Annotated in this window: 53 protein-coding genes and 1 pseudogene (1 of these 54 only partly in view); 22 read left to right on the forward strand and 32 right to left on the reverse strand. The window is 68.5% G+C overall.

Going from position 1 to position 57441, the window contains the following annotated elements:
- Window positions 1-1466 (reverse strand): hypothetical protein (locus tag VGV60_05850; GenBank protein HEV8700777.1); only part of this gene is annotated, 1466 nt, incomplete at its 3' end.
- A 275-nt stretch (window positions 1467-1741) separates the two neighbouring features.
- Between VGV60_05850 and VGV60_05855 the strand changes: the two genes are divergently transcribed.
- The 4 genes from VGV60_05855 to VGV60_05870 all read left to right on the forward strand — a co-directional run bounded on the left by VGV60_05855 (window position 1742) and on the right by VGV60_05870 (window position 5364).
- Complete coding sequence (locus VGV60_05855; GenBank protein ID HEV8700778.1) at window positions 1742-2176, forward strand: response regulator; 435 nt, start codon at window positions 1742-1744, stop codon at window positions 2174-2176.
- Between the two features lie 17 nt (window positions 2177-2193).
- Window positions 2194-3744 carry a response regulator gene (locus VGV60_05860; protein ID HEV8700779.1) on the forward strand — a complete coding sequence of 517 codons (1551 nt, stop codon included), beginning with the start codon at window positions 2194-2196 and terminating at the stop codon, window positions 3742-3744.
- Window positions 3745-3848: 104 nt separating this feature from the next.
- A complete protein-coding gene (locus VGV60_05865) occupies window positions 3849-4535 on the forward strand; it encodes a hypothetical protein (GenBank protein ID HEV8700780.1) in 687 nt (228 codons plus the stop codon).
- A gap of 16 nt (window positions 4536-4551) precedes the next feature.
- On the forward strand, window positions 4552-5364 hold the full coding sequence (locus VGV60_05870; GenBank protein HEV8700781.1) for a transporter: 813 nt from the start codon (window positions 4552-4554) through the stop codon (window positions 5362-5364).
- A gap of 29 nt (window positions 5365-5393) precedes the next feature.
- On the opposite strand, the gene VGV60_05875 is transcribed toward VGV60_05870, so the two are convergent.
- Together VGV60_05875 and VGV60_05880 are read right to left on the reverse strand one after the other, a co-directional pair.
- Complete coding sequence (locus VGV60_05875; protein HEV8700782.1) at window positions 5394-7823, reverse strand: serine/threonine-protein kinase; 2430 nt, start codon at window positions 7821-7823, stop codon at window positions 5394-5396.
- A complete protein-coding gene (locus VGV60_05880) occupies window positions 7820-7978 on the reverse strand; it encodes a hypothetical protein (GenBank protein HEV8700783.1) in 159 nt (52 codons plus the stop codon). The genes VGV60_05875 and VGV60_05880 overlap by 4 nt, the downstream gene beginning before the upstream one ends.
- Window positions 7979-8181: 203 nt before the next feature.
- On the opposite strand from VGV60_05880, the gene VGV60_05885 reads away from it, so the two are divergent.
- Window positions 8182-8571 (forward strand): hypothetical protein, encoded by a 390-nt coding sequence (locus VGV60_05885; GenBank protein HEV8700784.1) that lies wholly within the window; start codon window positions 8182-8184, stop codon window positions 8569-8571.
- Window positions 8572-8625: 54 nt separating this feature from the next.
- A complete protein-coding gene (locus VGV60_05890; protein ID HEV8700785.1) occupies window positions 8626-9624 on the forward strand; it encodes a hypothetical protein in 999 nt (332 codons plus the stop codon).
- A 61-nt stretch (window positions 9625-9685) separates the two neighbouring features.
- On the opposite strand, the gene VGV60_05895 is transcribed toward VGV60_05890, so the two are convergent.
- The 7 genes from VGV60_05895 to modA form a co-directional block, all read right to left on the reverse strand.
- A complete protein-coding gene (locus VGV60_05895; protein HEV8700786.1) occupies window positions 9686-12010 on the reverse strand; it encodes a S8 family serine peptidase in 2325 nt (774 codons plus the stop codon).
- Between the two features lie 189 nt (window positions 12011-12199).
- A complete protein-coding gene (locus tag VGV60_05900) occupies window positions 12200-14389 on the reverse strand; it encodes a TonB-dependent receptor (GenBank protein HEV8700787.1) in 2190 nt (729 codons plus the stop codon).
- Window positions 14390-14596: 207 nt separating this feature from the next.
- Window positions 14597-14899 (reverse strand): hypothetical protein, encoded by a 303-nt coding sequence (locus tag VGV60_05905; GenBank protein HEV8700788.1) that lies wholly within the window; start codon window positions 14897-14899, stop codon window positions 14597-14599.
- A 67-nt stretch (window positions 14900-14966) separates the two neighbouring features.
- Entirely contained in the window at window positions 14967-16124 is a 1158-nt protein-coding gene (locus VGV60_05910) for a porin (GenBank protein HEV8700789.1), read from the reverse strand.
- 29 nt (window positions 16125-16153) lie between these two features.
- The gene (gene modC / locus VGV60_05915) at window positions 16154-17266 is read right to left on the reverse strand and encodes a molybdenum ABC transporter ATP-binding protein (GenBank protein HEV8700790.1); all 1113 of its coding nucleotides are present in this window, start codon (window positions 17264-17266) and stop codon (window positions 16154-16156) included.
- A complete protein-coding gene (modB, locus tag VGV60_05920; GenBank protein ID HEV8700791.1) occupies window positions 17263-17934 on the reverse strand; it encodes a molybdate ABC transporter permease subunit in 672 nt (223 codons plus the stop codon). Before modB ends, modC begins: the two co-directional genes overlap by 4 nt.
- Complete coding sequence (gene modA, locus VGV60_05925) at window positions 17931-18731, reverse strand: molybdate ABC transporter substrate-binding protein (protein ID HEV8700792.1); 801 nt, start codon at window positions 18729-18731, stop codon at window positions 17931-17933. The genes modB and modA overlap by 4 nt, the downstream gene beginning before the upstream one ends.
- Window positions 18732-18805: 74 nt before the next feature.
- Here modA and VGV60_05930 point away from each other — a divergent pair, with 74 nt between their 5' ends.
- Entirely contained in the window at window positions 18806-19219 is a 414-nt protein-coding gene (locus VGV60_05930; GenBank protein ID HEV8700793.1) for a LysR family transcriptional regulator, read from the forward strand.
- Window positions 19220-19291: 72 nt separating this feature from the next.
- Window positions 19292-23779: a hypothetical protein gene (locus tag VGV60_05935; protein ID HEV8700794.1), complete on the forward strand. Its 4488-nt coding sequence runs from the start codon at window positions 19292-19294 to the stop codon at window positions 23777-23779.
- A gap of 44 nt (window positions 23780-23823) precedes the next feature.
- Here the strand turns inward: VGV60_05935 and hflC are convergent, their stop codons facing one another.
- Together hflC and hflK are read right to left on the reverse strand one after the other, a co-directional pair.
- Entirely contained in the window at window positions 23824-24762 is a 939-nt protein-coding gene (gene hflC / locus VGV60_05940; GenBank protein HEV8700795.1) for a protease modulator HflC, read from the reverse strand.
- A complete protein-coding gene (gene hflK, locus VGV60_05945; protein ID HEV8700796.1) occupies window positions 24759-25733 on the reverse strand; it encodes an FtsH protease activity modulator HflK in 975 nt (324 codons plus the stop codon). Before hflK ends, hflC begins: the two co-directional genes overlap by 4 nt.
- Window positions 25734-25771: 38 nt before the next feature.
- Here hflK and VGV60_05950 point away from each other — a divergent pair, with 38 nt between their 5' ends.
- From VGV60_05950 to VGV60_05970, 5 genes are all read left to right on the forward strand, one after another.
- Complete coding sequence (locus tag VGV60_05950) at window positions 25772-25999, forward strand: hypothetical protein (protein HEV8700797.1); 228 nt, start codon at window positions 25772-25774, stop codon at window positions 25997-25999.
- A 202-nt stretch (window positions 26000-26201) separates the two neighbouring features.
- The gene (locus VGV60_05955) at window positions 26202-26789 is read left to right on the forward strand and encodes a sigma-70 family RNA polymerase sigma factor (protein ID HEV8700798.1); all 588 of its coding nucleotides are present in this window, start codon (window positions 26202-26204) and stop codon (window positions 26787-26789) included.
- Window positions 26786-27811, forward strand: coding sequence for a FecR family protein (locus VGV60_05960; protein HEV8700799.1), 1026 nt, complete (start codon window positions 26786-26788; stop codon window positions 27809-27811). Before VGV60_05955 ends, VGV60_05960 begins: the two co-directional genes overlap by 4 nt.
- 17 nt (window positions 27812-27828) lie before the next feature.
- On the forward strand, window positions 27829-28758 hold the full coding sequence (locus tag VGV60_05965) for a hypothetical protein (GenBank protein HEV8700800.1): 930 nt from the start codon (window positions 27829-27831) through the stop codon (window positions 28756-28758).
- A 73-nt stretch (window positions 28759-28831) separates the two neighbouring features.
- Window positions 28832-31213, forward strand: coding sequence for a TonB-dependent receptor (locus VGV60_05970; protein ID HEV8700801.1), 2382 nt, complete (start codon window positions 28832-28834; stop codon window positions 31211-31213).
- 82 nt (window positions 31214-31295) lie between these two features.
- On the opposite strand, the gene VGV60_05975 is transcribed toward VGV60_05970, so the two are convergent.
- Entirely contained in the window at window positions 31296-31853 is a 558-nt protein-coding gene (locus VGV60_05975) for a porin family protein (protein ID HEV8700802.1), read from the reverse strand.
- A 226-nt stretch (window positions 31854-32079) separates the two neighbouring features.
- Here VGV60_05975 and VGV60_05980 point away from each other — a divergent pair, with 226 nt between their 5' ends.
- Together VGV60_05980 and VGV60_05985 are read left to right on the forward strand one after the other, a co-directional pair.
- A complete protein-coding gene (locus tag VGV60_05980; protein HEV8700803.1) occupies window positions 32080-32277 on the forward strand; it encodes a hypothetical protein in 198 nt (65 codons plus the stop codon).
- Window positions 32274-32960: a molybdenum cofactor guanylyltransferase gene (locus VGV60_05985; GenBank protein HEV8700804.1), complete on the forward strand. Its 687-nt coding sequence runs from the start codon at window positions 32274-32276 to the stop codon at window positions 32958-32960. The genes VGV60_05980 and VGV60_05985 overlap by 4 nt, the downstream gene beginning before the upstream one ends.
- Window positions 32961-33008: 48 nt before the next feature.
- On the opposite strand, the gene VGV60_05990 is transcribed toward VGV60_05985, so the two are convergent.
- Complete coding sequence (locus tag VGV60_05990) at window positions 33009-35816, reverse strand: M14 family zinc carboxypeptidase (GenBank protein ID HEV8700805.1); 2808 nt, start codon at window positions 35814-35816, stop codon at window positions 33009-33011.
- A 111-nt stretch (window positions 35817-35927) separates the two neighbouring features.
- Here VGV60_05990 and VGV60_05995 point away from each other — a divergent pair, with 111 nt between their 5' ends.
- A complete protein-coding gene (locus VGV60_05995) occupies window positions 35928-37097 on the forward strand; it encodes a Xaa-Pro peptidase family protein (GenBank protein HEV8700806.1) in 1170 nt (389 codons plus the stop codon).
- 45 nt (window positions 37098-37142) lie between these two features.
- Here VGV60_05995 and VGV60_06000 read toward each other — a convergent pair whose 3' ends face one another.
- From VGV60_06000 to VGV60_06055, 12 genes and pseudogenes are all read right to left on the reverse strand, one after another.
- A complete protein-coding gene (locus VGV60_06000) occupies window positions 37143-37964 on the reverse strand; it encodes a formylmethanofuran dehydrogenase subunit C (protein ID HEV8700807.1) in 822 nt (273 codons plus the stop codon).
- Window positions 37965-37977: 13 nt separating this feature from the next.
- Complete coding sequence (locus VGV60_06005) at window positions 37978-39603, reverse strand: formylmethanofuran dehydrogenase subunit A (protein HEV8700808.1); 1626 nt, start codon at window positions 39601-39603, stop codon at window positions 37978-37980.
- A 22-nt stretch (window positions 39604-39625) separates the two neighbouring features.
- Window positions 39626-40597 (reverse strand): annotated as a pseudogene (locus VGV60_06010) (formylmethanofuran dehydrogenase subunit B).
- Between the two features lie 12 nt (window positions 40598-40609).
- The gene (locus VGV60_06015) at window positions 40610-40957 is read right to left on the reverse strand and encodes a hypothetical protein (protein ID HEV8700809.1); all 348 of its coding nucleotides are present in this window, start codon (window positions 40955-40957) and stop codon (window positions 40610-40612) included.
- A 220-nt stretch (window positions 40958-41177) separates the two neighbouring features.
- A complete protein-coding gene (locus tag VGV60_06020; protein ID HEV8700810.1) occupies window positions 41178-41546 on the reverse strand; it encodes a molybdopterin dinucleotide binding domain-containing protein in 369 nt (122 codons plus the stop codon).
- A gap of 85 nt (window positions 41547-41631) precedes the next feature.
- Entirely contained in the window at window positions 41632-42555 is a 924-nt protein-coding gene (gene fhcD, locus VGV60_06025; protein HEV8700811.1) for a formylmethanofuran--tetrahydromethanopterin N-formyltransferase, read from the reverse strand.
- Window positions 42556-42803: 248 nt separating this feature from the next.
- Window positions 42804-43232 (reverse strand): chromate resistance protein ChrB domain-containing protein, encoded by a 429-nt coding sequence (locus tag VGV60_06030; protein ID HEV8700812.1) that lies wholly within the window; start codon window positions 43230-43232, stop codon window positions 42804-42806.
- Between the two features lie 28 nt (window positions 43233-43260).
- Window positions 43261-43929: a Fe-Mn family superoxide dismutase gene (locus tag VGV60_06035; protein ID HEV8700813.1), complete on the reverse strand. Its 669-nt coding sequence runs from the start codon at window positions 43927-43929 to the stop codon at window positions 43261-43263.
- A gap of 183 nt (window positions 43930-44112) precedes the next feature.
- On the reverse strand, window positions 44113-44400 hold the full coding sequence (locus tag VGV60_06040) for an efflux RND transporter permease subunit (GenBank protein ID HEV8700814.1): 288 nt from the start codon (window positions 44398-44400) through the stop codon (window positions 44113-44115).
- A 190-nt stretch (window positions 44401-44590) separates the two neighbouring features.
- Window positions 44591-44878 (reverse strand): YtxH domain-containing protein, encoded by a 288-nt coding sequence (locus VGV60_06045; GenBank protein ID HEV8700815.1) that lies wholly within the window; start codon window positions 44876-44878, stop codon window positions 44591-44593.
- A gap of 169 nt (window positions 44879-45047) precedes the next feature.
- The gene (locus VGV60_06050; GenBank protein HEV8700816.1) at window positions 45048-45941 is read right to left on the reverse strand and encodes a hypothetical protein; all 894 of its coding nucleotides are present in this window, start codon (window positions 45939-45941) and stop codon (window positions 45048-45050) included.
- A 17-nt stretch (window positions 45942-45958) separates the two neighbouring features.
- A complete protein-coding gene (locus tag VGV60_06055) occupies window positions 45959-46306 on the reverse strand; it encodes a hypothetical protein (protein ID HEV8700817.1) in 348 nt (115 codons plus the stop codon).
- Between the two features lie 227 nt (window positions 46307-46533).
- On the opposite strand from VGV60_06055, the gene VGV60_06060 reads away from it, so the two are divergent.
- The gene (locus tag VGV60_06060) at window positions 46534-49512 is read left to right on the forward strand and encodes a lamin tail domain-containing protein (GenBank protein HEV8700818.1); all 2979 of its coding nucleotides are present in this window, start codon (window positions 46534-46536) and stop codon (window positions 49510-49512) included.
- Window positions 49513-49518: 6 nt separating this feature from the next.
- Here VGV60_06060 and VGV60_06065 read toward each other — a convergent pair whose 3' ends face one another.
- The 6 genes from VGV60_06065 to VGV60_06090 all read right to left on the reverse strand — a co-directional run bounded on the left by VGV60_06065 (window position 49519) and on the right by VGV60_06090 (window position 52495).
- The gene (locus tag VGV60_06065; protein HEV8700819.1) at window positions 49519-49899 is read right to left on the reverse strand and encodes a hypothetical protein; all 381 of its coding nucleotides are present in this window, start codon (window positions 49897-49899) and stop codon (window positions 49519-49521) included.
- A gap of 137 nt (window positions 49900-50036) precedes the next feature.
- On the reverse strand, window positions 50037-50336 hold the full coding sequence (locus VGV60_06070) for a hypothetical protein (protein ID HEV8700820.1): 300 nt from the start codon (window positions 50334-50336) through the stop codon (window positions 50037-50039).
- A gap of 297 nt (window positions 50337-50633) precedes the next feature.
- Entirely contained in the window at window positions 50634-51647 is a 1014-nt protein-coding gene (locus VGV60_06075) for an alcohol dehydrogenase catalytic domain-containing protein (protein HEV8700821.1), read from the reverse strand.
- Window positions 51648-51686: 39 nt separating this feature from the next.
- A complete protein-coding gene (locus tag VGV60_06080; protein ID HEV8700822.1) occupies window positions 51687-51890 on the reverse strand; it encodes a hypothetical protein in 204 nt (67 codons plus the stop codon).
- Between the two features lie 16 nt (window positions 51891-51906).
- Window positions 51907-52284, reverse strand: coding sequence for an RNA-binding protein (locus VGV60_06085; GenBank protein HEV8700823.1), 378 nt, complete (start codon window positions 52282-52284; stop codon window positions 51907-51909).
- Window positions 52285-52291: 7 nt separating this feature from the next.
- Complete coding sequence (locus VGV60_06090; GenBank protein ID HEV8700824.1) at window positions 52292-52495, reverse strand: cold-shock protein; 204 nt, start codon at window positions 52493-52495, stop codon at window positions 52292-52294.
- Between the two features lie 247 nt (window positions 52496-52742).
- On the opposite strand from VGV60_06090, the gene VGV60_06095 reads away from it, so the two are divergent.
- Window positions 52743-54479, forward strand: a complete 1737-nt coding sequence (locus tag VGV60_06095; GenBank protein ID HEV8700825.1) for a cobalamin-dependent protein — start codon at window positions 52743-52745, stop codon at window positions 54477-54479.
- 49 nt (window positions 54480-54528) lie between these two features.
- Window positions 54529-55341, forward strand: a complete 813-nt coding sequence (locus tag VGV60_06100; GenBank protein HEV8700826.1) for a methyltransferase domain-containing protein — start codon at window positions 54529-54531, stop codon at window positions 55339-55341.
- A 35-nt stretch (window positions 55342-55376) separates the two neighbouring features.
- Window positions 55377-56981 carry an NAD(P)/FAD-dependent oxidoreductase gene (locus VGV60_06105; GenBank protein HEV8700827.1) on the forward strand — a complete coding sequence of 535 codons (1605 nt, stop codon included), beginning with the start codon at window positions 55377-55379 and terminating at the stop codon, window positions 56979-56981.
- A gap of 34 nt (window positions 56982-57015) precedes the next feature.
- Entirely contained in the window at window positions 57016-57441 is a 426-nt protein-coding gene (locus VGV60_06110; GenBank protein ID HEV8700828.1) for a GFA family protein, read from the forward strand.
- Window positions 57438-57441, forward strand: the 5' portion of a protein-coding gene (locus VGV60_06115) for a CapA family protein (GenBank protein HEV8700829.1). It continues 1487 nt past the right edge of the window; 4 of the gene's 1491 nt are visible here — the first part of the coding sequence; its start codon is at window positions 57438-57440; its stop codon lies beyond the right edge, outside the window. Before VGV60_06110 ends, VGV60_06115 begins: the two co-directional genes overlap by 4 nt.

Here is a 57441-nt window from a genome sequence, read left to right on the forward strand (position 1 = left end):
TCGGGCGGCGTGGTGCCGATCCAGTGCGCGTGCGCCAGGAAATCTCTCACCACCCGCTCGGCGTCCTCCCCTTCGTCCTGGGGGACCGCGGCGAGGACGTGGTGCAGATCGTGGTTCTCCGCGTCCACGACGAAATAGTGGATGATCGAGACAGGAACGCCGGTCTTGTTCTTGCCGACACCGACGAACCGGAAGCCCTGGAAGGGCGAGGGAATGTCTCCGTCGTCCTTCACCACGGTGAGCCCCTGGGCGCCCAGGGCCTGCCTGAATTCCGACCGGAACTCGCCGGGCTCCTCGAGCATGCCCTGAGGATAGGCGAAGAGCGTCACCCGGTGACCGCTCGCGTGCCACCACTGCGATCGTGCCGTCGCGTCGTCCGCGAAGATTTCCCATTCCGCCGTCTTGCGGCTGCCCCGCCAGGAGGCGTCCGTTCCGCCGAGGTCCAGGTCGCGATCCACCACCGGCCGCGCCGACCCCGCGAGGGGCAGGACGCCGACCACGAGAAGCGCCGACGCGAGACCGCCGATCGTCGCGAGCCGGCCGTATCCGGATCGCCGCGCCGCCGTTTCGGGCTTGCTGCGGGACACCAGGATCTGGCTCAGGTGCACGCTCTCCAGCTTGGTCAGAAAGAACAGCAGGGCGCCGACCCCCACGACCACGCCGACGCCCCCCGGCTCGGACTGCAGGAGCATCAGGAGGAAGACTCCGTAGAGGAACACCTCCCCCAGGAAATCGGCTGCGGCCAGGAAGGGATGGCCCGCATACAGGAGACCGGCACCCGGGAACGCCAGCGACAGGGCGGTCGCGAGGCGCGAGGACCGGAATTCGGTCCGGCACGCGTCGCAGGATTTCGGACTGGCCGGCACCGCGGCGACGCACTGCGGGCAGTGCCAGAGCGGCACCTTCTGCGCCCCCGCGGCCCCTTCCTGCTGCAGGCGCGTCTTCAGGCGGGGCAGCAGGAGATCGAGGAGCTTCTTGTCCCCCCGGAGCGGCACTCTCCAGGCCTGCTTCCTGCCCTCGACGGGCGCGAGCGTCAGCTTGCCGAACCCGAGCTTCAGATCGCGGACGCTGGCCCAGGGATAGGACCGCACGCGAGTCTCGGCCTTCTTGCCGCGCACGCCGAGGAGCACCTCGATGAGGCGCGATTCGGTGAACACCAGAACCACCTGGTGGTACGTCATGGCCATGTAGCCCAACGCGAGGCAGGTCAGAACGGGCGGCACCTCCATGGCGTGCGCGACGTAGAGGACGTGCTCGTCCTGACGCAGCAGGCGTCCCGCCAGCGGCATGGCGGCCTTCCACTGTTCCAGCCGCCCGCGCTGCAGGCGGGGGCTCAGGAACGCCGACGCCCCGGGGAAGAGGTCGGACGGGCTCCCGGACTTGGCCTTTTCCACCAGCGGCCTGTCCGCCAGGGGGCCGAGATGCTCGGGTTCAATCTTGTGATCGCGCGCTCCTGCAGGGATCATCGTGTTCCACCTCCGCGGGTCAGAACATGCGGCCGCAGGCAGCCCGCGTCAAGGGTTCCAGCGATTTCTGGACTTCTCCATCCGTCCGCCTATGTTGGTATCAGGTGACGTGCGGCTCATCAGACCCGGGGGTCTGAAGACCTCGGAGCACCGATTGATGCAGGCGCCCTCGACATCCACCTCCTTGGAATCGGCCTCCGGCCCTCGCCTCGGCCCGGCCCGGCGCGTGGTGCGCGGTCATGGCGGTGGGACGTGCGCCGGGCGCGCGGTGCGCGATGCATAGGAAAACGATCCTGCTCGTCGAGGACAATCTGGATGACGAGGCGCTGACGCTTCGGGCCCTGAAGCGGCACAACGTCGCCAACGAGGTCGTCGTCGCCCGCGACGGCACGCAGGCGCTGGACTATCTCTTCCGGGCGGCCGAGGGCGGGGACGGAGGGACCGCGATCCCCGAGCTCGTCCTTCTGGACATCAAGCTGCCCGGCATCGACGGCCTGGAGGTGCTGCGCCGCCTGCGCCAGGATCCGCGCACCCGGAGGCTGCCGGTCGTCATGCTGACCTCGTCGGTCGAAGAGAGCGACCGGCTCGCCAGCTACGACCTGGGGGCCAACAGCTATGTGCGCAAGCCGGTCGATTTCGTCGAGTTCAGCGAGGCGATCAAGCAGGTGGATCTCTATTGGCTCGTCCTGAACGTGGCGCCACCCCGGTAGAGCCTGGAGAGGGCACGATGGGCAAGCCGCTGCGGCTTCTGATCATCGAGGACTCGGAGGACGACGCCGAGTTCGTGCTGCGCGAGCTCCGTCAGGACGGCTTCGATCCCGCCTGGGAGCGGGTGGACACGGCCGAAGGCATGCAGAGCGCCCTCGCGCGCCAGGACTGGGACATCATCATCTCGGACCACAGCATGCCGGTGTTCAGCGCCCCGGCGGCCCTGGCGCTCCTGCACAGGACCGGGCGGGACATCCCCTTCATCATCGTCTCCGGCAGCATCGGCGAGGAGCAGGCCGTCCAGGCCATGAAGCTGGGGGCGAAGGACTACATCCTCAAGGGGCGCCTGACCAAGCTCCCCGCCGCGGTGACGCGCGAAGTGCGTGAGGCGGAGCTCCGGCGGGAACACTCGCAATCGAAGGAGCTCCTGAGCCAGACCCAGGGCCGGCTGGACGTCGCGATGGGCCAGCTCATGCAGGCCGAGAAGATGACCGCCCTCGGCGAGCTGGTCGCCGGCGTGGCGCACGAGATCAACAATCCTCTGTCGACCATCATGGGGTACACGCAGCTCCTGCTCGCCAGGGGCGTCCCCGCCGAGATCCAGAGACGGCTGGACATCGTGCACTCCGAAGCCAATCGTCTCGCCAAGATCGTCAGGAATCTGCTCACGTTCGCGCGCAAACACCCTCCCGAAAAGAAGCACCTCGGGCTGAACGGGATCATCGAGAAGACTCTCGAGCTCAAGGCCTATCACTTCCGGGCCAGCCAGATCATCGTGGAGAAGGACCTGGCCGCCGACCTTCCGGGCACGATGCTGGACTTCCACCAGATCCAGCAGGTCGTCCTGAACCTCCTCAACAACGCCGAGCAGGCGATCGTCGAAGTGAAACGCGGCGGGACCATCCGGCTGACGACCCGCCAGGCCGGCGACCGGATCGAGTGCCGGATCGCGGACGACGGGCCGGGCGTTCCCCGCGAAATCGCCGAGCGCATCTTCGAGCCGTTCTTCACCACCAAGAAGGAAGGGAAAGGGACCGGCCTCGGCCTGTCGCTCTGCTACGGAATCATCCAGGAGCATGGCGGCAGCATCCGGGTGGAGTGCGGGCCCGGCCAGGGAGCCACGTTCGTGATCGACCTGCCGCTGCTGGGCAATCCGGAGACCGCGCTGCCCGACACGGCCGACACAGTCCCCGCCACGGTCTCCTCCCTTCGGATTCTCGTGATCGACGACGAGTCGAGCATCCAGGATCTCCTGGTGGAGCTTTTGAGGACGCAGGGACATCAGGTCGACACCGCCTCCGACGTCCCCGAGGCTCTGCAGAAGATCGCGTCGAACGGCCACGACCTCATCATCTCCGACATGAAGATGCCGCACGGCACCGGAAGGGACATCTACCGGGCGGTCCTGCAGAAGAACGCCCGGATGGCCCGGCGCATCGTGTTCACGACCGGCGACGGAGCGAGCGCGGAGATCAAGAAGTTCCTGACGGAAGCCGGCAACGAGATTCTCTTCAAGCCGTTCAAGCTCGAAGACCTCGCGAAGGCGATCGCCCTCGCGACGCGGAACTGATCCCACCTTCGCCAAAGCCGCGCCCTGGCTTGATTTGCCTCGGACTCCTCCTCGTCGTATAAGTATTGATGTCCCATATGTCCGTTTCGGAAAGGAGGACGACCATGCGACGGATCAGGCTGTTGAGTTTGATGGCGGCGACGCTGTTGTCGGTCGCCGTCCCGGCCCGCGCCGACGAAGCCGCTCCGGGAAAACCGGCCGTAACCGGCAAGGACAACGCGGTGCAGAGGATCGAGGCCGCGTCGGCCCGGCAGATGGAGATTCTCACCGCGCTCCTCTCGAAGGTCCCGGAGCAGGCCCGGCCGGGCATCGAGAAGGCGATCGCGGCGGCGCAGGCCGGACACGACAAGGCCATCGCCGCGCTCACGGGTCACGGCGGCCCCGACGGCGAGGGCCTCGCCGGAATGGCGCCGGCGAACGAAGCCGGCGTGCAGGAGGATTCGGGCAAGCCCGAGGTGACCGGTCTCGAGCGCGCCCGGGCCGCGGTGGCGGCCGGGTTCGAGCACGCCACCGCCGCGCTTCAGGGACTGCTCGATCAGGTGCCGTCCCGGGTCGCGTCCCGGATCGAGGCGGCGCTCAATCGTCTCGACGACACCCGGACCGTCGCCCTGCGGAACCTCGATGGCCTGATCGCCGGCGAGAGACCGGATCATCCGGGCCTGCAGGAGCGCGCCGAGCGTCCCGAGACTCCAGAACGGCCGGATCGGCCGGAGCGCCCCGAACGGCCTCAGCTGCCGGAACGCCCCGAGCGGCCGCAGCCACCGGATCATCCTTCGCCGCCGAACGCCTAGACACCGCGCGGCGACGGTGCGGGTCCGTTTCGCCTGCCCCCGGGGAAGGGCCTTCACGGCCCTTCCCCTTTTTGCTCTCGTCGCCGCGACGCTCCCGGGCGCCAGCGCCATGGCGGGGGCCCGGACCGACTTCCGATTTCTCCCGGCTTACTTCAGCGGAGATTACGGAACCGGGATCGATACGTCCATCGTCTATCTCCCGATGATCCTCGTCGTCTCGTCCGAGAGGCAGGAGTTCCGGGTGACCGTTCCGTACCTGTCGATCCGGACGCGCGAGCCGGTCCTGTACCTCAACGGCGAAGTGATCGCACCGGCCCCCGGCGGGAGCACGGCGGAATCGGGTCTCGGCGACGTGCTGGTCCAGGAAGAGGTCTTCGTTCTCCAGGGAACGGCGCGACGTCCCTGGGTTTCCGGCATCCTCCGGATCAAACTCCCAACGGCCGACGACACGAAAGGGCTCGGCAGCGGTGAGCCCGATTTCGGCGCGGGCGTCGCCGTGACGCAGCCCCTCGGAGGTGCCTGGAACCTGATCGGGACCTGGATGCACACTGCGCGAGGCGATCCGGCGGGGTTCGACTTCCGCGACACCTCCTGGCTCACCGCCGGCGTCCACCGGCGCCTGTCGGACCGATCGTCCTGGCATGCCTTCTTCGATCGGCGCCAGTCGGTCATCGAAGGGAACCCCGACCTCGCCGACTTCAGCCTCGGCTACGACCGCGCGCTGGCGCGGGGCGTCACGTTCCGCTCCGCCGTGTTCGTCGGCCTCTCCGACACGGCCGAGGACTTCGGGGTCAGCGCCGGGTTCTCGGTCGCCTGCGGGGGGCGTTGATCCGCCCGGAGGAAGGCGCCCGCCCCCTTTCAGTGGGAGGCGGGGACCTCCGCCTCGAGGATCGTGTCGCGGAAGAGCGGGCGCCCGGCCACCGCGATCCGGAACGCCCACACGGTCGCTCCCAGAATGACGACCAGGGCCGGCAGCCCGGCCCCCGCGCGCCAGGACGAGAGATCGAACGTCATCGGAGTCTGCGCCAGGAGGTCTCCGATGGAGATGCAGGTGATGGTCGACAGCAGACCGAAGCGCAGCAGCAGGATCCAGAACAGGCTCATGGTGCCCGCCATGAACCCGGCGTACATCGCGAGGGATCCAGCGCCGGGATAGAAAATCATGGCGCCGACCAGCGAGACGAGGAGGATCGCCGGCCAGCTCCTGCGGAACAGCAGCCGGAGCACCAGGAACAGCATGACCGGCATGAAATTGGTGAGCACGCTGGTCGTGTGCATGGCCAGGGTCGCGGTCACGGCGTGGCGCAGCCCGCGGAGCGCCTCGAGGCTCCACAGATCGGCGAACGGCGGCACCGACGGGAGCCCGAGCCGTCCGGGCAGCCACTGGAGCATGCGGATGTTCAGGGCGAACACCACGCCGAAGACCGCCCCGACCAGGAGGTCCCGTCCGACGAGCGGATCCCGCGAGCGGCCTCCGAACAGCCTCACCCAGGACACGAGCATGCGGGGCCAGAGGCGGCGGGCGTACGGCTCGAGCGCGATGTAGAACAGCCAGACGAGGCCGACGCGATACATCGCGTAGGCCAGGTGCCCGACGAAGAGGACCACCTCATGCTCCGGCGGCAGGTGGTGCGCCCCGAGAATCCAGAGAAGGCGGATCCCTCCCAGGTACAGAGCGAACCGCAGAGCGGTCCGCCGGTCGCCCCGGCCGTTCCGGATATTGCGCACCGCAAGGAACACGGCGCCGGTCAGCACGATGAGGAACGCCCCCGCCTCGAAGATCGCGGAGGCCCGTCGTTCGGCATGGGGCTCCGACCCATCGGGCACGGAAGCCCGGCTCCAGGGCTCGAAGATCCGGAACCAGACCGGCCGGCCCTGAAAGGACGCGGCCTCGACGTGGATCGGCACGTCCGGCGCGTCAGGATAGGTCCCGTCCCAGGCGACCCGGCGATCGGCGTAGACGGGGGGCGACCAGGACGCGCCGGCCTCCCGCAGCGCCGCCGTTCCCAGTCCCGCCGCCCCGAGAATCGGACCCCAGTCGGGGCCGGCGGGCGCCTCCCCGGGGTCCTGGCGCTCCGGAGGAACGGCCGTCAGCGCCTGCAGGCGGCCCTCGGGGTCGAGGGCAATCTGCAGCATGTCGGGCAGGTTGTTCGGCGGATCGGCGAACCAGTCCCCCGTGCTCGCCGGGGAGTGCCGCACCAGGGGACGGGGGCTTTGCCGGTACCAGAAGAGCAGCCCGGCGGGCCGGCTGCGACGGAGCGGCCCCCACGGGTCGATCCGCGGTCCCGATTCCTGCAGGTGCCGAAGTAGATCCTCGTTGCGCTCGAAGGCGCCGATGCTGTCGGCCGGCGCGCTGTCGTAGCCCGCGACGCGCGCGATCTCCCGCGCCCGCTCGATGAGCGCGTCGGGCGGCTTCCTGAGGGGGACGAGATTCACGAGCCCCGTCTGCTCCCCCAGGAAGACGACGAGCCCCGTGCCGAGCACCATCGCGGCGAGGCCCGCCCAGGCGAGGGCCGGACTCAACCCTGAGCTCTGCCCTGCCTCGGCCAGAAGCTCCGGGGACGGGGTCTCGCCGGCCGCGAGGGCGGCCCCGATCGGGTCCCCTCCCGGCAGGGCGGCCGCCACCGCGAGGGCCGACGCGGGGCGGAGAGCCGGATCCGTCTCGAGACAGCGCAGGATCACCCGCTCGACCGCGGGGTCGAGCCCGTCGACCAGACTGGCCGGGCTCGCCGGCGTCGAATCGCGCCGACGCGACAGCTCCTCCGGCGTGCGCGCCTCGAACGCGGGCTTGCCCGTGAACAGCTCGTAGAGCACCAGCCCCAGGGCGTAGACGTCGCTCCGGACGGTCACCTCCCGCCCCGCGTGCTGCTCCGGCGCCATGTAGGCCGGTGTCCCGGCCCGCACCTGCGGCCCCTGAATCTCCGCCGCGAGGCCGGCCAGCCCGAAGTCGGTCACCTTCACCTGCCCGCGGCCGTCGATCATGACGTTGGCCGGCTTCAGATCGCGGTGCAGGATCCCCTGCTCGTGCGCCGCGGCCAGTCCCCCGCAGAGCTGTCGGGCCACGCGAATCGCCCGATCGAGCGGGAACCGTCCGATCCGCCGCAGGAGCGAGGCGAGGTTTTCTCCGTCGACGTACTCCATCGACAGGAACTGCTGGCCGTCGGCCTCGCCGATGTCGTGGACGCGGCAGACGTTCCGGTGGGTCACCCGCAGCGCCAGACGCACTTCGTTCAGGAAACGCCCCTGCCTTCCGGGCTCCGCCTCGAGCTCCTGAGGCAGGAACTTCAGCGCGACCGGGTCCCCAGCTTCAGATCGTCGGCGCGATACACCTCCCCCATTCCTCCGCGGCCCAGGAGCCCGACGATGCGGTAGCGGCCGGCGAGCAGCGTGCCGGGGAGGAACCGCTCGGGCCTCGAGGTCCCCTGCGATCCCGCCTCCTGCATGTGTGTCCGCGTGGGGGTTTCTGACCGGGATTCGAGCGGCGCGCCGCAGATGAGACAGAAGCGGCTGGTTTCGGGGATGTCGCTCGCGCACGACTGGCAGCGCATCGATCGGTCCCTCGAGGGGTGTCGGCGGCGGAAGAGTACCACGCCCGGACCGCGTGGTGGCCCGCTCGCGGCCGCGCCGTGGAAGAGCCCGAGGGAGGGTGCTAGAATCCCTGCCTCTCGAGGGGAGGTCGGTGGACGTGCGGTTTCGATTCGTGGCGGTGGGGATGCTCCTGTCCTGCCTCGCCTCCTTCGTTCCTCCGCTGGCGGCCCGCGGCGGAACCGCCTGCGCCATGGCCCGCTGCGGCCGGTCGTGCTGCTGCGCCCCCGGGAAGGACGTCGATCGCTGTCGCCTCGGACGTCCATGCGGGGCCGGGGCCTCCTCCGAGATCCCGATGGCGCCGCTCGGAAGCGGACGGCCCGCCCTCCTCCCCCGCCCCGAGGCCTCGCAACCGCTGATCGCGGAGCGGCCGGTTCACGTGGAAGACTGGCGCCCCGCCGCGGGACCGAGCCTCGACCCGCCGTTTCATCCCCCGCGCCCGCGTTCCTGAAGCGATTCAGCCGCTTCTGATCCTCAACCCGCTTCTCGAACGGAGGGAACTGCCGTGTCTCTGCGTACTGCCCGTATTCTTGCCGCAGGCGCCTGCCTGATGCTGTTCACCCGCCCGACCACGGTCCATGCAACGTGCGGCTCGGCCAACTGCTTCCTCGTCACCGGCACCCAGGAGGGGGTCGGGAACCGGGGCCAGCTCATCGTGGACCTGTCGTTTCGTTACGTCGTCCAGGACCGCAAGCTCTCCGGGACCCGGAAAGTCGGCGAGGTCCTGACGCCCAGGGTCGACTTCGAGAGCGGCGTCCTCGAGCCGGACCACCACCGGGAGATCCGGACGCAGAACACCCTGGTCGAGATCGACATGGCCTACGGACTGACCGACCGGCTGGCCCTCGAGTGGCAGCTGCCGGTCATCAACGACCGCGATCACGAGCACTTCGGCGACGTCGGCACCGTCGACGAGCACTTCTCGAATGCGGACGGCTCCTCCGGCTTCGGCGACATCCGGGCGGGGATCCGTTATGCCCTGGCGGTCAAGGCGCGGCAGATCCTGATCGGCGGCCTGGCCGTCAAGTTGCCGACCGGCCAGTACAAACTGCTCGACAGCGAAGGGGAGATCAACGAGCCGACCATCGAGCCCGGCACCGGCTCGACCGACTTCATCGGATCCCTCGCCTGGTCGCGCCAGATCGTTCCCCAGAAGGGGGAATGGTTTCTCTCGGGCTCCTACCGGTGGAACGGGGAGAACGGACTGGACTACCGGTTCGGCGACGAGATCCAGACGAGCACCGGGTTCCGCTACCGGACGGAGCATCTGGTCACATGGTCCCTGCAGGTGAACGGACGGAGGGCCGATCGGGACGAGTTCCTGGGGGACGGCGTCCCGTCGACCGGCTCCACCCTCGTCAACCTGACCCCCGGGATCCGGCTCGAGATCAAGACCGGCACGTCCATCTACGGGTTCGTCCAGGTCCCCGTGTACCAGAAGGTGAACGAGGTCAACCTCGCGCCGGGGCCCGGGATCATGCTCGGCGTGTCGCACCCGTTCTGACCGAGGTCCGGGGGGCCGCACCAGCCCCCCGGGGCTGTCGCGCATAGAACACAAATCGCGATTACGGACAGGGGGAATTGTTCGGCAGCGGCGTGACGCCGTCCGCGGCGAAGCCGAGCAGGCCTTCGATGCCGTCCTTGACCCCGGTCACCAGGTAGAAATAACCGTCGCCGGCGGGAGGACTCGATGGGTCGGAGAAGGAAGGCGACGGCAGCCCTTGAGCAAAGCAGGTGCCGTAGTACGTGCTGCCCTTGAGTGAGAGCGTTCCACGGTAGGCATTGTAGGTCGTCGCCGTCGGAATGGCGCTCCAGGTGAACGTGTTGCCGCTCGAGGAGGCCGAGAGATCGGGGATGGACTTGATGAGCGCCTGCACCGAGCCGAGGGCGTCGAGCTTCCCGGCACCCCAATCGTTGTTGGGGAGGGTGGCGCCCGTGAAGGCGTCCTGCAGGGCGCTCCCCTTCGCGAGGGCGCGCAATTGGACCGCGTCGAGCCGCGGGTTCAGTCCGAGCATCTGGGCATAGACGCCGGTCACGTGCGGCGCGGCCATGCTCGTCCCCTCGATCACCCAGTGCACGCCGTCCTGGACCACGCGCGGGCGGAGCGTGCCGCCCAGAATGCTTGCGGCCGCGTCGGAGGCGAGGGCCGAGGCCACGCCCATGCCGGGAGCGGCGATGTCCGGCTTGATGCGCCCGTCGCGAGTCGGTCCGGGGCTCGAGAAATCCGCCAGCGCGCCGACCACGATGCTCGGGTCCGCATAGATCCGGCCGATTCCGTCCACGTCGATCCACTGTTTCTTGGTGACGAAGGCCGCGACGGAGGTGGCGTTGAAGGAGGTCGCGGGCATGCTGATCAGCTCCGTCAAGTCGGGCTGGTTCCAGTCTGCGAAGGCCTGCGCCGAGCCGAAGCTGGAGAACCAGATCCACGTGTCGAACCGCCCCCCCTGGGTGACGGTGTTGCCGCGCACATCGAGCGACCAGGTGCCAGGGCACGGAGGACGCCCGCTCTGGTCGTCGATTTCCATGTCGAAGAAGCGCGCTCCGTTCGCGGCCGGGGAGCCGGTATCATCGATGATCATCGTGCCGCTGTTCGTGGCGATCCCCTGCTGCCCGCCGCCGGTGGTATTGGCGAGCGACAGGACCGCTCCGCCGCACGGCGATGTGGTCGGATCCTTCAGGGTGACCGTCAGGTTGTCGCCATTCGCATACCACAGCTCCCAGGCCTGGACGTCGTTGAAGATTCCGGGAAGCGCCGTATAGCTCGGGATCGTGAACGTGAGTGTGACGGTCCCGCCGGCGGACACGACACCGGAGGCGTGAATACCCGCTCCCCGGATGTTTCCGGCCGAAACGCTCACGACCTTGCCGGGCTTCCCGGGGCCGGTCAGCGCGTCGATGGTGACCTCCGTGGATTCGGAGCCATCGTGTGCGCCCAGGTCCGTGCCGAGGCTCATGTTGATCGAGTACGGCTCCCCCCGCTCGGCCGCCTTCGCGTCGATGAAATCGAGGGCCGCGGAGAGATCGAAGCAGGTGGCGCAGGAAGCGTCTCCCGGCTCGGGGAAAGTCTTGACGACGATCAGATCGGCATGCGACGCCACGCCGACGTAGGTGTCGGGCGGCTGCCCGTTCCCCGTGCTGTGGCCGTTGCCGCCGGCGATTCCGAGAACGTGGCTGCCGTGAAATCCGGCGTCCGGCGCGGTGATCGATTGGCCGCCGCCGAGCGCCGCGTTGATGTCGGTCTCCGTGTACAGGCAGCCAAAATCGAACGGAACCGGCGGACGGGTGCCCACGCAGGCGTCGTCCTGGCTCCAGAGATACTTGATGCGGGTCGTCCCGGGAGTGCCGTCCTCGTTGCGGTTGCGAAAATCGGGATTTCGCCAGTCGACTCCGGTGTCGACCATACCCACGAGGACTCCGGCCCCGCGCGCGCCCACGCCGGCTGCGACCTGATCGGCCCGGATCGCCGGGATGCTGGCGTCGAGATTCGGACGGTACTGCCGCCCGATTTCGATCCATTCGATGCCAGGCAGGTCGGCGATCTCCTTGAGCCGGGGAATCGGCACGACGGCGCTGGCGAATCCACCCAGCGCGCCGTACGTGACCACCCCCAGCTTCTCCACCGCGTGCCGCGCCCCATCGTCGAGCTTCATCCTGATCCGCGCGATCGGTGGCGTCTGTTCGAGATCGATCGCCAGGACGCGCGCGTACAGTTGCAGCTCGCCGGGATCGAGGCCGGTCCTTCTGCCGGAGGCGTCGATCTTCATCCCATGGATGAGGCGATGCAGCATGGGATCGAGCTTCGCGGCGGGGCGGGCAGGCTCCGCCGGGACCGTGGCGAACGCCTGCAGGACGGCGACGGCTAGTAGAATGCGAATGGGCTGCTTTTGCACGGTGGGCTGACTCCCTGGAACGCGTCCGGGCACCCGCGAAGGTACGACGCCTTCGTGGATTCGTCAATGACCGTGAAGCGGTCCAAGCCTTTCTCCGTCGCGAGTTCCTCGAGCGCGGGCGTGGCCGGTGCCGAACGACATGGCGCCGGCCGCGCCCGGGACACGGCACGCTCATCCGAACACCAAAGATTAGAACAGCAAGCGATATGTCATCTGGAGGTTCCGCCCCTGCTGGGGTATGACGTCCTTGATCGGCGAGATGTGGTTGCGATACAGCTTGTCGGACAGGTTCTCGAGCCGCACGCCGATGCGGTGCAGGATCCCCTTCCCCGCGAGCGTGATCCCTCCGTAGACGTTGTAGATCGTGTACCCGCCCGTTTCCGTCTCGAACGGGGCCACCCTGTCCTGGCGCAGCGCGCCCCTCGCCTCCGCCGCCACGAAGAAACTGTCGGTCTCGTAGCGCAGGCCGCCCCCGAAGCGGGTCGGCGTGATGCGCGGCAGCGGCTCGTCGATGCCCGTGTTCTGGGCCCGCACCGAATCGGCGAGGATCTCGAGGATGAAATGCTCGCGCAGGTTGAGATCGCCGTGCAGCTCGAAGCCGGTGAAATCGGCGTCGGCCGCGCCGTACTGGAAAATGGGGAATCCCGATCCGGCGTTGACGAGGCCCGTGGGACTGATGAATATGAAATCGCTGAAGCGCGTCTTGAAGAACGTGAGCTCGCCACCCAGCCGCTTCGTTCTCATCCTCAAGGACAGGTCGAGGCCGAGGCTCGTCTCCTTGCCGAGCGTCTCGTCCCCCACCTCGAAGGCAAAGGTCGCGGCGTGCGGGCCGTCCGCGAACAGCTCCTCGGCGCTCGGCGCCTTGGAGCTATGCGTGAGATTCGCCGACAGGCTGAGCGGGTCGTTGAGCTTCACGATCGTCCCCAGGGCCGCGGAGACCAGATCGAAGCTCTTGTCGATTCCCGTCGCCGCCTGATCGACTTTCACGCTCTCGAATCGGGCCCCCGCAAGGCACCGAATCTTGTCGAACGCCAGCTCTTCGTACACGAAGCCCGCGTACCCCTTGGTCCTGGCCTTCGGGACCAGCACCTCGGCCCCGACGGCGGAGAAGTCCTGGTCGAGGTTCCACAGCCCGAACGAGCCGTTCCAGCGCCCGTGCACCTTCTGGGACACGTCCACGCGGAGCTCGGTGGTGTCGAGGTCGAACTTCGTGCCGGGCGTCCCATCGTCCTCGAACTCCGTGTGCTCGTAGGTGCGGCTCACCGCTTCGAAGCGCGCCGCCTTGAACGGGCCGAACTCCTTGTCCACCTCGCCGCGCGCCTTGAGGCTGTGCTGCTTCATGCCGATCGTGACGCCCGGGTCGCCCGGAGGGACCGCGGCCCCGGCGTCGTCGACGGGGATCCCGTAGTCCGCCTCCCACGATCGATAGGCCACGCCGAACATCCCCCCCGGCTTCACGAAGGAGGCCCCCACGTGCGCGGTGTCGGTGTCGTATTGCGAGTTCCCCGCCGTGCCCCCCTTGAAGTCGAACTCGTCCGCCTCACGGTGCCCGCCCCCGACGCGGAACCCGACCGGCCCGGCCGCCGCCTCGATGTCCGCCGTGGCGGACATCTCGCCGGCGTTCGAACCTCCGAGCAGGAGGAGGCTGCCGGTGGGCTTCTCGTGCAGGTGCAGCGGCACTTCATTGCCGAGAATGTTGATCACGCCGCCGATGGCGTTGCTCCCGTACAGGAGGTTCGCCGGCCCGCGCACGATCTCGATCTGCTCCGCTCCCGCCGGATCGGAGGCCACGCCATGGTCCGGCGAGATCGACGACACGTCGCCGACGCGCAGCCCGTCCTCGAGAATCAGCACACGGTCGCCGCCGAACCCGCGGATGACCGGCCGTCCGGCCGCCGGCGTGAGACCGGTCTGCGAGACCCCCGGCTCGTTGCCCAGCGTCTGGCCGAGCGACACGGCGGCGCGCTGCTCCAGCTCCTTGGCTCCCATGACGTCCGTCGGCTGGTACACTTGAAGAGGATCCCGCGCCTCCACGCTCGCCGTCACCGTCAGCTTCTCTTCGTGGAACTGCACGTCGAGCACGACCTCGACGCTCGCCGGCTTGCCCGCCTCGACCGGGACCTGGCCCGAATACGACCCGTACCCCGTGGCCCGGACCGAGAGCAGATACTTTCCGGGCGGGAGATCTCCCAGAGTAAAGTGTCCGGACGAGTCGCTCCGCGCGATCCGGTACTGACCGATAACCTCGATCTCCGCCCCCAGAATCGGCTTCTTGCTGTCCTTGGTCGTTACCGTGCCGGTAATGCTGCCCTGCGCCGGACGCTCAGGCGTCGCGGGCGTTTCCGCAGATCCGGCTGTCTGCGCCCTCAGGCCTGTCACACCCACCATCGCAAGGAACGCTGCAACACTAAGGGAACTCAATGACTTTCGTTTTGATCGCATGGATCCCCCCCTGTATTTCTTCCGCAACGCGGACGGTCAATCATCGAAGACGGCGCCGTCATCCCCGCGGCGCGTGCGCCGGCGGACGGAATGGTGGCCGTCTCGGGACGGATGTCCCGCTATTCATTCACGACGTATGGGCTGTCAGACCGCGAGGAGGACTGGGGGACCGCGCAGGGGGTGGAGGACGGAGACACTGCAAAGCGTGCGATCGGCGGTCGGCTCCAGCGGTAGCCGGAACGTGACCGGCCGGGGAAGCGGCACGCGCACATCGGAGACCGCCAGCGAAGGACGATCCTGCGACGTGCAGACCGGACAGCGGGCATGGTCCGGGTGATGCGGGACGATCTGGTGGACCGCCACCAGGACGAACGCGAGCGCGAGGACTGTCGCGCACCACCTGACCCACGGCCGCGTGCCAGGCGGACGGACTGGGTCTCGTGTCATGGACCTGTCTCCCTGAAGAAGGCCGTCATTCTATGACGAGCCCCTGCTTGAATCAAGGAGACACCTCTCAGAATGTGGTGACCACCGAGAGGCGAATCTCGTCGTTGTCGAGGGCCGTCGGCCGCTCGTGGCGCTCGGTGTAGTCGAGCTGGATCTTGCGGCCGTGCCCGGCGGCGAAATAGGTGAGGCCGGCGGTGCGGTTGTGGACGGTGGCCGTCACCGCGCCGCGGTCGGTGTCGAGATTCTCGTAGCGTCCGACGACCTGGAGCCGGCCCGGACCGACGTGCCCGGGGAGGAGAAGCCCGGCCTGGGTGTAGTACCCGCGGATCGACCGGGTGTCGGCGCCCGGGCCGTCATAATCGTCGCGGCGCTCGAGCCAGGCCCCCTCGAACGTCAGCGCCCACGTCCCGGCGAACGGCTGATCGTAAAAGAGGTCCGCGGCCCAGGCGCGGTAGGCGCGGGACTCGGCGGTGAACGCGGAATCGTCCTTCGAGTCGAGCCTGTGGTTCTGGGCGTCCGCCTGCACGGCGACCTGCAGGATCCGCTTCTCTCCGATGGTGGTGCCGGTGTAGCCCGCTCCGGTCTCGGGGGTGAACCAGTTCCAGGAGACGCGCGCCGCCCCGCGCAGGCTGCTCGTGGGGTTGCTGTCTTCCTGGTCCGATCCGTCGAACACGGCGACCCGGTACTGCAGGCCGCCGTGGTTCCCCCAGATCATCCCTCCCTGGTCCCGGCTCCCTTCGATCGCGGGCCGGAGCGAAGGGAGGAGCGCGCGATCGACCAGGAGCTGATTGAATGCGGACTGGAGGTTCTGGCGCAGGAACGGGACCTTGAACTGGCCCACCATGAATTGAAGCGCGTCGGCGCGCTTGTAGTTGAGGTACAGATCCTTGACGCGGAACCCCGCATCGTCCCTCAGGACCTTGCTGCCGACATTGTCCTGCCCGAGCTGGGCGTAGAGGTCCACCTTGGGGGACGCCTGGGCCACGAGAATCACTCTCCCCCGCCTCAGGAACAGGTCCTGGATGTCCTCGGTCTGCGGCGTCGGGGCGGGGGACCCCGAGGGGAGGTCGTCGGCCCCGCCGGCGACGGCCCAGAACATCAGCCGGAGCTCGATCTCGATCTTTTTCTTCTCCCCCGCCTCGGGGGCCGTCGCGGCCCCCGTGGGACGGCCCATCGCCAGGGCCAGGATCGACAGGGCTACCCATCCGTGAAGTCCGTGCCGCACCTTGCGCCTCCTTGTGGTTGTTGAATCCATCAACGCGTCGCCAGCAGGTGAAGCGAGTTCGCCTTGCACACCAGGTGCGCCCGCCCGCCGGGAGCGAGGGCGAGCTGCCGGCACGCCTGCGCCGTGATCGTCGCGAGCACCGGCGCGCCCAGCCGGCCCACCGCCACGACCACGACGACCTGCCCGGCCCCGCCGTCCTCGGCCGCCGGTTGCCGGATCTCCCGGATCTCTCCCGCCAGGATGTTCTGCGCCGACAGCCCCGTGGGCGGATGCACCGCCAGAATCAGTTCCTCGGCCCGCGCCGCCACGATCACCTCGCGCCCCGCCTCGAGGCCCGGCGCGGCGACCGACACGCGCACGCCGGGCTCGAGCTCCACCGTGGCGACCGCCGCGGAGGCCTCGACGACCCGACCGGCAAGAATGTTTTCGAACCCCCCCTCGCGGGCCATGGGAAAGATCGAACGATCGATGAACACGTCCTCCGGGCGGCCGCGCGCCACCTCCTTCCCCGCCGCCAGGACCAGGACTTCGCGGCTCAGGAGCGTGACCTCGGTGGTTTCGTGCGACACGTAGATCGTCGGGACCGCGAACTCCTTCTGGATCCGCAACAGGCAGGGAAGGATGCGCCGCCTCAGCGGCTGGTCCAGGCTCCCGAGCGGCTCGTCCAGAAGCAGCAGCGCCGGCCCGGAGCAGAGGGCGCGGCCGAGGGCGACCCGCTGCTTCTCCCCTCCCGACAGGGACGCGACGTCCCGATGCCGCAGATCGCCCAGCTCGAGGACTTCGATGGCCCGCTCCGGATCGACGCGCGGCGCTCCGGGCCTCCGGGCGCGCCGGGATCCCGAGACCACGTTCCCCAGGACGTCGCGATGGGGAAACAGGAGCGCATCCTGGGGGACGTAGCCGACGCCGCGCCGCTCCGGGGGCAGGACGAGCCCGCGGGACGAGTCGAGCCACGTCTCGCCGCCGACCCGGATCGTTCCCCGCGCTCCCCGCCGAAGCCCGGCGATCGACTCCAGGATCGAGGTCTTGCCGGCCCCCGAGGGGCCGAAGATGCCCAGCGCCGCCTCGGACGTCTCCCATTCGACCGAGAGCGTGAATCGGTCGAGCGGCATCGTGAGGTCAACGAGCAGGCTCGGCATCATGCGGAGCGCGCGCGCTTGCGAAGGAGGATCTCGACCGTGAAGACGGCCGCGAACGCGAGGACCACGGTGACTGCGACCAGCGTCATCGCTGCGCGATCGTGGCCGATCTGCATGTCGCTGAAGATGGCCAGGGCCAGGGTCTGCGTCCGTCCCGGAATGCTCCCGGCCACGATGATGGTCGCCCCGAACTCCCCCAGCGCCCGGCTGAAGCCCAGGACCGCCGCCGCCAGAAGGCCGCGGCGGGCCAGGGGCAGAGTGATCTCCACGAACGTCCTGACCCGTCCCAGTCCCAGCGTGCGCGCGATCCCCTCGAGGCGGGAGTCGACCTCATCGAACGCCACCCTCGAGGTCCGCACGACCAGCGGCAGCGCCATGACGCCGGAAGCCAGGACCGCCCCCTTCCAGGTGAACAGCAGATCGAGATCGAATCCCAGCGACGATTCACCGAGAGGTCCGTCCCTCCCCAGCATCCTGAGCAGAAGGTACCCGATCGCCGTCGGAGGCAGGACCAGGGGGAGCGAGGCGATCGTCTCGATCAGGCTCTTCCCCTTGAAGCCGCCGCGCGCCAGGAGGAGGCCGATCAGGACGCCCGGCGGCAGGACCAGGACGGTGACCCAGCACGCGACCTTGAAGCTGATGAGCAGGGGGGACACCGCGGAACCGATCAAGGCGTCCCGGCCTGCACGATGAACCCGGATCGCTCGAACGCCGCCAGGGCTGCGGGCCCGGCAAGCCATGCCACGAAGCGCCTGGCCGCCTCGACGTTGGGACGCTTCCCGAGCGCCGCGACCGCATAGGAAATTCGCGGCTCCTCCGCGGCGGGGACTTCGTACAGCACCCTGACCTTGCTGGAGATCGCCGCGTCGGTGCGGTAGACGATCCCGACGCCGGCGGCCCCCGACTCGACCGCGGCCAGGGCGGCCCGCACGTCCAGCGCAGGCGTCACACGATCCGCGACGGACTCCCAGACGCCTGCCTTCTCGAGCCACGCCCGCGCGTACTTGCCGGCGGGGACCGCCTCGGGATTGCCCAGAGCGATCCGCCGGATCGCAGGCGAGCCGAGGTCGGACGCCGAGCCGATGCGCAGGGCCGAATCGGACGCGCCCACGACGACCAGTCGGTTGGAGAGCAGGGACCGGCGCGAGCCGGGGTCCACGAGCCCGACCCGGGCGACGTGATCCATCCAAGCCTCGTCCGCGGACAGGAAGGCATCGGCCTTGTTGGCCGCCTCGATCTGCCGCGCGAGGTCGTTCGAGGCTCCGAAGTTGAACACCAGACGCGCCTCGATGGCCTTCTCGCAGGCGGGGGCGAGCCGCTGCAGGACGTCGCGCAGGCTCGAGGCCGCGTACACCACGATCTCGGTCGGGGCGGCTGGCGCCGGGGCCGGCACGCCCGCCCGGGCGACCGCCAGCCCCAGGATTCCGGCCGCCGCGGCCGGCGACGCGGCGAGACTCCACCATCTCATCCTCGAACCTCCCGAGGCTGCGGTAGACTGCTGTCCGTCCGGGTGGACGCCGGCATTATATATCAGGATATACGATGAGCGCGCGAGGCCGCACACGCCCCGAGTCGCGCCGGGCCTGGATCGCCAGGCCGCGCTGGCGCATCAGCCTGGGATCGACGATCGCGATGGGACCGGGCAAGGCCGATCTGCTCGAGGCGATCGGGCGCGCCGGCTCCATCTCCGCGGGGGCCCGGTCGATCGGGATGTCCTACCGGCGCGCCTGGCTCCTGGTCGAGACGATGAACGCCTGTTTCGTCAGGCCGCTGGTCGTCACCTCGAAGTGGCGGGGCGGGGGCGCCCGTCTCACACCCGCCGGAAAAGACGTTCTGCGGCTGTACCGGGAAGTCGAGGCCAGGAGCCGCGCCGCCTCCCGGGCGCTCGTCGCCGACATCCGGCGCCTCCTCGGGCCGCCATCCGGCCGCAGGCTTCCATTCAAAAAGGGCTCTTGACAGCCCGCGCGCGCTGTGGAATGGTGCGGTCCATTCACCAACGCTCGGTCTTCCGTGGAAGGGAGGTCTCCCATGCTCCCGCGACACTCTCGGATTTCAGCGGCCGTTTTCGGCGTTCTCCTGCTTGCTCTCGCGTGGACTCATCCGTACCGGGCGGCGATCGAGGGAATCAACTGGTACCCGATCGGACCGGCTCCGGGCCACTTCACACCGTTTCCGGGCGGGGTGAGCGGCAGGGCGACGGCCGTGGCGGCCAATCCGTCCAACCCGGATGACATCTGGGTCGGGACCTCTCAGGGCGGCGTGTGGCACTCCACCGACGGCGGAACGACCTGGGCGCCCAAGTCCGACGACCAGCCGTCGCTGGCGATCGGATCGCTGGCCCTGGCGGGTTGCGGCGCCAATGGCTGCCTGTCGATTTACGCCGGCACCGGCGAGAACGCCATCCGGCGTGACACGTTCTACGGCAAGGGCCTGCTCGTGGGGTCCGTCGATGGGCCGGACGTGTTCTGGAGCAACAAGACCGGCACCCCGTACAGCTTCAAGCACGGCTCCATCTACAACGTCGTCCTCGATCCCACCACCTCGGGAAGCGGCCAGGTCCTCTACGTCACCCTCTCCAGCGGCGTCACCGCCTCCGCCTCGGAGTCGACCGTCACCGCCCCGGAGCCGTCTCCAGGCGGCTACGGCATCTACAAATCGACCACCAACGGCAACAGCTGGAGCAAGCTGACCATTCCCGGGGCGGACGGGTTCCGGCCGACCGATCTCGAGATGGATCCGAACAACAGCATGGTCCTCTATGCCGGATACCTGGGGCGGGGAATCTTCAAGAGCACGGACGGCGGCGTCAACTGGTGCCCGCTGAACAAGGGCGTGCCGAAGCCCATGGGATGCCCCAGCGTCAACGGCCTGCCCAACGTGAACAACACCACCTTCGATCACGTGGAGATCGCCCTCTTCCGCACCAACCCCGACATCCTCTACGCCTCGTTCGGGCACTGCCCCGACCGGCTCCTGGACGGCTGCTCGCCCGACGTCTTCAAGTCGATTGACGGCGGGATGAACTGGACGCAGACCTACACGGGGACCGAATCCGAGACCGACAACTGCCCGAACGGATACTCGCGCTACACGCACGCCCTGACGGTCCACCCCACGACGTCGACCACCCTTTTCCTGGGCGCCATCCGCCTCTGCAAGTCCACCACCAGCGGCGCGTCCTGGTCCGTCGCCGACACCAACACGCTGGGCGGCGTCTCGCACTTCGACCACCACTCCGTGGTCTTCCATCAGAGCGACCTGAGCCGGGTCTACAACGTCAATGACGGCGGCCTCGTCACCTCGGCGGACGGGGGCGGCACCTGGACGCCGAAAAACGGAAACATCCAGTCCTTCGGCTTCCAGTCGATCGCGTCGTCGCCTTTGACGGCGAGGGTGATCGGCGGGGCCCAGGACAACACCGGACAGATGTGGACCGGCCTCAGCGGGTGGGACACCCTGCCGTGCTGCGGCGACGGCGGTTTCTCCATCATGGACCTGGACAACGTCATGCGGATGTACGTGACGACCAACGTGCCCGATCCCTTCAGCGTGGTCCCGAAACGATCGAGCGACGGAGGCGCTTCCTTCGGAGACGTGATCAACGCCGGGCTCAACACCACCGATCCGCGCTCCTTCTATTCGCCGTTCGTGCAGGACCCGACGTCCCCCCATCCCCTCTACTTCGGGACCAACAGGCTGTTCAAGAGCACCAACGACGCCGGCAACTGGACCGCCGTCAGCCCGGTCCTCAGCACGGCGCCGGTGACCGACGACATCGTGTTCGGGCAGGACGTCATTTCGGCGATCGCCGTGGCCCCCGGCGATCCCAACCGCATCTACCTTGGCTACTACAGCGGCAAGGTGTTCGCCACGAACTCCGCCTGCGCCAGCGCCTGCCCCGGGATCGGCTGTTGCTGGACCGAGAAGGACAGCGGGCTTCCCGCCGCGCCGATCACCTGGATCGCCGTGGACCCGACCAGCTCGGACACAGCCTATGCGACGCTGTCCGGGTTCTTCTCGGGCATCCATGTCTACAAGACCACCAACGGCGGGACCACATGGACCGCGACCGCCGCGCACGGCGATCTCAACGGCGTGCCGGCCAACACCATCCTCGTCGAGCCCAGCGCGCCGAGCCGCCTCTGGCTCGGCACGGACATCGGCATCTACAAGAGTCTCAACGGCGGCGGGAGCTGGTTCCGCTTCAGCACGGGTCTGCCCCGGGTCCCGGTCTTCGAGATCTCCATGGATGAGTCGCGCGGCAGGGTGTTCGCGGGGACTCACGGCCGCGGCGCGTTCATTCTCACGAGCCCGTTCCTCAGCAACTTCGAGGGCTGGGTGGACGACGCCATCTGGGACATCCCGGTCTACGGGAGCGGTTTTCTTCCCGGCCAGAACTGCACGCTCAAGATCCTGCGGCAGAACAGCACGGTGTGCGCCACGGGGACGCAGGACGCCATCGGCGGCACGATCACGACCGACGCAAGCGGCGTGCTGGTCACGAGCAAGGGAGGTTTCTGGAACGGCAAGCCGGTGGCGTGGGCCTGCCTCAACGGCAATTGTCTGGGAGGCGTGAACATCTCATCCTGCAACCAGCCCGGCAACAAGGCGGCGGCCGTCGTGGCCATCTGCGGCCCTCAGGTCGGCATCGACCTGATCACGGGCTGCCCCGACGTCACGAGCCCCCCCAGCTCCTGGATCAGCCTGACCGGGCTCGGGGGATTTTCCGCCTCGAACAACAAGAATGTCTCCATCGACGCCCTGCCCGCGGGGGCTTTCCAGCTGCTCCCGACGCTGCAGACGGGGGACGGAACCACGGAGACTCTGTGCTCCGTCAACGTGCCGATCGCGGCGACCGACACACCAGCCGACGTCCTCAAGAAGGCACGCGACGCGGTCAATGCCGACGCGACCTGCATCGCCAAGGGCGTGAGCGGCGAACTCCTGCCCGGCCGCACGATGGATGAGGAGGAGGACCTCTTCCCGGACCTGGACAACCTGAAGCTCCTCGCCCCGGGGTTGATCGGAGGGCAGCTGGTCCCCTCCCTGCGCGCCGCCCCCGGCCAGGCCACGGGGGTCTGCTTCAGGATGAACAAGCTCGGCACGCCGGTGACCAACCAGCTGCGCATCATGCGGGCCCGCTTCGAGACCGCCGCAGGTGGCGCCTCCGGCGGATCGCTCGTGTTCCGCGAGCGCAGCGGCCTGGGCAACTGCACCATCAGGGTCCCCCTTCCCCTCGGGGGCTCGGCCGACGACGTCGCCAAGGCGGTGCAGGACGCCTTCCAGGTCCCGGGCATCCCCGGGCCTCACCCGAACTGCCCGGCCGGCGCGAACCCGCGTGACATCAACCGGCACGGCAACAGCTATTCCGTGGTCACCGTTCTGCCCACCGAGCTGGAGGTCTGCGTGGAGGATCCTCGGGTCGGGATCTCGCTCGCTCCCGAGGAGGTGTGCTTCTCCGACCTCGACTGTGACGATTTCAACCCGTGCACCCGCAATACCTGCAACACGCAGACGGGCCAATGCAAGACCTCGGCCGAGCCGGACGGCCTGCCCTGCCAGGACGGCAATCCGTGCACCGTCGGCTCGACCTGCAGGAGCGGCGTCTGCGGCGATCCGGTCCCGTGCAACGACCAGAACCCGTGCACCGAGGACCTCTGCGAGCCGACGACGGGGAGGTGCGTCAACCGGCCCGTCACCTGCGACGACGGCAACGCCTGCACGCTCGACTCATGCGTCGCCACCACGGGGCAATGCCGGTTCGATCCGCTCGCGGGGCAGGCGTGCGACGACGGAAACCTGTGCACCTCGCACGATCTCTGCGTCCAGGTCCCGGGGGCGACCGCTCCCACGTGCCAGGGAACGCCGGCCTGTGCGGATACCAACCCGTGCACGGTCGACAGCTGCAACCCGGCCACGGGGGCTTGCCTCATCCAGCCCCTCGACTGCAACGACGGCAATCCCTGTACGGTGGACTCCTGCGCGAACGGACTCTGTCGCTCCGATCCCGTCTTCGGCATCGCCTGCCAGGACGGCAGCCCGTGCACGGTCGGCGACGCCTGCGGCCGCGACTCCACCGGTGCGCCGGCCTGCATCGGGCAGCCGGTGAACTGCAGCGACGGCGACGCCTGCACCACCGACTTCTGTGACGAGGCGACCGGCGCATGCGGGCATTCGCGCCCGCCGCTGTCCCTGGTCACGGGGCACGAGATGCTCAGCAACGAGAAGATGTCCTGGCTGGCGACGCCGGATGCGACCCACTGGAACACGTACCGCGGGACGATCCCTTCGGGCGGGATGGGAAGCCGCACGCCACGTTACGACCACGCGTGCTTCGAGAGCGACGACGCCGCCGGCGACGGTCCGCTCCTCTCCGTCGATGCCGCGAATCCGCGGGCCGGCTCGGCGTTTTACTATGTCATCACGGGAGAAGCGGCATGCGGGGAGAGCGCGCCGGGAGTGGATTCCGATCTCACTCCAAGGCCGCTGCCGTTCCCCTGCCCGACCCCGCCCTGATCGGAGGGCTGATCCGCGGCCCCGCCGAAGACGCGGACAGGCTCCTAGCGCGAGGCCTTGAGATATTTCAGGAACTCCCCGTCGGTGGTCAGGACGAGGAGCGTCTGCTCGTCGAGGGTCTCGCGGTAGGTCTCCATCGTCTTGAGGAAGCGGTAGAACTCGGGGTCGCGGTTGTAGGCCTGCGCGTAAATGTCGCCGGCCTCGGCGTCCGCCTTCCCCCGTATCTCCTGGGACCGGCGGAACGCCTCCGAAGTGATCGCCTTCAGCTCCCGCTCCTTCTCGCCGTTGATGCGCGCCGACTCGCCCGCGCCTTCGGAGCGGTACTGCTCGGCGATCCGCTTGCGCTCGGAGATCATCCTGGCGTAGACCTCCTGCTGCACCTGCTCGACGTAGCTGATCCGCTTGAAGCGGAAATCGAGGATCTCGATCCCCAGGTCGGTGGTGCGCGCCGCCGCGGCCTTCAGCACTTCCATGTCGAGCGCGGCGCGGCCGAACTCGATCTTCACCTCCCCCTGCGGGCGGTCCCCTTCCGAGACCTCGTCGCCGCCGGCGAACGGACGGTTGGTGCTGCGGACGACCTCGATCAGATCGTGCTTGGCGACGGTGTTGCGGGTCTCGCCGTCCAGGATGTCGTCGAGGCGGGACTGGGCGCCGGTCTCGTCGCGCAGGCGCTGGAAGAACAGCAGCGGGTCGGTGATGCGCCAGCGCGCGAAGCAGTCGACGTAGATGAAGCGCTTGTCCCGCGTGGGGACCTGGTTGGGGTCGCCGTCCCATTCCAGGAAGCGCTTGTCGAAGTAGTTCGCCTTCTGGACGAACGGCTTCTTGACGTGGAGCCCGGGCGTGGTCACGGCATGCCCGACCGGCTGGCCGAACTCGGTGATCACCACCTGCTCGGTCTCGGCGACCTGGTAGACGGTCCCGGACAGGACGATCACCGCAAAGAGGACCAGAGCTCCCGCCGCGACGGCGCGGACCGCGGTCATGGTTTCGCCTCGTCCAGGTTGAGCAGCGGCAGGAGCCCCTTCAGCCGCTCGTCCACGATGATCTTGCGTTTCAGCTTCGGGAAGACCGCGTTCATCGTCTCGAGATGGATCCGCCGCCGCGTGACCTCCGGCGAGCGGAGGTAGGAGGCGTGCACGGCGCGGAACAGCTCGGCGTCTCCCCGCGCGCGGTTGATCCTCTCGGTGCGGTACCCTTCGGCCTGCTGGATCGCCTGCTCCGCCTCGCCGCGCGCCTTGGGGATGATCTTGTTGTATTCGGCGCGCGCCTCGTTGATCATCTTCTCGCGCTCCTGCTGCGACTGGTTCACCTCGTTGAACGAGGCCTTCACCGCGTCCGGCGGGTTGACGTCCTGCAGGACGATCTGCTCCACCTTGACACCCATCTCATATTGATCGCACAGCTCCTGCAGCCGTTTTTCCGCGGCGGCCGCTATCTCCTGCCTGCCGATCGTCAGGACCTCGTTGACTCCGCGGTCACCGATCACCTCGCGCATGACCGCCTCGTTCAGGTCGCGGAACGTCTCGCGCACCTCGCGCACCTTGAACAGGTACTTGTACGGATCGCGGACGCGGAACTGCGCCGTCCACTCCACGATGGCGACGTTCAGGTCGCCCGTGAGCATCAGCGACTCCCTCGTGAAGCCCCCCTCGGAATAGCGCGTGCTGACCGCCGCCTTCTGGGTGCGGAAGCCGAACTCCTCCTTGAGCTGCCTCTGGACGGGCACCTTCAGGACCGTCTCGATCGGATACGGCCATTTGGTGTTCAGTCCCGGATTCCCCTGGCGCACGTAGCGCCCCAGCCGCAGCACGACCCCCACCTCTTCGGGGGCGACGGTGTACCACGTCGAGAAGAGAAAGATGATGGCCAGAAGCGCCACGATCCCCCCCAGGGCGCCGCCCCAGGGGAAACGCGGGAGCTTGAAGGGCAGGGCGATCGGGTCTCGAAGGGTCATGGGATTCTCCGTTTCGAGAGCGTATCATTCAAGCCGATATGAGCGGACAGAATCTTTCCCGGCGCGCCTTCACACGGGACATGCTGCACTCGCTCGTCATCTTTTCGCTCATCGAGATCTGCTCCACGCACGATGATCCCTCGCGGGGCTTCGCCTGTCGGATGGATTTCGTCGATCTGGATCGCGCCGAAGTCCTCAAGGTCGATATCCTGTGCGCCCGGCGGCTCGATGTCGACGAGGCGCTGCGGCTCTGCGGCCAATCCTGAGTCTCGCGGGCGGATGCAACGTGGCGCGAAGCCTGTTGCTGTCTTCATATATCCATATGACAATAGAGCACTTACATGTCCTGACTCACAACGGCCCGAAACTCCCTTCGGGATCCGGCGCGCCGATCAACACGCTTCGCACCACCATGGAAGGATTCCGCTCCGTCGAACGCTCTCACCGATGAGCCGGAAGAGAGGTGCGGTGCCCGAAGCGACCCGAGCCGACAGGGACCTGGTCAAGCGGATGCTTGGGGGAGAGGAACGCGCCTTCACGGAGTTCTTCGACGGCCACTTCTCCAGGCTCTACCGCTTCGCCCTTCCGCGCCTGGGACGGAACGAGGACGCGGCGGAGGAGGTGGTCCAGGCCGCCCTGTGCAAGGCGATCTCCGCGATGAAGTCCTGGCGCGGCGAGGCCGCCCTGTTCACCTGGCTCTGCACGTTCTGCATGCACGAGATCGGCAGCCACTACCGGCAAAACGATCGCCGTCCGCTGCCGGTGGGCCTGGTCGAAGATGCGCCAGCGATGATCGTCCCGGACGAGGCGCGCCGCAGCGAGGTCGCAATCCTGGTGCACGCGACCCTCGACGGACTGCCGGACGGATACGGTGATGTGCTCGAGTGGAAGTACGTCCTCGGCCTCTCGGTTAACGAGATCGCGGAGCGGCTCGGGGTGAGCTCGAAGGCGGCGGAGTCGCTGTTGACGCGGGCCAGGCAGGCGTTCCGCGATTCCTATCCAGCGCACGAAGGAGCCGGAACGAAGGGACAAGGAAACACAGGAACCGTGAAATGACGAACAATTCAGGCCGGCCTCCCGAAGACGATCCGATCGTCCGTATCCTGGAACGCGCCGGTCCGCGCCCGATGGCCCCGAGAGAAGGAGCGGAGCGCGTCCGCTCGGCCGTGAGGGCTCACTGGCAGAAGGAGACGAGCGGGGCACCACGCAGACGGACTCCGGCATGGATCGCCGCATCCCTGGCCGCAGCCGCGGCCGTCGTGCTCGTGGTGGCCTGGGGGGTGTGGAGCCGCGGACAGCGACCACCCGGCGCGCCGAAGGCCATCGCGATTCTCCTTCGGTCGGAGGGCTTAATTCGGCTGGTCGATGGAGCGCCGCTCGGTGACGGCGGCGGGGCGCTTCGGCCCGGCGACGCCCTGGCTCCGGGGGCCATGATCGAGACGGCCGAGAACGGACGCGCCGCGCTGGCGCTCGCCGACGGGCCGTCCCTCCGGATCGATTCCGGGACGCGCGTCCGCCTCCTGCCCGGCCCGACACTCGACCTCGAACAGGGGGCGATCTACATCGACAGCGGCCCCGGGCAGGCCCGGCGGGCGTTTCTCGAGGTCAGGACGCACATGGGGATCGTGCGCGACATCGGCACGCAGTTCGAGGTCCGCCTGACTGCGGACGAGCTGTGGCTGAGCGTGCGCGAGGGGCTGGCCACTCTGGCGCGCGCCGGCCGATCGTTTGCCGCCCCCGCCGGCACGAGGCTCGTGGCAGGGGCGACGGGTGTGGAGAGCCGCGCGCTCCAGGGTCCGGACTGGAGCTGGGTCCTCTCCATCGCCCCGGCATTCGAGATGGAGGGCAGGACGCTTCACGAATACCTCGATTGGCTGGCGCGCGAGACGGGATGGCGGGTGGAGTTCGCCGACCCGGCAATCGCCCGCGAGGCCTCGACCGTCGTCCTGCACGGCTCCGTCGCCGATCTTCGGCCGGACGAAACACCGGCGGCGGTCCTGCCGACCTGCGGGCTCCGGCACCGACTGTCCGACGGCACGCTGCTCATCGAGCGCCTGGACGGCGCAGGGAGGCCATGATGATCGGAGGACCACGGATGATCCGGTCTCGCAGGCCGCGGCGCCACGCCGGCGCCCGCCAGGCCGGCCGGACGCTCGTCATGACGCTGGCCCTTCTCCCGGCGCTCCAGGCCGCGCGGGCGGAAGAGCCGCCAGGGCCGGGCACCCCTGCTTCGGGCGCTCCGGCGGCGCGCGCGGCACAGCCCGACTATCTGGCCGACCGCGGCCCCGGCATCGCGACCTCGTTGTTCGGGACGTACGTCCGGAAGGGTGAGTGGCTGGTCTACGCCTTCTACGAGTACACCAAGAACTCCGACTTCGAGTACGCGCCGGAAGATATCGGGCTCACGGGGAACCAGGAGTTCTTCGGCTCGCTGCGCGAGCACGAGCACCTCCTCTTTCTGTCGTACGGCCTGAGCGATCGCCTGGCGGTGGAGCTCGAAGGCTCCCTGTCCACGCGGTCGACGCTGGACCGGCCCGCGGCGGACACGTCGGGCGGGCCTCTCCGCCTGACCGAATCCGGCCTGGGAGATGTCGAGGCCCAGGCACGCTGGCGATGGCTGGGCGAGACCGCGCGCCGTCCGGAGCTCTTCAGCTTCTTCGAGGTGGTCTTCCCGCTCCAGAAGGAGAAGGTGCTCATCGGCACCCAGGATTGGGAGTACGCCCTGGGGATCGGGATAATCAAGGGACATCGCTGGGGTACTCTCACGGGGCGACTCTCCGTCATGTACGATCGCGCCGAGGGCTCGGTCGAATCGGGCGAGTTCGCCGTGGAGTACCTGAAGCGCGTGTCAAGGGTCTGGCGGTTCGTCGGGGCGCTCGAAGGGGAGAGCGACGAAGTCGAGCTCATCCTGGAGGCCCAGGCGCGTCTTCACCCGCACGTCCTCCTCAAGCTGAATTCCGGGTTCGGCGTCACGTCGAAAGCCGCCGACATCGCCCCCGAAGTGGGCGTTCTGTTTTCCTGGTGATCGGAGCGGCAATGTCTGCTTGACCGGGCCCCGGTTCGTCGTACAATTTCAGGAGGACAAAGCGACGAACCCCATGCTGGCGCGCCCTTTTCAGGCCTTGCGGCCGAACCTGCCGCTCCTGTGCGCCTTCCTTCTCTGGGCGGGTGGAGGCCTTTGCGCCGCCGACACCTCGCCCGACGCGGGCTTGGATCAGACGACGTTTGCCGGGCGCACGCTGGCCGGGGCGCTCCACGATCTGGGCGACCGGGGTCTCCGGCTGATTTACAGCAGCGACCTGGTCCGGCCGGACATGATCGTCGCCGTCGAGCCCCGGGTCGCGCCGCCGCGCGACATCCTCGAGCAGATCCTCGCGCCGTTCGGCCTCGAACCCCGCGACGGCCCGGGAGGGACCGTCCTGATCGTCCGATCGACGGCGACGCTCCGGACGGACGGGGACATCGGCCGCCGCTTCGACCACCATCCCGTCTTTCGCGAACAGATCGAAGTCACCTCGAACTCGTCCGGATCGATGGCGGACCGGCCCGAATCGCGGACGACGCTCGGCCCCGACGAGATCGGGCAGGCGCCCCGGATCGGCGACGATCCGAATCGGATCGTCGCCCGGCTCCCCGGCTTCGCGGCGGGCGACCGGTCGGCGGAATTCGGCATCCGCGGCGGCGAGCCGGACGAGACGTTGTTCATGCTGGACGGCCTGGCGATCGACGATCCCTTTCACCTGCAGGGACTCCTGCGCTTCTCCAGCATCATCGATTCGAAGGCGCTCGGCAGCATCGAGGTCCTGAGCGGCGGTTTCCCGGCCGAATACGGCGGCCGGATGAGCGGCGTCGTCGAGCTGGCGTCGCGGCGCCCCGCCGGCGCTCCGCGCACGAGCGTCAGCGCCAGCAGCGTCAATTCCAGCTACCTGTCGGAGGGGGCCTTCGCCGACGGAGACGCGCGCTGGCTCGTCTCGGCGCGCGCCTGGCGCCCCGATGCGATCGTCGATCTCGTCACGGCGGGGAACGAAGGGCTCGATCCCGACTACTACGATGTCCTGGGCAAGGTCGAGACCACGGTGGGTGACGGGACGATCCTCTCGGGCCACGTGCTGGCCGCGCGGGACGGCGTGGACACCGAGACGGCTCCGATGGACGGTCATGTGACGGCTCGGAGCGGGAGCCATTACGCCTGGCTGAACCTCAAGACCCCCTGGACCGACCGCCTCTACTCCACCACGGTCCTCTCGCTCGGGCGGGGCGCGCGTCGCCGTCAGGTCGGACTTTCGGACGCCACCGGCCAGGAGGCCGCGGTGAGCGACTGGCGGTCCTTCGGCACGGAGTCTCTCGGCCAGGACTGGCTCTTCGAGGCGACCGATCGTGTCGCGTTGAAGTGGGGATTCGGGGTGAAGCGGATCGCGGCCTCTTATGATTTCACCAGTCATGCCCTGAGCATCGATCCGCTGTTCACGGGCGGGCTCCCTCAGACGACCGATCGCGCCGCGGTGGTGCGGCCCGACGGGACGGAGTACGGCGCCTACCTCAGCCAGCGTCTCCGCCCGCTTCCCTCGCTCACGATGGAGATCGGCGTCCGCGCGGACCGCCAGACGCTGACGGAGGAAAGCCAGATCAGTCCGCGCGCCAACCTGGCCTTCGCGCTCGGGTCGGGAAGCGCGCTCCGCCTGGGCTGGGGCCGTTTCGACCAGCCCCAGGGGCCCCAGGACCTCCAGATCGAAGACGGCGTCACCCGGTTCTTCCCGGGACAGCGCGCCGAGCACATCTCGGTGCATTTCGATCACGCCTGGAAGGGCGGAGCGAGCCTCGGCCTCGCCGCCTACTCCAAGGAGATGACCGGCTTGCGCCCCCGCTACGAGAACCTCTTCAACGCCATGACCCTGTTCCCTGAAATCGAGCCGGACCGCGTTCTCATCGCGCCGACCCGCGCCCGCGCGACCGGCATCGAGGCGACCCTGGCCATGGATCGGGGCCGCGCCTTCGGGTGGTGGGCCGGCTACGCGCTGGCCCGGGCGGAGGACGACATCGACGGGCGGATGGTCCCGCGCAGCCGGGACCAGCGGCACACCTTCAACGCCGTCGTGCGCCGCCGTTTCGGAGCGCTCTGGGACGTCGCCCTCGCCGGCCAGTATCACAGCGGCTGGCCGACCACCTCCGTCATGGCCGAGACGGTGCAGAATCCGGACGGTTCCACCGCGATCCGGGCATTCCTGGGGCCGCGCAATGCGGAACGCCTTCCGCCGTTCCACCGCCTCGACCTGCAGGTCCGCCGGCGCTTCGCGATCGGCCGGGGCACGCTCAGCGCCTTCCTCGAGATCACCAACCTCTACGGAAGGGAGAACGTCTGCTGCATCGACGGGTTCCGCTACCTCCCGCGGCCCGACGGCACCGTGCGCGTGGAACGCCGGGAGAGCTTCTGGCTGAGGCAGGCGCCGGTCTTCGGCGTGACCTGGGACCTCGGCCCCTGAGCCCCGGGGAAAAAAAGCCCCGATCGCGTCGGCGATCGGGGCTGTGGGACTGATTCCGGATCGGAAGAGCCGTTGCCGGCTCCTACCGGCCTCCGAGCTTCCAGGTCACGCCCGCGGTGACGGTCGTGATCGTCGAGCTGTCGTCGAAGGTGGTCTCCTTGAGCAGCGACAGGTCGGCGCGGAACGCGGCCCGCTTGGTCTTGCCGAAGTAGATGCGGGTCCCGCCGCCCACCTGGTAGGCGATGGAGTTGTCGCTGCCGCCGGAGTCGACCTCGACGTCGGCGCGGCCGAGGCCGGCCATCACGTACGGCACCAGCTCCTTTTTACGGGGATGGAAGTTCATCACCCCGTTCACCATGATCACGCGCATCGTCGTGTCGACGTTCGTCCCGGAGACGTCGCCGTCCGCGGACGCCGACGAGAACATCCCCTCGACCTGCCACTGGTCGTTGAGATGGTAGCCGCCGCGGACTCCGATGAACTGGGCCGAGTCCACGCCGGTGCTGTCGGACCCGACGTCCGACTGGCCGATGCCGAAGCCGATCTCGCCCTTGGCGTCATTGTGCGAGGTGTTCGCCGCGAACGCCGGCGCACCGAGCGCCAGGATCGCGCATACCGCAAAGCACAGGGTCTGCTTCATGAGAGTCCCTCTCCTTTTCTGGTGTGAACCGCTTGGGTGCCCGGACGGCTCGATTTTCCGGGGCGTGCTGCCGAGCAGTGCCTCCTTCCGCTTTCCATGGGCTTCAAATTAGGGGCGCCCCGCTGGCCGATCAAGCGAATGACCAAATCGTGGCGCCTGACAGGGCCCGTGCCTTTCATCATTGAAACAGGCTCCCTTCCGCCCGGCCGGTGACATAATTTCCCCGATGACGAACCTGAATTCCCGTGCCGCGACGCTGATCCTCGCGGTGGCGCTGGCCCGCTGCCTGCTGTCCCGGGTGACCGAGGCGCGGGTGGAGGCTTTCGGCCGGGCGCGCTTCGGCCGCCCGCTGTTCATGCCCGACATGGAGCCGTTCGGCCCCGCGACGGATTTCGCCGGAGACCAGGGTGCGCCTCCCCGGTGAGCGACGCGAGCCGCACTCCCCCACCCGGCACGCCGTCCATCGATCGCCCCCGCGCGGCCATCCGCTTCGGAGGGATCGTCCTGGCCGGGGGCCGGAGCGCGCGCATGGGCCGGCCCAAGGCCTGGCTGCCGGTCGGCGATCGCACCATGCTCGAGACGGTGGTCGCCGCGATCGCGGCGGGGCTGGGGTTCCACGCGACGCCGATCGTCGTGGTGGGGGCGCCGGGGCAGGAGCTGCCGGCCGTCGGGGTGCCGACCCTGCGCATCGACGACGACATCGAGGGGGAGGGGCCGCTGCGCGGCATGGCCGGAGGCCTCGCGGCGCTGCAGGGGAAGGCCGACGCGGCGTTCGTCTCCTCCTGCGATGTGCCTCTCTTGAAGCCGGCCTTCGTGGCGCGCATGCTGGCGCTGCTCGGCGATCACGACATCGCCGTGCCGGTGGCCGACGGCCTGCATCACCCGCTCGCGGCGGTCTACCGAATCGAGGTCCTCGTGACGGTGCGCGAGCTGCTCGCCTCGAGCCGCCGCCGGCCCTTCTTCCTCTTCGAGCAGCGCAGGACGCGTTTCGTCTCCGCCGCCGATCTGGAAGCGGCCGATCCCGGCCTCGACAGCCTGAAGAACGTCAACACGCCGGAGGAGTACGAGCGTCTCGTCCGCAGCCTCGGGACCAGCCGGGGTTCGTGAAGGGCCGGCTCGCCGCGATGATCGGGGCCTGCGACCGGTACCGCGGCCTCACCGCGGCAGGGCGCTCCAGTTGAGGATCGCGTTCCAGAGCAGGCGGTGATCCGAGCGGTTCATGTCGCGGTGGATCGGGCTGAAGTTGTAGGCGACGACGTGGCCGCGCCCCTGCGGCACGTCGAAGATGGCGGGGCGCCCCTTCAGATTGGCTTCGCCGCGCATGCCGCCGCTCACGACCATCGGCCCGGGTCCTCCCCAGGTCGACACGACGAAGCGCCGGTCGGCGGGGCCTTCCAGGCAGGACGTGCAGTACGCCATGGTCGCCCACCGCATCGGCATGTCGTAGACCGGGTTGTTCAGCCGGAAGACCGAGGTGCCGGCGCCGTACCCGTAGGCGATCGGGTGGTCGGGCCGCTCGAAGCTCAGCCGCAGCTCGCTGCCGGGCGTGAACACCTCGAATCCCGCCGCGCGCCGCATGCCGCGCACGAGCCCCCCCTCGAGGACGAGCGTCGAGCCGTTCCCCAGCGTGAGCAGGACGCCCCCGTCCTCCACGAAGCGCCGGATCGCCTCGAGCCCCACGAACCCGGGCCCTCCCGTGATGTCCTCCGAGGCGACCGGCTCTCCGTGGCTCGGGAACTCCGGGGTACGCGTGTAGGCCATCGGGCCCGCGGTGGGCGCGATGCCGTGAATCTGCCCCTGCAGCTCGAGGCGGGCAAACGGCCCATAGACGATGACGTCCACTTTATGTTTCAGCCCGCCGGCGCGCACGTCCTCGTCGCGCAGGTGCGTGAACGGGATCTTCTCCCGGTCGAGGGTGTAGCGGATCCAGCCCATGGAGTCGGTATCGGCCCAGGGGACCCAGACACCGATGCGGGCCAGGGCCGCTTCGTGGCGGGCCACGTCGGGCGCCTTCGGCGCGGCGCGGAAATCGAGCGCCAGCTCGCGGCTCACGGCCTCGAGCGCCGGGCGGAGCCCTTCCTGCTTCGGCAGGATCCAGGACCCCGCCGGGTAGTCGACGGCTCCGCTTCGAAACGCCTTCTCCGCGATCTCGACCTTGAAGCGCGACAGGCGGACGCGCGCGGCGAGGAGCGCCTCCTGCCCGGTGTCCCTGAGCAGGAAGACCGGGCCGTCCCCCGTGACCTGGCCCCGGGGCTCCACGTCGGTCTGCACCGGCTCGGCGGGCGCACCCTTGACGCGCTCGTCATCGATGCGCGCGGCGGTCACGCCGAACCCGACCGGGAAGGCCCACGAGACGTCGTCGTACGGGATGCTCGGCGATTCGCCCGGGAAGCGCTGCGGCTCCAGGACGTCCACCGCGTAGTTTCTGTACGGCTGGTCCAGCTTCACGATGAAGCTGCCGCGCGGGAACGTCCCCTCCGCCACCTTGAGATCGGCGGTCAGCCGGCCGACCTCGATTCGTTGATCGCGGAGCCGGTTGATCATCGCCGCCACACGCAGCGGGTCGTCCTGGCCGTCGGGGATGACGAAGGCGTACGGCTTCTCGGTCACCCCCTTGCGCCAGGAGTTGTAGCCGGTGCGGTAGAAGTTGCGCAGCATCTCCTGCGCGTGGCGGGCGCTCCAGTCGAGGATCGACAGCGCGGCGGTCTGCTGGTAGTTCACGTTGTCCCGCATCGACCAGCGGAAGGCCTGCGGCGGCGGCACCGGGCGGAACCACTCGCGCGTCATGTACGCCTCCTGCTCCGTCCCTCCTCCCATGAGCGAGCGGTCGGCCGTCTCCGGCGTCGTGTTGCCGAACGTCTCGTAGCCGCGCCCGATGCTGTTGTGGTTCATCGCCACCGAGTCGAGGTAGTGCTGGCCGAAGCCTTCGCCGAAGTCCCAGGTCCAGACGCCGGGCATCCCCATGGCGGTCAGGGAGGTGACCTCGTGGAAGCTCATCTCCAGGAACTGGCTGGTCACGATCGGATCGAGGTGCGGGTTGTAGGGGCCGGTGCCGTTCCAGGTCTGCAGAAGCGCGATCGCCTCGTGCAGGTCGTGCACCACCGTCGGGTGCCAGTCGTGGAACATGCCGTGCACGGCCCGCGTCGTCCCGAACGCCTTCTGATGCGCGTCGCGGTTGATGTCCACGTAGACGTAGCGGTTCCAGTAGGGGGGGGACATGCGCGGCAGCGAGTCGTAATCCGTCTTCCCCTTGAGGTAGCGGTAGAACCAGTCGGCCACCTTGTCGCGCCCGTCCGGCTCGGAGACCGGGTTGATGAGCACCAGGACCTTCTCGCGGATGGCCCGGATCATCGGCTGCTCGGACACCGCCAGCCGGTAGGCCAGCTCCAGGCCCATCTCGGCGCTGCCGGTCTCGTCGGCGTGCAGGCCGCAGTTGAAGTAGTAGATCGGCCGCGCCGTCGCGATGATGCGCTCGGCCTCCTGAGGGCTGGTGCGGCGCGGATCCGCCAGGGCGGCCGTCGCTGCCTTGAGCCGCGCCAGGTCGCGGATGCCGGCCTCGTCGGCGATCACCACGAGGACGATCTCCCGCCCCTCCTCCGTCTTGCCGATCGTCTCGACGCGCAGGCGCGGAGACGCCGCCGCGATCGCCCGCATGTAGCCCTGGATCGGCCCGGCGTGGGTCAGCTCCCCCGCCGCGCCGGCGATGTGGCCGAGATGCTTCGTGGGGGACGGAACCGTCGCCGAGCCCGGCACGTAGGCCACCCAGGGACTCAGGAAGCGCGGCTCGGTCGTGTCGCGTGCGATCGCTTCGACCGATCCCGGCTCCGGCGTGTCGGGGGCGTAGGGGTTTTCGGCGCCGCGGCTCTCGGTGCAGAGGCCCGTGGCGACGAGCCCTGCGGCGAGCGCCAGGGCGACGGTGACGCGCGATGGACGAGGAGAGGCTCCTGGGACGGGACCATTCATGGAAGGGCTCCGATTCGAGGGGTGAAACCCGAGGTATCCGGCACGCGGGCCATTCAATCACAGTTCGGCCGCGCCCGGTCCGACGGGCGGAATGCTAAGATCCCGCTCACCATGGATCACCGGGTCGATCTCGCGCGCCTGCGGACCGGGCGCCTGGCGCGGCTTCAGGCGGCGATGCGCGCGCAGGGCATCGAGACCTGCCTGCTGTTCAACGAGCCGAATGTCCGGTACGCGACCGGCGCCTCGGTGATGCCGATCTGGAGCAACACGACGTTCGTCCGCTGCGCCCTGGTGCCCGCCGAGGGTCGGGCCATCCACTTCGAGCACCCGAACTCCATGCACCTGTTCCGCGGCATCGAGGCCGACGTGCGGCCGATGCACGCCTGGGAGTTCTACGACGACACGGAGTCCCACGCGAAGGCCTTCGCGCGCGAGACGGTCGCCGCGATGAGGGAGCTGGGCGTGACCGGGCCCCGTCTCGCCGTCGATCGGCTGGGAACCCCCGGGTCTCTCGCGCTGCAGCGCGAGGGGATCGCGTTCGTCGACTCGGCCCCGGTCACGACGGCCGCCCGTGAAATCAAGACCCCCGAGGAGATCGCCCTGCTCGAGGCGAACGGCCTGATCCTGATGGACATGCTGGCCGACTTCGAGCGCGCCATCGCCCCCGGTGTGCGCGAGCGCGATCTGCTGGCGGTCCTCGCCGGCACGCTGTTGCGGAGCGGCGGCGAGCACCTTGCCACCAGCACCGTCTGCTCGGGGCCGAACACCAACCCGTGGCGCGCCCAGACGACCGACAGGCCTCTCGAGCCCGGCGACCTCGTCTACGTGGACACCGACGCGGTCGGCGTCGAAGGGTACTTCTTCTGCGTGTCGCGGACCTTCCCGTGCGGCGATCGGGCCCCGACGCCGGCGCAGCGCGAGATCTACAGGACCGCGCACGACTGGCTCCTGGCGCTGCAAGAGATGGTCCGGCCCGGTCTCACCTGCCGCGACCTGGCGAACAGGGCGCCGCGCCTGCCCGCGAAGTACATGCCCCAGCGGTACGAGGTCATGATCCACGGCATCGGTCTCGAAGAGGAGAGCCCGAGCGTCGCCTATCCCGGCGATGCGCAACCGAACGGCGACCGCGTCCTCACGGAGAACATGGCCCTGGTCGTGGAGCTTTACTGCGGCGAGGTCGGCGGCCGCGACGGGGTCAAGCTCGGCGACCAGGTCGTGGTCACCGCCGGGGGCGTGAAGAACCTGGTGCCGTACGCTCACTCCGCCGCGCTTCTCCGTTGACGCCGCGGCCCCCGAAGGCGGCGCGCAGAGCCGGGACCTGATGCCTCATCCCTGGGAGTCGCGCGGCTTCCAGACGAGAATTTCCCCCTTGCCCGGGACCGCGGCGTCCCCCGTGTAACGTTGATAGGCCCCGTCCCTCTCCTCGTGGGGCATGCGCACTCCCAGCGTCGACAGGTGCCTCGCGTACAGACGCAGGAACGTGGGATTGTACGTGCAGGAATACGAGAACGTCGGCAGGAGCGGAATCGGCTGCAACGAAATGATGGTGCCCCGCGAGATCCAGGCGCCGGTCCGCAGCTCGGCGCCGCTCCCCAGGAGGATGGTTCCGCCCTGCATCTCCAGGCCGGCGAAGTCCCTCACCCGGTCGCCCACGGCGATGATCCCCCGTTTCATCCGCATCCCGACTTCGAGTCCTGCCGAGCCCCCGATGAGGATCGTGCCGCCCGTCATCCCGGTGAGGCTTCCGCGGTAGGCCGCACCGACCTGGCCGCCGGCGTTCCCGCCGACACGGATGGTTCCCCCGGACATCTCGGCGCCGAGCCAGTCCGAGACGTTCCCCGACACCTCGATGGTCCCCCCCTTCATGCCGGCCCCCAGGTGCATGCCGGCGTTGCCGACGACGGTGAGGCGCCCGGTCGTCATGCCGCGGCCGATCCACTTGACCTTCCCCGCGTCGCCCCGGATCTCCAGATGGTCGCCGGGCGACCCCGCGACCTCGAAGAAATCGTCCACGCGGCGCTGCCGCTTCCCCAGGAAAACGGGAAGGACCCGGATGGCGTCGAGCGCGAGCGCACCCACGACGTCCGGAGAGAGAGACTCCGCCTCGAGCGGGACATTCGGTTGATTCTTGAGGGTCAGGGTCGGCATGCCCGTTACGGCGTCACGTGCAGGCGTGGATGTCCGGCTGCGCGAGGCGCTCCAGCTCCACGGCGTAGTTGTCGAAGGACATGGTGTAGACCTTTTCGAACAACGGGCGCAGGTACGCCTCGATTTGCGCGTCGAAGGAGGGCCGGGTTATGAATTCCCGGCCGCTGGTCACCGCGCGGATCTCCCCCTCCTCGACCACGATCTCCCCGGCCTTGATGACGTAGCGCGGATACTCGAACATGCGGCCGACCGAGGGATTCTCCTCATACACCGCAATGTCCGCGTCGGCCCCCACGCCGAGGTGTCCCTTGCGCGACAGGCCGAGGGCGCGCGCCGGGCCCGCGGAAGTGATGATCGCGATCTCCGACAGGGAGTACTGCCGGTCCAGGTCCGCGAGCACCATGCGCTCCAGCGCCTTGGGCGGCAGCCTCTTGAAGCACTCCCGCCGGTAGTCCACATCCCGCAGGAGACGGATGAGCTCCGGGTAGCGCCAGAAGCCCCCGCCGTTGGGATGGTCCGTGGTCAGGAAGATCCGCCAGGGATCGTCGATGAGCAGCAGCAGCTCCAGTCCCACGGCCCACTGCACCGCGTTGACCAGGCTGCGCTCCTTGTAGGTGTAGGGGACGATCCCGCACCCGGTCTCGTTCTCCACGTCCACGTTGCTCCATTTGCGTCCGGTCAACCCGTGGAGCACGTACTCCCAGGGGCCGTCGGCGGTGACCGTCATGGCATCGCCGAACAGGATCGCACCGGCGTCGGCGGTGAGGTTCTTGCGGGCGTTGAAGGCCTCGGCGAGCGCGGGCGCCTCGGAGCGCAGCGTCCCCCAGCCGTCTCCACCGTAGGCGTGGAACTGCAGATGCGCCAGGTGCGCCCGGCGTCCCTCCAGGACCTTCATCGTCTCGAGCGTGGTGCTGACGTTCCCCGGGATGCCGAGCTTGTTGCAGTGGAGATGGAGCGGATGCGGCAGCTTCAGGTCGTCGATGATCCCCGCGAGGCTCGATATGATCCGCCCGGGCGTCATCTGGCGATAGCCTTCCACCGGCGCGGAAAGCGTGCCGGCGTTCTTGCCCGATTTCCAGGCGACGACTCCTCCCGGGTTGACCGCCTTCACCCCGTAGGCCTTGGCGGCCCAGATGAGCCAGCCCACGACATGCTTCGCGCGATCGACTTCGCCCGCTTCGAGGAGATCGAGCACAATCTCGTTGTTGGCCATCAGCACCAGGGAGGACTTGTCCAGGATCGGGATGTCGTGCAGCTCCTCGTGGGTGTGTCTCGCCGACAGGATCGGGACGGCGGCCTCGTTCACGGTCGTCCAGCCCATCCCGGCGTACAGGTACCCGGTCGCGAAGGTGGTGGGAGTGATGCCGCCGAGACCGGAGCGTCGGTCCGGCGCGTGGATGAACCGGACCGCACGCCGGTAGTTCTCCGGGGTGATGCCCCGGGCGAAGTTCATCGCCGCGCCCGCGACGTGGGTGTGGACGTCGACGCCGCCGGGGAAGACGACCATCCCCTTCGCGTCGATCGTGCGTCCGCCGTCGACCCGGGGGACGATCCGGCCGTCCGCGATGCAGATGTCCTTGACGACGCCGAGGATTCCGTTCGCCGGATCGTGGACCGTCCCGCCCGTTATCCGCAGCATGGAGTCTCCGGCCCGGCCGGCTCTACGCGTTCGCCATCTTCGCGTTCCGCGCGGGAGTCCAGGCCGGCTTCGTCGCCACGGCCTGGCGGATGCGCTGGATGACGTCCGCGTCGGTCGGATACGGCGATCGGAGGGCCGGCCTGAGCGGCAGGGGAACCTCGTCCATGCGATAGACGGTCCCGGGCGCGCTGATCCCGGTGGCCGCCGTGGTGATGTGCACGCGGGCCAGGCGGCTCGTGTGCGTCACCTTCGGATCCAGAACGATGGTCGGGATGCGCGCGAGGTGATCGATCCCCGGCTGGGGCATCGTCGCCCCCGGATCGGCGCCGAGGATGAGGGCGGCGTCGTTGTCCCCCCGGACCAGCAGGTCGACGGTCGAGAACTCCCCCGGATTGAACCGGGGGTAGCCGCGGGCCATGCTGATCCCGAACGGGTACCCCGTGGTCCACCGCAGCACCATGTCCGATCCGGTCACATTGCCGTGCCCGCGCATCGGCATGCACACGAACTTGGTGAAGGCGTTCAGCTCCGCGGCCAGCCTCAGGATCGCCGCCGAGTTCATGTGCTTGCCCCGGGTCATCGAGATCCCCATCCCGAAGAACAGCACGCCGAATCGCGCCCGCTTCATGCGGTCGATCAGATCCTGCATGGCCGCGACCGTCAAGCCGGTCTCCGCGGCGCTCGCTTCGTCCACCTTCTGATTCTTGAGGAGGGCGCGCAGCGTGGTGAGGACCTCGAAGTCCTTCCCCGGCAGGATCTGCAGGAAGATGTCCGCGGCTCTCCCGCTGGGCGTCTCCCGGATGTCCACCAGGACCATGGTCCGGCCCTTGCGCCCTTCGGGCACGAACCGGCCCTTCTGGGTCAGCGTGTACTTCGAGAAATGCCGCGGGTGGCATTCCGCGGGATTCCCCCCCCAGTAGACGATGAAATCCGCCCGGTTCTTGACTTCACCCAAGGTGCAGGTGACCTTGCCACCCAACTGGGCGGCTATCTCGGTGGGGCCGTGTCAAAGCGAGGTGTGGCTGTCGACCACACCTCCAATCAGCTCGGTGAGGGCCACCGCCTCCCGCTGGGCCTCGCAGGTGATGTTGCTCAGCCCGTACACCAGGGGCATGTTGGCGTTGTGGAGAAAGTCGGCCGCCGCCTCGACGGCGGCGTCGACCGTGGCGGGCTTTCCGTCGATCAGGGCATCGGGGAACAGGCGCTCCGCCGTGTGGTTCTTGAACCACGCATCCCCGAGGCTGCAGGCGTTCCTGGCCTTGACGATCCGGTCCCCCTCGGCGTGCAGCTCGATGTCGTCGCAGACGCAGCCGCAGAAGGTGCAGGTGGCGTTCTTGACGACCTGGACGCTCATCGCGTCTCCTCTTCACTCCGTCCCGATCCTCCCGAACCGGGAGGCACGACGAACGCTCAGCCGAGCTCCCGGCCGCGGAAGCTCCCCCGGATGCGGCGGGGCATGTACCGCCCGATCTCCACCATCTCCCAGGGCGGCGAGTCCTGTGGCCCGGCTTCCGGGAGACTGCGATCGACGGAGAACCCGTCGGCCTGTCCGCGAGTCCTGGACGATGCGGGCCTCATGCAGTCACCGGAGCGGCCGGCATCTCCGACGGCATCGGCTCGACCTCGACTTCCCAGCCCTTGGAGGTGGGCATTCCGGTGCCGTCGGTCCCCTGCCCCATGAGATGGCAGGTCGGAGGGCCATAAGGGACGAAGATCATGCCCCGGGGGACCTTCCCTTCCAGGCAACGGAACGTGGCCTCGCCGTTTCCGGACCGGACCCGGACGGTGCCGCCGGTCTGAATCCCGATCTCCTTCATGTCCTCGGGGTGCATGTTCAAGGTGCTCACGATGGCCTTGTACTCGGCGTGATCCTTGCCGACGTTGATCTGCTGGCCCTGCTTGGTGGTGCGGCCGGCGTTCATGATGAAGCGTTTTCGTTCCATGAAACACCCTCCCCGCGCCACGTTCCGGCGAAACGCATCATAGCATGGCGGGCGCGGGGCCAGGGACGGTCGCCCCGCCGCGGTTTCACGTGGCGGCCTCGAGCAGCGCGTGCAGCGGGAAGTGATGCTTTCCGAGCTTGCCGCCGTAGTTCCCCGCCGAGATCTCGATGACGCCGGGACGGCACGCCGCGTCGATGCCGGCGCGCAGGGCCGCCTCGATCGCGGCCCGGTCGAGGCCGTTCACCACGATCTCGAGCACCGAGTTCACGCCCTCCGGCAGCGCGCTCGTCACGCCTTTGCGCCCGCGCAGGGTCGGGCAGTACGCGTCGTTCGTCGACGCGATCATGTTCTTGTAGCGCTTCGCGCCCACCTTGCTGCCGCTGCGCACGATCCCGCCGGGAAAAGGCAGGACGACGCCGCGGACCCTGCGCATGGCGTCGACCGCCGCCTCCGCCGCCGCGAGGGCCGCCTCCTGGTCGCGGGCCAGGATCAGGAAGTTGCCGCCGCCGATCGCCTTCTGCACGCCGAAGGTCTCCTGCACGAGGAATTCCCCCTCCATCACCGGGATCCGCCAGTAACGCTTCCCGTCCAGGAGCTTGCTCGACTGGTAGCGGTCGCCAAAATGGCGCAGCACGCCGCCGACGACGACCCGCTCCCCCGCCTCGGGCAGGCCGTCGAAGCAGGCCGTGGTCGGGCAGGTGAGGACCGTCTGCCCCACCCGTTCGATCAGCCGCTTGCCGAGCCCCTCGGCGTCGAAGGCGAAGAGCGGCACGCTCGCTCCGGGGCGCCCGTCGGGCGTCTCCTCCGGCGCCAGCTCGGCCTCGATGCCGGCCTCGACCTTGCAGCCGATGACCGAGGTGGCGAACCCGGTCATGGCTCGAGCGGCCGTCAGCGCCCACGCCTGCGAGCGCGCCGTGATCACGACGCGCGCCGCGCGCATGTCGAACGCCTCGGCGAAGGTGTCGCCGATCCGCACGCCGCGCCGCTCCATCCCCCGCACCTCCGCCATCCCGGTCATGCCTCCGCTACTCCCAGCGAGTATCTACTGGGAGTCCATCGCCCATGAACTGTACAGCACTCCTCGGCCCCTGCAGACGGGAAAAAGACCACGTGCATGCAGGCTCACTCCCACCCCGGGCACCATCAGCCTGGACCATTCGCGAACGTCGATTGGGGACTGTCAGTGCTCGTGGTGGTGCTGGAGATCAGGCCGATGCGGGTGCGAATGGGTCAGTGGCTCATGTCCGCCTGCCCTTCTCAGGACGCGGTGTCACGGCAGTAGGCGTATAGCGCTTCGTAAATCGGGAACTGCAGTCGCAGCTTCTCGTGGTCGTCGGGGGTGGTCTTGGCGAATCCCAGAGCGGCGGCCAGCAGGCCGGCCGACTCAGGGCACGTGCCGATCTCGCCCTCGATGTCCGCGCCGTGAACGATGCGGGCGAGGCGGGCGAGCGCCGGATCGCGGAGACCGAAGTCCTCGATGAGGACCTCGAATGTGCACCGATTCCCGCGGTGGGTGTAATCCGCGCCGGGGGCGTCGAAGGACTTCCCCGAGAAACTCGCGGCCGTGGGGAGCACCTGGTCAGCGGCAACGAAGATGAACTCCGCCTCCCTGTCGATGAACCGGGTGATGAGCCAGGGGCAGGCCACGCGGTCCGTCTTCGCGCCCTCGCGCGTTATCCACTTCATCTTTGATCTCCCGGTCGCGCGGACCCGCTCAGGCCGCGAACGCCGCGGCGGCCTTGCGCGCGCGCTCGAGCCGCCGGTTCACTTCATCCCAGTTGATGTTCTGGAAGAACGCATCGACGTACTTCGCCGCCGCGGCGCCGTAGTCTATGTGGTAGGCGTGCTCGTACATGTCCATGATGAGCAGGGGCAACCCCGACGCGAGCGCCTGCGTGTGGTTCCCGGACCAATAGGTGCGCAGGTCTCCGGTATGGAAATTGAAGTCGAGAACCGCCCAGCCGCTTCCTCCGGCGAGACTCATTCCGGTGGCCCGGAACACCTCTTCCCACCGTGCGAACGACCCGCAGGCGCTTGCCAGGTCCTTCTGGATCGGTCCAGCGGCCCTGCCGTCGCCACCCAGGTTGCCGAAGTACAGCTCGTGAAGGATCACGGAATTGGTGAACGTCAGTTCCCGCTCCTTCAGGCCGGAGACGATGAAGCCGGGCGTGTCGGCGCCGATCCGCGACAGCTCCTCTTCGACCTTGTTGAGGTTCTTGACCGCGCCTGCATAGTTGTTGTCGTGGTGGGAGACAACGAGTCGCTCGGACAGACCCCGGAGTGTCTTCGGGGCGAAGGGAAGGGGCTTCACCGCATGCTGTCCCGGCGGCGTGGACGTCGACAGCGTGGAGCCTGAAACGGGATCGGTTGGTCTTTGTGGCATGGACAACCCTCCGCGGGCCATGAAGAGGCCGGTGACGCCGGTCACGATTCTGCCGAGCACTTCACGCCTGTTCATCGGACCCCCGCTGCGTTCTCGATCATCGTGGATCGGATCGTGTTCCAGGGCAACCTGGATTTCGTTGCCCGGCTTGTCTCCGGCCAGCACGAGGGGGATGAGCGCGAGTCACGCCATCAGCGCAGTCATGAGGACCGGCGCGAGCCGCTCATGGGATCCGCGAAACACGGCTTCCCTGTTCGGCAGACCCTCATCGCGCATCAGGTGCCCGTAGTAACTGATGAGCAGGGCGCCGTTCCGCCTGGCGATGCCGAAGACGCTGATGAACGCGACGAGCGAGGCGACTCTCAGGCCCTGGCCTCCCGGAGCCACGGTCACGAGCCCGCCGAAAAGGGCGAGGAGCAGATTGACCAGGACGATCAGCCTCGAAATGGCGGGCTGACGGAGACGCGACACATAGGGGGCGATCGTGCGGCTCGCGCGGTCTCTCAATCCGCTGGGCGGCCCCGCCCCGGTGACGCGACCCTCCGAATCCCCGGAGGAATCCGGCACGCGCCAGGGGCGGGACCGCTGCCCTGGAGATCCTGCGGGTGCTGCAGTTACCAGGGCCGACCGATGCGAGGTCCTGCCGTACCGTTCCGCCGGCTCAGTGCCGGTCCGAGTGGTGCGCGGTCGATCTCTCGGCCGCGGGTTCTTCGTACGTATGGACGAACGCCTCTTTGCCTGCCTCGGCCGCCCGTCTGTACGCGGCCTGGAGGGCGGGCGGCACGCGCGCCGCCCGGTCGGCCAGGTCCTCGGTCACCTGCTTCAGCTTCCTGCGGGTGTCGCGGCCGGACTGCGGAGCGGTCAGAAGTGCCACAGCGGCTCCGGTCGCGGCGCCTGCCAGGAATGACAACACCATTCCTCCCGTGTTATTGCGAACGATCTCGCTCATGGGTCGACGACACCTCCTTTCTTCACTTCGTCCCGCGCCGGAACGGCGCCCTCATGGGGGCTGATCGGATCGGCCGCGCCAGGCGCGAAATCACCAAACTGTCAGGAAACCAAAGTAGCACGGACTGGACGGACTGACCACCTCGGGCCGGTGACGCGGCGGCCCCGCGTCAGTTCCGCGGTGCTCCGTCGACGGCCCCCTCGGTCGCTTTCTGGAGCCGCTGGATCACCTCGTCGTAGTAGGGACGATCCTTGAGGCTGGCGTACTCCCCCGGGAAGCAGATCGTGATCAGATCGGCGGACTGGGCGGTGAAGGCGCTCAGCGTGACGGCGCAGCGGAGTCCGTTCGCGAGGCGCGTGTTGTCGATCATCGGGAAGTCGAAGTAGCCGACATCGAAGACCGCGCGGGTGTCGGTCCGATCCGCGGAGGTTTCGGGGGACTGGACCTCCAGGCGCAGGCGGAGCTGCTGCTGGCGTCGATCGACGTCGAGCACGCGCAGGCTCACGTCGCAGCGCCGGCCCTCGACGTCGATCGACTCGCCGTCCAGGGGCACGCCGAAGCGCCCGGTCTTGTCGTACTCCTCGAGCAGGAGCGTCCGACGGAAGCTCTGGCCGTGGCCCTCCAGGGCGAACAGCTGCTTCGCGGTGATTTCGCCGGCCACCCGGTTGATGCGCTTCAGGTACGTGTCGCGGTCCGGATGGTTCGAGACGGCCAGGCGGCGCTGCAGGTCGAGGAAGAGCGGCTTGAGGTTGAGTGAGTCGTGGAAGTTGACCGCCAGCAGCTCGAGGTTCAGCACGCGCGAGTCCAGATCGCCCGGCCGCGGCTGCAGGAACGGCTGGATGATGGACACGAACATGTCCTTGCGCAGGCTGCTCTCCGCCTCTTCGCGCCGGCTCATCAGCTCGGAATACAGGCGGGCGTTGGTGTCGGCCGTCTGCCGGCGCTCCAGGACCTGCGATCCCATGACGCCGACCGTCGCGACGGCCAGGGCGGTCAGCAGGCCACCGAGCGGCTGCAGGACGACGGCCACCTTGTCCCAGAAATCCTTCGGTCCGGTGGGCATGCGGGAGGCTCCGCCGCCTACCTGCGCCGGGCGGCGAGCTTGCCGTCCTTCATCTCGAGAGCGATGTCGTACTGCACCGCATCCTCATTCGAGATCATGTCGAGGGTCGCGGAGGCCCCCTTGTAGGTGACGATGAGCGAGCACGCTCCCAACTCTCCCACGATGAAATGGTAGCGACCGGCCTTGTCGGTGGGCTCCGCCGGGTAGGCCCTCTCGCCGCATTTCGCGGCGACCGTGGCGGCGGCGCCGACCGAGGCGCCTCCCATCGTGACCTTGCCGTACACCTCGCCGGCGAAGGCGGGAGCCGATCCCGCCACGATCAGCGCGCCGACGACGGCCAATCGAAACAGGGGTGATCGTGTCACTGTGGCACCTCCCTCGGCGGCCGGCGCATCCAGCGGATGCTGGGGGTGTGCAGGACGACCGACCCTTCCGTGTCGAGGCCAAGGAGGTTACCGCAAATGTCGATGGATCGCTACATGGCCACCCCCGTGGACGGTGCGGACGGATGAGCCGTTTCGCTTGACACTCCTTCCTCGCCTGCGCGAAGATGGGTACCTAGCGCCTTCACAATCGACTTCAAGGCAGGCACATGCTGAGCGCGCCCCCCCGGCATGCGGTAGATTTCCCTCTCGCCGCCATCCCCCTCGTCGTCCTGATGCTGCTTCCTTTCTGCGCGGGCGACGCCGCCGCTCAGGAAACGCCCTCGCTCCAGGTCGCCCTCAACGAGATCGCCTGGATGGGCACGACCACGAGCGCGACGGACGAGTGGATCGAGCTCGTCAACAACACATCGGCCGCCATCAGCCTCGCCGGATGGACCCTGACGGCGGCCGACGGGACGCCCAGCATCGTCCTGGCCGGCAGCATCCCGGCGGGGGGTCACTTCCTCCTCGAGCGCACGGACGACAACACGGTGCCGGGCATCGCGGCCGACCAGATCTTCACCGGCGCTCTGGAGAACACCGGTGAGATCCTCTCCTTGAGGGACGCCACCGGTGGGCTTCAGGATTTCGTCAATGCCTGGCATGCCGGGAACAGCACGACGCGCCAGACGATGCAGCGTGTCGACCCGCTCCAGCCCGGCGACCTCGCTTCCAACTGGACGAACGGGCCCGTCGACGGCACGCCGATGAACTCCGGCGGCTCGGGGGGCGTCTGCGACCCTCCGACCCGGAGAGTGGACTGCCGGCCGGGACCGCCGTTCCAGCTTCGCGTCGGCGGACCGGTGGCGATCAACGAGCTCATGATCAACCCCGCGGCCGTCCTCGATGCGTCGGGCGAATACGTGGAGATCTACAACTCCGGCCCGAGCCCCGTCGACCTGCAGGGATGGACGCTGCGCGATGACGGCTCCGACTTCTACACCATCCCATCCGGCGCCGCGGTTCTTGTCCAGCCGGGAGGCTTCCTCGTCATCGCGGCGCAGGCCGACGCGGCGCACAACGGCGGATTCACGGCGGATCTCGCGTGGAGCGGTTTCAACCTGTCGAACAGCGGCGATGAAGTCGTCCTGGTGGACCGAACCGGAGTCGAGCAGGATCGCATCGGGTACACCGGGTCCCCCTTCACGGACGGCTCGGGAGGATCGCTCGAGAGAGTCAGTCCCCGGCTCCCCACCTCGGATCCGCTCTCCTGGGAGGTCGCCCGATCGAGCTTCGGTCTGGGGGATCGGGGCACGCCGGGACGCGTCAATGCGCTCCAGTCGAGGCGATACGTGCTCCGTGGCACGCTGGTGACCATGGACGAGACGCTCCCCGAGGCGGACCAGGTCTTCCCGGGCACCCTCTACCTCCAGGGGAACCGGATTCTGGATCTCCTCGCCGAGGGAGAGCCGTTGCCGGCGGACGCGGCGGGGGCCCCGATCATCGCGACGGGGGCGCTCATCTTTCCCGGCCTGATGAACATCCACGACCACATCACGTTCAACACGACCCCCGCCTGGGATGTCCCGTCCCTGATGCAGGACGTCTCCGACTGGACGTCCCTGGACGGATACCGCCAGAACGTGCGGTATCCGCACGACCTCCTGACGGAGGCGAATTACTACGACCTCCTGCCCGAGGTCGGGAAGTACGCCGAGGTCAAGGCGCTGGCGGCCGGGACCACGACGGAGCAGGGGAGCTTTCCGCTCTCGGCCGGTTTCAGCGGGCATCTGGCACGCAACGTCGATGTCGCGAATTTCGGCGTCGATCGCATCCGGCAGCGGTCCCTCTCCATACTGGATTCGACGTTCCAGACCTCGGAGGCGCCCGCTCTCGTCGCGGACATGGAAGCGGGCGGCGTCGACGTCTGGCTGGTGCATCTCGGCGAAGGCACCGCCGAGGACGCCGTGCTGGAGTTTCCGGTGCTGAAGAACGCCTGCCTGCTGCGCTCGGAGACGGTGATCATCCACGGCTCGGCGCTCGCCCCGTCGGAGCTCGACGACCTCGCCGCGGCCGGCGCCAAGCTGGTGATCGCGCCGACCAGCAACTACCTGTACTACGGCGCCACCGCCGACGTGCCGGGGGCCGTGCAGCGAGGCATCCCGGTCTCTCTCAGCACCGACTGGAGCCCCGCGGGGGACAAAAACCTCCTGGCCTCGCTGAAAAGCCTCGCGCTGATCAACGAGACCGTGTGGGCCGGTGCCCTGACCGACCGCGACATGGTCGACATGGTCACCACGAACCCGGCGCGCGCCCTCAACTGGTGCCGCCAGGTCGGCAGCCTGCGCGCGGGGATGGTCGCGGATATCGCCATCATCGCCGGCGATCCGGCCCGGGCATTCCGCGCGCCGATCGAGGCCACCGAGGAGGACATCCTGCTGACCGTGGTCGACGGAGATCCCCTCTACGGCCGGCCGGACTGGATGGCGCAGCTCAAGCCCGGCGACTACGAGACCGTCGGGAGCCTCTGCGGCTTCCAGGCCGCGCTCGACGTGACCGATCCGGGTGTGCCGGGCGGCTCCGAGCTGTTCTCCGACATCCGGGGCCTGCTCGCGGCGGCGTCGGCCTCCGACTTCCAGCACATGAAGGCGAATTTTCAGGACCCCGCCGTGGCCGGGATGACCGATGCGGAGTTCCAGGCCTATCTCGACGCCCGCTTCCCGCTGGGGATCATCCCGCGACCGCTCGATCCGCTCTGGATCATCGACGATGCGGACTACTTCGACGGCCTGAGGAATCCATCGAACGTCAGCGCGCTCGACCCCGCCGCCACACTGGACATCTCGGCCTGGTGGGATGTCGACGGCGATGCGGCGCTCAATGCCTGTGACAATTGCCCCGACCTCGCCAACCCGGGCCAGGGGCCGGTGGTGTTCGGAGGGAGCATCCTCGCCACGGACGCGGCCACGTTCTCGTGGAGCGTGCCGACCGACGTGAAGTTCGTGCGGGGTGATCTGGGCTCGGTCTCGGGCTATCCGGTCGACCGGGTGGGAGAGCTCTCCCACGCGACGTCCCTGACGGACGCGACCTCGCCCGCTGCCGGCTCCGGCTTCTACTATCTGGTCCGACCCGGGGGGACCTGCCTCGTGGGGAGCTGGCAGACCATCTTGGGGGCCGAGCCCGGCCGGGATGCCGTTCTGCCGTGAATCCTGTCAGCGGGACGAATAGATGATCGGCATCTCTCGCGCCGAGCGGGACGACGCGAACTCACCGTCCGCCGGGGCATCCGATTCGCTGACGGCCTTGCAGGCGAAGATCCTCAGGGTGGTCGGCAGCGGCACGACGGGGCCGAGCTTGCGCAGGATGCTCAGGATGTTGCGGCGGATGTCATCGACCTGATCGGTGCCCAGGGCATCGTGGATGACCTTCCCCACGTAGAGGTCCTCGCCGATCCGGCAGAGCCGCAGGAAGGTCGAATCATCGCTGGAGACGTATTTCTGGTCGGCAACGCCCAGGGTCTCGAGCAGCCTGCGCATCCCGCTGGAGGCCTTGAATCCGATGAAGATCGGCTCGTCGATCAGAAGTTCCAGCATGAGAATGTCCCTTCGGCCGCCCGAACCCCAAGTGCAGCGGCGACTGACACAGGTCGTTCGTTGTATGGGCTGTAATCGTTCCCATTCACGATAGTCTGCCAGACCGCGACAAGTCAAGCCAATTCGGGAGAGTTCCCTTACTTCCCCTTGAGCACGAGGGTCCAGGAGCCGGTCTTCCCGAAGTTGTCGGACACCAGGATCCCCTCGCCGCCGGCAACATAAACGTACTTTCCATCGGCGCTGCAGGCGACCGCGGCATCGCCGGTCTCGGACGCCCAGCGAAGCTTGTCCTTGAAGTCGGCCTGCGCCTTCTGGGCGTACAGGCCGCTGCCGAAAAACGCCTGGGCGCTCAGGATGACCGCCGCCGTGACGGCGACGGCGAGGAACCAGCGCCGGATGGACCAGCGCGCGATCGGACTGGCTGCATTCTGATGCATCGTACCCTCCATCGTGACTCTCGATTCGACTCGCCACTCGGCGGCCGCACCGTGCGGCCCCCTTCAAGATAGGTTTTCTGCGGTGGACAGTCCAGACGAGGAGCCCCGGGAATTCACAGCTTCAGTTCAACCCTCCTCGACCAGCCTTAGTCAAGGCCCAAGCTTCGCGAGCCCACAGTGCTTGCGGACGCTCTCCGACGTGGCCCGTTTCGTGGCTCCCATGAGAGGTGAGCGCAGAGATCCGAGTGCAGGCCGGCTGGGGCGGTTCACCCGGCAAGACGACGAGGGCGTGTGAGCTTAACCTTGCGCCGTTTCCAGGACGGCCCGGAAGCGCACCGTTCCCCTGGTCATCGCGTCGAGGGCGCGGCCGGCGTCCTTCAGCGGGAATTTTTCGATCATCGGGCGGACGCCGCGCTTCACCGCGAACGCCATGGCGTCGGTCGAGTCGGACGCCGTCCCGGAGGACCAGCCCTGGATCCGGGCGTCGCGGGAGAGCAGGTCGATCACGCCGACCTGGATCGGCTCGAACGGCGCCGCGACGATCAGGAGGCACCCTTCGAGGCCGAGACCGGGCACGAGCGCCGAGATCGATCCGGCGTGCGGCGCGGTGGCGAGGATCACCCTGGCCCCGCCGAGCTTCGCCATCGTGGCGGCGAAGTCCGGCCGGGTCGAGTCCACGTAGTGATGGGCGCCCAGCTTGCGGGCGAACTCTTCCTTGCCGGTCCCCCGGGAGATGGCCACCACCTCGAAGCCCATGGCGCGGGCGTACTGCAGGCCCAGATGGCCGAGGCCGCCGAGGCCGTGGACGGCGACGAGGTCGCCCGGTCTCGCGCCTGAATGGCGCAGCGCGTTGAAGGTCGTCACGCCGGCGCAGAGGAGCGGGGCGGCCTCGGCGAAGTCCAGCCCCTCGGGGATTCGCGCCAAGGCGACTTCGGGCGCGAGGAGATGGTCCTGATAGCCACCGTCGAAGGAGATTCCCGTGATCCGCGCGTTCCTGCAGTGGATGAACCGCCCGGTCAGGCAGACGTCGCAGGTTCCGTCGTGCCCTCCGTGCCAGCCCAGCCCGACCCGGTCACCGACGCGGAACCGCTCGGCGCCCGCGCCCAGGGCGTCCACCACGCCGGCCACCTCGTGGCCCGGGACGCGCGGCAGCTGAAGGCCGGGCCAGAGACCGTGGGTGACCAGTTGATCGCTGTGGCACACGCCGCAGGCACGGACCCTGATGCGGACCTGACCCCGCCCTGGATCGGGCCGGCCGCGCTCCTCGAGGAGAAGCGGCGATTGCGGAGTGCGAACGACCATCGCCTGCATGCGAGTGGCGCCGGGAAAGGCTTCTCGGTCTTCCTTTATTTATTCCGGGAAATCGTCATCCTGCCGCGGCTGGGGGCCGGGTCGGATGCCGGCAATGTCCGGATCTTCGCCCGGGGCCAGCGGAGTGTCTTCCGGACGCTCCTGCTTCTTCTGGAGGCGGCGGGCCGCCTTGTCCTGTTGTTTCTGCTGCCGCGCTATTTCCTTCTGACGTTTCTTGAAGGTCGAACGGGTTCGTCTCGCCAAGATTCGATCCCCTCTTTCACAGGCTGCGCTTTCTCGCTCTCAGGCCGCGCCGGCTGCCCCCATCCTTCCGGAAGCGTGGGCCCGCCGGCGGCGCGTTGTCCCCGAAGGAGCGCGGACCACCGGGAAGCCGGGGGCCCCTGCTCTCGGATCGTTCGCGCGCCTCGTTGACGCTGATCGCGCGGCCCTTGAGGTCCCGGCCGTTGAGCTCGGCGATCGCGCGCTTGGCCTCTTCGTCCGAGCTCATTTCGACGAAGCCGAAGCCGCGCGACCGGCCCGTGAGGCGGTCCTTGATCACCGAGGCCGTCACACAGGTGCCGGCGTTCGCGAACGCTTCTTTGAGATCCTCGTCCGATGTCTCGAAGGAGAGATTCCCGACAAAGAGTTTCAGGGCCATGTCGGAACTAGACGGGGCGGACGTTGGCCGCGGCCGGACCCTTCTGCCCCTGGGTGATGTCGAACTCCACGGCCTGCCCCTCGGAGAGGCTCTTGAATCCGGGCATCGAGATTGCGGAATGGTGGACGAAGACGTCCTTGGAGCCGTCGTCCGGAGTGATGAAGCCAAAGCCTTTCGCGTCGTTGAACCACTTCACCTTGCCTCTTGCCATGTGCTTTCTCCTCTACTTTGTGGATGGGAACCAATCGTCTGCGAAGCACCCTGCGGCACGTCGTGACTGGGTTGCGGAAACATGGATTCTGGGCGTGCGGAGCGATCCTACTCTCCCCTCCTTCCCGCGTCAATGAGAAAAGATTGGAGGCTCGACCCTGTTGCTTTCGACCACGCCACGCGATACAGTTTCGCTGTTCGCGTGATTCCCGGCTTTTCTCCGCACGGCAACCTCGAGGCGGTCACGCATGTCGACGATCGGCAACCTCATCTGCCTCACGCCGCGCGATTCCTACGTCGTCGACGAGCCGATCAGAAAAAAAGGACTGCTGGGCCGGCTCGAGCGATCGATCGGCCCGTTCGTGCGGAGCCCCGGCATCGGCTTTCCCTACCTGATCGGGTTCCTGCGCAAGAACGGCTCCCTTCCGCCCTCCACGCGGATCGTGGTGCAGCACGACAAGATTGAAGGTCCGACATCGTTCGAGGAGATCCTGCGGGACAAGGTGGATCTGAAGCGCGGCGATCACGACGTCCTGTTCGTCACGGCCTACACGAACTCGGCGCGCGAGGCGTACCGGCGGGCGCGCGAGGCGCGGGCCGCCTACGCCCTCGCAGGCAAGCGCCTCACGGTCGTCTTCGGCGGACCCCACGCCTCGGCGCTGCCCGACGAAGGGACGCGACGCGGGCACGTCGACGTCGCCGTCACCGGCGAGGGGGAATGGGCCGCCTCCGTCCTCCTCAAGGACATCCAGGAGGACCGGCCCGTGCAGCCGGTGTACCGCGCAGCCTTCGACCGCATCCGCGAGCGCGGGACGCTCGCCCTCGACATGGGGATCTGGGACACGCTCAGGAACAGGCCGCACCAGATCGTCGCCTCCACGACCTTCGCCCGGGGATGCAAGCTCGATTGCCACTTCTGCGCGGTCTTCCTGACCAACGGCCCGACCGTGAGGAACCGCGACGTGGCCGACGTGGCGGACGAGGTCAGGAGCCAGGGCCCGAGGTACACGCGGGAGACGATCGACCGGATCGGCCCCGGCCCGTACAACTCGTTCCTCAAGATGCTGGTCAAGACTCCCGTCTTCGGGCGCCATTTCGGCGATCGGCTGATTTCCCTGATCGGCCCCGGATACAGCGAGAAGTTCTTCTTCTGGGACGACAATCTCTACAACGCCGCCGGATCGTTCCGGGCGCTGTGCGAGGCGATCCGCCCTCTCGGGCGGCCGTGGGCGGCGGAGCTGACGATCGACCTCGCGGAGAAGCCGGAGCTCCTCCAGCTCGCCCGCGAGAGCGGCTGCCACGATCTCTTCCTGGGGATCGAGTCGGTCAGCCAGACCGCCATCGATGGCCTCGACAAGTGGTCCAACGACACCCGGTCGATGCACGAGATGGTCAAGCGCGTGCACGATGCCGGGATCAACGTCATGGGGGCGTTCGTCTTCGGGCTGGACGGGGACGACCCTTCGTGCTTCGATCGGACCCTCGAGTTCATCTACCAGACCGGGATCGATTTCCTCGTCGCCAACATCATTCAGCCCTACCCCGGTACCGGGACCTTCAAGGACGCGGTCGCCGGAAACGACTTTCTGCCCTGGGCGCATTGCCCTCCGAGTTCGGACGTGGCCATGGATTACAACTGGCCGCTGTTCGACGGCGCCCACGTCCTGATACGTCCCAAGGGAATGACGGTCGACCAGCTGCAGGAGGGGTACTACTACTTCCTCCGCGAGGCCTACTCGCTCAAGGGGATCCTCCGTCGCTACCGCGGGCCGTCGTACGAGCTGGTCCAGGCGTCCTCGCACTTCATCCGCAATTACATGGTCAGCCGCTACGGCATGAACAAGACGGCGCACGCCATCAAGCGGAAGGGGACCAAGGCCGTCGGGATGGAAGGTGCCGCCGTGGACGACTCTCTCTCCCGCGGCAAGCCCGGTTTCGCCCGGCTGCCGCAGGTGGCCGGCGCCCGCCCCGCCGATCCCCTCTGAACGCGGAGACGACCGGCCGCCGCCGGATGCACCCGGTCCCTCCGCAGGCGTGATCCCGGCCGACGATCTGTTCCGATCCTGGTTCGCGGCTCTCGAGTCCCGCCAGCTGTCGCGGCTGACTTTCGCCGAGGTGCGACGCGGTCTCCAGGCGCTGTCGCTGCTGTACGTGGAGCGGCCGCGGGGCCTCGCCGCCGGGACGGCCCTGGAGGGGGCCGGGAAGCGGGCCGCCTTCGCGCTGTTCTATGCTCCGCTGCACTTCCTGCTCGTGCGGGAGGTTGCGCGCGCCCTGCGCGCGGCCGACCCGGCGCCCCGGGTCATCTCCGATCTCGGGTGCGGCACCGGCGCCGCCGGCGCGGCCTGGGCCACGCTCGCGGCCGGCCCATGCCGGGTGACCGGCGTCGAGCGCAGCGGCTGGGCCGTGGACGAGGCCCGCTGGAACTACGGCGTCCTGGGAGTGCGTGGACGGGCGATCCGCGCCGACCTCGGCAAGGCCGTGCTTCCGGGCCGACGCGGCGGGATCGTCGCGGCCTTCACGGTCAACGAGCTCGACGAAGAAACGCGCGGGCGGCTCCTGGAGAGGCTGCTCGCAGCCGCCCGGCGCCAGGCGCGTATTCTCGTCGTCGAGCCGATCGCCCGCCGCCCCTTCCCCTGGTGGGACGCCTGGGTCGACGCCTTCCTCGCCGCCGGCGGCCGCGCCGATCTCTGGCGCTTCCAGGTCGATCTCCCCGAACGGCTGCGACTGCTCGACCGCGCCGCCGGAATGGATCATCGCGATCTGACCGGCCGATCGCTCTGGCTGGACGGAGACGCGGCGGGCCCGGCTCAGGGCGGTTCCTTGACCGGAGGCGCGCCTAAGGCGTAGCCTCTCCCCTCCCCCGATCACCCTGGTGGAGATCCGTGAGCGAGACACACGACGTCATCGTGGTCGGCGGCGGCCACAACGGGCTCGTCACCGCGGCGTATCTCGCGGCGGGCGGCCTGAAGACGCTGGTCCTCGAGCGCCGGCCCATCGTCGGCGGGGCGTGCGTCACCGAAGAGATCGTCCCGGGCTATCGATTCTCGACGACGTCGTACGTCCTGTCGCTCCTGCGCCCGGAGATCATCCGCGATCTCCGCCTGAATGAGCACGGCCTCGAGGTCTTCCCCTGCCGCACCACGTTCACGCCGTTTCCGGACGGCCGGTCCCTGCTCACGGGGCTCGGCCGGAGGGAGGACGTCGAGCAGATCGCCCGGTTCTCGAAGAAGGATGCCGCGGCCTACCCGGCATTCGATTCGGCGATCGCCCGCCTGGCCGATTTCATCCGGCCGACCCTCTCGGCGCCCCCGCCCGATCCCTCCGCTGCGGGGATCTCCGATCTCCTCGGCCTCCTGAAGCTCGGGAACGGGTTCAGGAAGCTGCCGCGTGCGGAGCAGGCGCTCCTGATCAAGACGATGACGATGAGCTGCGCGGCGCTTCTCGACGAATGGTTCGAGTCGGACGAGCTGAAGGCCAGCATGGCCGCCACCGGGACGATCGGGACCTACGGGAGCCCGCGCACCCCCGGGACCGCCTTCGTCTTCCTGCACTATTACCTGGGGGAGGTGAACGGGACGGCCGGCGCGTGGGGCTTCGTGCGCGGCGGGATGGGGGGAGTCGCCGAGGCGCTGGCCGCGAGCGCCCGATCCCGCGGGGCCGTCATCCGGACCGGCGCGGCGGTGTCGCGGATCCTGGTGAAGGACGGTGCGGCCCGGGGCGTGGTTCTCGAAGGGGGGGAGGAGGTCCGGGGGCGGGCCGTCGTCTCCAATGCCGACCCGAAGCGGACTTTCCTCCGGCTCATGGAGCGCTCCGACCTCCCCGACGATTTCGCGCGCGGCATCGAGAACCTCCGCTGCAACGGCAACTCGGCCAAGATCAACCTGGCCCTCTCGGAGGCCCCCGATTTCACGGCGCTGCCGGGAGACGGCCCGCACCTGCGCGGCAGCATCCAGGTGGCCGGCGCGGCGCCCCTGTACCTGGAGGACGCCTTCGAGGACTATCGCACCGGGCGCCCCTCGCGGCGGCCGTACCTCGAGGTCACGATTCCGTCGACCGTCGATGACTCGCTCGCGCCGCCCGGCCGGCACGTCATGTCGATTTCGCTGAAGTTCGTGCCGTACAAGCCGGCGGAGGGAGACTGGCGATCGAGGCGGGAGGAGCTGGGGGAGCTCGCCGTCGACACCCTGGCCCTGTACGCCCCGAACATGCGCCGCGCGGTCCTCCACCGGCAGGTCCTGACGCCCCTGGATCTCGAGGAGATCTACGGCCTGACCGGAGGGAACATCTGCCACGGCGACATGGCCCTCGACCAGCTCTTCTCCATGCGGCCGCTGTGGGGCTGGGCCCGGTACCGGACGCCGGTCCGTAACCTTTATATGTGCGGCTCCGGCACCCATCCCGGGGGGGGCGTCATGGGGGCGCCCGGGAGAAATGCGGCCCGCGAGATTCTCAAGGACGCACGACGAGGCGGGGTGCGAACGGCCTGAACGGGCGGGTCGACCCGCGGGACGAGGAGGTCCTATGACTGCACGCGACCAGGTCTTCGAGGGATCCTGCCTGTGCGGCGGCGTCCGCTACCGCATCGCCGGCCGGCCGGGCGAGATGTGGCACTGCCATTGCATCGACTGCCGCAAGAGCCACGGCGCGGTCTTCTCGACGTCGGTCCAGGTGGACCGCGGAAACTTCGAAATGATCAGCGGCGACGATCTGCTCGTGACCTACGAGGCGAAGACCGGGACGAGACGGAGCTTCTGCGGCCGCTGCGGCTCGAACGTCTCGGGCACGATCACCAGCGAGCCGGACTCGGTCTACGTGACCGCCGCCACGCTCGACACCCGCCTCGAGCAGGTCGCGGCGACCCACATCTTCGTGCGGAGCAAGGTGCCCTGGTACGAGATCCGGGACGGCCTGCCGCAGCACGCGACCTATCCGGAGCACGAGGAGTGA

It is taken from the genome of Candidatus Polarisedimenticolia bacterium, from assembly GCA_036001465.1.
GTDB lineage: Bacteria > Acidobacteriota > Polarisedimenticolia > Gp22-AA2 > Gp22-AA2 > Gp22-AA3.

Excerpts from the sequence above, each read along its gene's own strand:
- VGV60_06085 (HEV8700823.1), bottom strand. The coding sequence starts at position 52,284 with ATGGCCCTGAAACTCTTTGTCGGGAATCTCTCCTTCGAGACATCGGAC.
- VGV60_05950 (HEV8700797.1), top strand. The coding sequence starts at position 25,772 with ATGAGCGGACAGAATCTTTCCCGGCGCGCCTTCACACGGGACATGCTG.
- VGV60_06020 (HEV8700810.1), bottom strand. The coding sequence starts at position 41,546 with ATGGAACGAAAACGCTTCATCATGAACGCCGGCCGCACCACCAAGCAG.
- modA (HEV8700792.1), bottom strand. The coding sequence starts at position 18,731 with ATGAGATGGTGGAGTCTCGCCGCGTCGCCGGCCGCGGCGGCCGGAATC.
- VGV60_06090 (HEV8700824.1), bottom strand. The coding sequence starts at position 52,495 with ATGGCAAGAGGCAAGGTGAAGTGGTTCAACGACGCGAAAGGCTTTGGC.
- VGV60_06050 (HEV8700816.1), bottom strand. The coding sequence starts at position 45,941 with ATGCCCACCGGACCGAAGGATTTCTGGGACAAGGTGGCCGTCGTCCTG.
- VGV60_05855 (HEV8700778.1), top strand. The coding sequence starts at position 1,742 with ATGCATAGGAAAACGATCCTGCTCGTCGAGGACAATCTGGATGACGAG.
- VGV60_05935 (HEV8700794.1), top strand. The coding sequence starts at position 19,292 with ATGCTCCCGCGACACTCTCGGATTTCAGCGGCCGTTTTCGGCGTTCTC.
- VGV60_05970 (HEV8700801.1), top strand. The coding sequence starts at position 28,832 with ATGCTGGCGCGCCCTTTTCAGGCCTTGCGGCCGAACCTGCCGCTCCTG.
- VGV60_06005 (HEV8700808.1), bottom strand. The coding sequence starts at position 39,603 with ATGCTGCGGATAACGGGCGGGACGGTCCACGATCCGGCGAACGGAATC.
- VGV60_05930 (HEV8700793.1), top strand. The coding sequence starts at position 18,806 with ATGAGCGCGCGAGGCCGCACACGCCCCGAGTCGCGCCGGGCCTGGATC.
- VGV60_06110 (HEV8700828.1), top strand. The coding sequence starts at position 57,016 with ATGACTGCACGCGACCAGGTCTTCGAGGGATCCTGCCTGTGCGGCGGC.
- VGV60_06015 (HEV8700809.1), bottom strand. The coding sequence starts at position 40,957 with ATGAGCGTCCAGGTCGTCAAGAACGCCACCTGCACCTTCTGCGGCTGC.
- VGV60_06095 (HEV8700825.1), top strand. The coding sequence starts at position 52,743 with ATGTCGACGATCGGCAACCTCATCTGCCTCACGCCGCGCGATTCCTAC.
- VGV60_06035 (HEV8700813.1), bottom strand. The coding sequence starts at position 43,929 with ATGCCACAAAGACCAACCGATCCCGTTTCAGGCTCCACGCTGTCGACG.
- VGV60_06000 (HEV8700807.1), bottom strand. The coding sequence starts at position 37,964 with ATGCCGACCCTGACCCTCAAGAATCAACCGAATGTCCCGCTCGAGGCG.
- VGV60_05865 (HEV8700780.1), top strand. The coding sequence starts at position 3,849 with ATGCGACGGATCAGGCTGTTGAGTTTGATGGCGGCGACGCTGTTGTCG.
- VGV60_06045 (HEV8700815.1), bottom strand. The coding sequence starts at position 44,878 with ATGAGCGAGATCGTTCGCAATAACACGGGAGGAATGGTGTTGTCATTC.
- VGV60_06065 (HEV8700819.1), bottom strand. The coding sequence starts at position 49,899 with ATGCTGGAACTTCTGATCGACGAGCCGATCTTCATCGGATTCAAGGCC.
- VGV60_06030 (HEV8700812.1), bottom strand. The coding sequence starts at position 43,232 with ATGAAGTGGATAACGCGCGAGGGCGCGAAGACGGACCGCGTGGCCTGC.
- fhcD (HEV8700811.1), bottom strand. The coding sequence starts at position 42,555 with ATGGCGGAGGTGCGGGGGATGGAGCGGCGCGGCGTGCGGATCGGCGAC.
- VGV60_05960 (HEV8700799.1), top strand. The coding sequence starts at position 26,786 with ATGACGAACAATTCAGGCCGGCCTCCCGAAGACGATCCGATCGTCCGT.
- VGV60_06070 (HEV8700820.1), bottom strand. The coding sequence starts at position 50,336 with ATGCATCAGAATGCAGCCAGTCCGATCGCGCGCTGGTCCATCCGGCGC.
- VGV60_05980 (HEV8700803.1), top strand. The coding sequence starts at position 32,080 with ATGACGAACCTGAATTCCCGTGCCGCGACGCTGATCCTCGCGGTGGCG.
- VGV60_05995 (HEV8700806.1), top strand. The coding sequence starts at position 35,928 with ATGGATCACCGGGTCGATCTCGCGCGCCTGCGGACCGGGCGCCTGGCG.
- hflK (HEV8700796.1), bottom strand. The coding sequence starts at position 25,733 with ATGACCCTTCGAGACCCGATCGCCCTGCCCTTCAAGCTCCCGCGTTTC.
- VGV60_05860 (HEV8700779.1), top strand. The coding sequence starts at position 2,194 with ATGGGCAAGCCGCTGCGGCTTCTGATCATCGAGGACTCGGAGGACGAC.
- hflC (HEV8700795.1), bottom strand. The coding sequence starts at position 24,762 with ATGACCGCGGTCCGCGCCGTCGCGGCGGGAGCTCTGGTCCTCTTTGCG.
- VGV60_05990 (HEV8700805.1), bottom strand. The coding sequence starts at position 35,816 with ATGAATGGTCCCGTCCCAGGAGCCTCTCCTCGTCCATCGCGCGTCACC.
- modC (HEV8700790.1), bottom strand. The coding sequence starts at position 17,266 with ATGATGCCGAGCCTGCTCGTTGACCTCACGATGCCGCTCGACCGATTC.
- VGV60_06060 (HEV8700818.1), top strand. The coding sequence starts at position 46,534 with ATGCTGAGCGCGCCCCCCCGGCATGCGGTAGATTTCCCTCTCGCCGCC.
- VGV60_05905 (HEV8700788.1), bottom strand. The coding sequence starts at position 14,899 with ATGACACGAGACCCAGTCCGTCCGCCTGGCACGCGGCCGTGGGTCAGG.
- VGV60_05880 (HEV8700783.1), bottom strand. The coding sequence starts at position 7,978 with ATGCAGGAGGCGGGATCGCAGGGGACCTCGAGGCCCGAGCGGTTCCTC.
- VGV60_05975 (HEV8700802.1), bottom strand. The coding sequence starts at position 31,853 with ATGAAGCAGACCCTGTGCTTTGCGGTATGCGCGATCCTGGCGCTCGGT.
- VGV60_06075 (HEV8700821.1), bottom strand. The coding sequence starts at position 51,647 with ATGCAGGCGATGGTCGTTCGCACTCCGCAATCGCCGCTTCTCCTCGAG.
- VGV60_05965 (HEV8700800.1), top strand. The coding sequence starts at position 27,829 with ATGATCCGGTCTCGCAGGCCGCGGCGCCACGCCGGCGCCCGCCAGGCC.